Genomic DNA, 57,671 nt, shown 5'->3' with positions numbered 1-57,671 from the left:
AAGCTGATGAATACATGATTAAATTCGTTGAAGCAATTAATCAATGTGCGATTGAGATTGCAAATTCTGTTGAACTACTGTCTAAAAAGAAGTTAGTCGACATTCGTACGAACGCGATTAAGATTAAGGATTACGAATCACAATGTGATGATATTCGCCGTCATGCAATTAAGCACTTATTCTCTCGTGAGAAAGATCCGATTAAGATTATTCAATACAAAGAGATTTACGAAGAGCTTGAAGAAGTAGCGGATAGCTGCCAAAGCGTTGCAAACGTATTAGAAACAATTATTATGAAGAACGCGTAAGGAGTTTGATCATGGATACACTCTTGATACTGACCGTTTTAGTAGTCATTTGCGCTTTAGCTTTTGACTTTATCAATGGATTTCACGATACAGCAAACGCTATTGCAACGGCTGTTTCAACGAAAGCTCTAAAGCCTAGACATGCAATTATTATGGCAGCTATTATGAACTTTTTAGGTGCGATGACATTTACAGGTGTAGCAAAAACGATTACAAAAGATATCGTTGATCCATTTGCCTTGCAAAATGGTTCTCTTGTAATTTTAGCTGCTTTGCTTGCGGCAATAGCTTGGAATTTAATTACTTGGTACTACGGTATTCCAAGTAGTTCTTCGCATGCAATTATCGGCTCAATCGCAGGTGCAGCTATCGCTGCTGCCGGTATTAGCTCATTAAATCTTAAAGGGTTCATAAAAATTCTTGAAGCTTTAATCATTTCACCGATTATCGCTTTTGTTATTGGTTATATCGTATACAGTATTTTTAAAGTGGTCTTTAAAAACTTTAATTTAACGAAAACGAACAAAAACTTCCGTTTATTCCAGATTTTCACTGCAGCATTACAAGCTTATACACATGGTACGAATGATGCACAAAAAGCAATGGGAATCATTACGATGGCTCTTATGGCCAATAACTATCATACTTCCGACGACATCCCGTTCTGGGTACAATTATGTTGTGCAATCGCAATGGGTCTTGGTACTTCTGTTGGCGGATGGAAAATTATTAAAACTGTCGGTGGACAAATTATGAAAATTCGTCCTGTAAATGGTGTAGCTGCTGATTTATCATCATCACTTGTTATTTTCGGCGCAACATTCATTCACTTACCGGTTAGTACAACGCACGTTATCTCTTCTTCTATTTTAGGGGTTGGTGCTTCACATCGTGTGAAAGGTGTAAAATGGGGAACTGCAAAACGTATGTTAATTACATGGGTTATTACACTTCCTATTTCAGCTTCGTTAGCTGCATTATTTTACGCTTTATTACACTTAATCTTTTAATTAAAAGTCGTCTTCCTTATTTTTCTAGGAAGACGACTTTTTTGTGAACAAACCTTTTTCTTATTAAAAAGCGTGTATAATAATTGTTGGATAAGTTATATAGAGGAGTTGGAAATTTTGGAATACATCATGTTACTTTTCATCGGGTTAATCGCCGGGACAGTCGGGAGTCTAGTCGGGCTTGGTGGCGGAATTATTATTGTTCCGTTATTAATCGGATTACACAGTCTATCACCACAACTTGCAGTAGGAACTTCAATGGTAACAGTCGTTTTTACAGGACTATCTTCCACCCTTACTTATATGAAGCATAAACGAGTAGATTACAAAAGTGGACTTATTTTATTTATCGGGAGTGGCCCTGGTGGTATCATCGGCTCGTGGGCAAACAAATTTTTAAACCAAGATACATTTTCTTTATATTTTGGGATTTTCCTTATTTTTGTCTCCATCCTTCTTATGTTACGAGACAAATTAAACCCCCTTTCTTTATCAAATATGACGGTAATTAAGCGTTCTTTTACAGATAACGAAGGAAACACTGTACACTATCAATTTCCACCGCTTCTCGCTATCTTTATCGCCTTTATAGTTGGTTTTATATCTGGATTATTTGGAATTGGCGGCGGTGCCTTACTTGTTCCAGCAATGATGCTACTTTTTGCATTCCCAGCACATATTGCTGTAGCAACTTCGATGTTTATCGTTTTTTTATCAGCAATTGTAAGTTCTGCAACTCACATCTCCCTTGGAAATGTCAGCTGGGTTTACGCATTAATTCTTATTCCTGGTGCATGGATTGGTGGGAAAATCGGGGCTTATATTAATACAAAATTAAGTGGTAATGCCGTAATTAATTTATTACGTATCACATTAATCATTCTTGGAACTAGATTAATCATTACTTCTTTTTTATAACGCGTTCTTTTTAGAATGCGTTTTTCTTATACACATGAATATAAAAATCCTCCTAAGAGAACAAATAAAATTAAACAAACACATAATAACATATAATTGGAAATATGTACTTTCTTCAAGTTGACCACTCCTATAACTGCGACTGTTATCTTTATGATAGCGAAAAAATAATTCACTTGCAGTTACAAAGTGCTAACAATGCAAAATCATTTATTACAAATTTTATCCTTATATTTCATTTCTTTGTATATTCTATCGTTTTAATAAAAAAAGATGTCATATTGACATCTTTTTTAGTGAAGAAGTGACCATCCCATAAAATCCTCATGTACTTGGCACGCCCTCTTATCGTTTCGATCATATAATTCAGCATAACTATCTGTTTCTTCATCATAAGCCATCGTATAAATAATTTGGCCGTCTACTTCAACGGATAACACGACTCCACCTTTCATCTCTTCTACATGAATGATAGCATTCGCCGGAATTCTCATATCCGTCATTTTTATCGCATCTAACAATATACTAAACCCCCTACAGCGTATTCATTGCTAGTACTATTACACACTAAATAGTATACTACTGTAATAGCATATATTTCGTCAATGAAATTGCTATTTAAAAGCATATTGTCTTTATACATATACGCTAAAATAGAAGAAATAGAAATGTTTAAATGGGGGGCTAACATTGATTCTACACAAAGGAGATGTACTATTCCGTCAAGGCGAGGACGGTCCTTTATATTTTATAAAAACAGGTTTATTAAAAGTAGTACGGATAGAAGAAGATGGAACACCATTTCTATTCAATATTATCGTTCCAGGTGAAACGATACCTCACCATTCTTTAATTTCACCGAAGGAATATCACGGTACAGCAATCGCTTTAATGAAAACAGAAGTTGAACCTATAATTAGTAATGAATGGTACGAGCAACTTCAGGCAAATCCTGCATCATATGCAAATATTGCTATGCAACTACAATCAAAATTAAGAATGATGCAACAGCGTATCGATCAATTGACAACCGTCTCTCCGAAAGAACGTCTACATCGTTTACAAGAATGGTTCACACTATATTTAGGTGACATTCCTATATATGAAATATTAACACAAACTGAAATCGGTCAACTCATAGGTATACGCCGTGAAACGGTAAATCGGCTGTTACGAGAACAAGTAAAAAACGAGGTAAAATAATACCTCGTTTTTTACTTGTTTCAAACTTCATCTATTGTAAGCTTGCTGCTGGACCGAAAAATTCATAATGAATATGCTCTTGTTCCACACCTAAATTAGTTAGTGCAGCATTTATATGCTTCATAAATGGTACGGGACCACAGAAATAAAATTCTGCTTCAGTTGTCGGAATAATAGTTTGTAACCATTCAGCTTCAATGAAACCTTCTTTATCAAAGTTCTTCATTTCCATATCTTTTTCAATTGGTGCAGAATAGCAAGTGTATGCTTTAACTTGTTCGTATTCATTATCTACTGTCTCAACGTGTTCTTTCATTGCATGTGTATTACTATTTATCGCGGCATGAACAAAACATACATTACGTTTTGAGTTTTGTTCAATTAACGTATTTAGCATACTCATCATTGGTGTAATACCTACTCCACCACTAATTAGCACAACTGGTAATGTTGAATCCATATTTAATACGAAATCTCCTGCTGGTGCACTTACTGGTAACATATCCCCTTCTTCTACATGATCGTGTAAGTAGTTAGATACTTTACCGTCCGGTGTATCTACACCTTTTTCTTTCTTTACACTAATACGATAATATTCTTTTCCAGGAGCATCTGATAAACTATATTGACGATTATGTGTATACGTTTCACCTTCTATATTTATTTGAATCGTTACATATTGTCCTGGGATGAATGAAGAAACTTGCCCACCATCTTCAGGTTTTAAATAAAATGATGTAATAACGTCGCTTTCCTTCACTTTTTTAACAACCACAAAGTTACGGAAATCTTTCCATCCACCTTCTTTATGTGCCGCTTCTTCATACATCTCTGCTTCAATGCTAATGAATGCATCAGCAATGACACCATAAGCTTCTCCCCATGCATTTAAAACTTCATCAGGTGCACCTGCGACCTCTTTAATTGCACGTAGTAAACATGTACCTACAATCGGGTAATGCTCTGCTTTAATACCTAAACTTCTATGCTTATGACCAATTTGTTTTACAACTGGAATAATAGCTTCTAAATTATCAATATACGTTGCAGCTGCATAAACAGCATTCGCTAGCGCTTGTTGTTGTCTTCCCTTTTTCTGATTTGTATGGTTGAAAATATTCAATAACTCCGGATGTTCCGAAAATAAAATTTGATAAAATCTCGTTGTAATTTCAACGCCTTTTTCTTGTAATAATGGTACTGTTGACTTTACGATTTCAATTGTTTTTGCACTTAACATTGTATCCCACTCCTCTATTTCCTTAACTGTTTTTAGTTTAACTGAATTGTATAGTACATATTGTGATTTTAATCACTATTAACACGGTGTTTTTGTGAATAATATATGAACATTGCACTTACAAAAGAAAATAAGCCAACTAGAATTCTAGCTAGCTTATTATTTGGACTGTATAGCTTGTTCAATTACCCTTATATCTTTTCCATCTCCAAACTCTGTATACCCCCAGATGTTCGTTTCACCTCTATATTTATTTACAATAATATCTAAGTCATGGTATACACGATGTGCATAAACTACATACTCAATATTTTGAAGTTCCACACCTTTTTTTACAATTTCATAGCTTCTATTTACATCACGTTTTATTTTTTCATTCTTTATTTCTGTATGTATATTTTTTAAAGACGATTCTTGTTGTTGAAACCATTGTTTAAATTGGTTCCAGTCCCCTTCTGTATAATTCTCTGCTTTACCGTAATTTAAGAAATTATTATAACTTTCATGCGTCATACGAATAAAATCTAGCACTTTTGTCTCCTCTTGCACATCTTCTATTTGAGCTATTGTACTTACCTCAGCAGGCTTATTCGCATAATGTAATAGCAATTTCATAAGACTATAGCTCGCAATGATCATTACGATAATAATCCCGAATACAATTAACAATTTCTTCATATACAGAACTCCTTCTCTACTAAAGATATTACAAAGTATGACTATACTTGTAACATTCTCTCGTAGAAATATAATTCCTGTATAAATTCTTCCTATCATTTCGACAATATTTTTCTATACATTTCTCGTTGGTAAATGTTCTTGTAAAACAATGTACCCTTCATAAGCTGTGTAACCGAGTATAGCCATTAATCCGATATAACAAGCAAAGACTGTCCATTTTGTTTTCATATCAACTTTATAATAGTTTTCCTGTTGTCTCTTTTCCGTCTCCCATTCCTGTAATTTTCTTTCTGACATTTCAAATGCTTCTCTTATATGAATTGTATGCGTTTCTTTTTCATCTTCATATGGAATGTAATCAAGCGGCTCAAACTTTGGTAAAAGATGCTCTAACACTTCAATCTTTTGAAGTTCTCCTACTTTTAATTCTTTCTCTCTTTCTTTTTGCCTTAATATATTTATTTCATGTTGCATCATATATATATTTCGATGCACCGCACCTGTTTCTTTTAACTCCTCTTCAAGTCTTGCAACATATTCTTTCATTCCATCAATTCTATATCCTAATTCCTTAATTGGCTCATCTCTCTTTATTACTCTATATAATTCCATACAGCCGATAATAAAAATAAATCCTCCCAAAATACTTTTAAAGTAAATGGCATAACCGAGCAATACAATAAGACCCGCTCCCCAAATCTTTGTACTTACAACTGAGATAATTCGTCCACCATCTAATGGAGAAACCGGAATCAAGTTAAAGAAGTTAATCATACTTCCAAGTAAAATAATTAATGCCCAAAATGGCTCTTTCGTTATTATATAAAGTGGAATCGCAGGTAAAAATGACAACAATCCGAAAAGAGGTCCCATGAAGGCGATGTAAGCTTCATCTTTTGCATTTTTCGGCATCTCTTTCATCCCAATAAGAGCGCCCATAAATGGAATAAATATTGCTGGCGATGTTGGTATACCTTTTCTTTTCGCAGCCCATAAATGGCCCATTTCATGAATAAACAACAAATAAATGAGCGCTACCCCAAATTTCCAACCATATATAACCGCGTATGCACCAAGTGATAGAAACATACTAAATACCGTTGAAAACTTTGCTAGTTTAAAAATTGCAAATACCCACTTTAACTTAGAAAGTAAAAATAGCCCTATTGCAACAATAATTCCCCATAATCCTTTTTTATTATTTTTCATATTCCTCTCCTTTATCTCTCATTAATGAATCATATTTATTCATCAAAACTATTCTTTTCTCTATTATGACATATTTTTTTCTATCGTTAGAAATAATGTTTATTTAATCCATTTTTAGCCAAAAATATAAGTATAAATATAAGGAGGTGTTTGCAAATGAATTTACAATCTCTCATAATAGGCGCTCTATCGTTTTTAGCTGCAACTCTTATTTTTTATACCGTTAGTTACGTATTATTATTAGATTTGTTGCCCAATCACGTATTTATTGCCCTTGTCATCCTTTCCGCTCTTATGATTTCTTTTCTTATTACACGAAAATCAATGAATGAGCCATCTGCAAAAGCAAAATAATAGAGAGGGGGTGTTTTCCCCTCTCTATTATCATTTCCTAGGAAAGGCCATATAAACTTTACTAATTACCTTCATCCCGATCTGTCAGGGCTAATTAAAGTTTCATTTTATCTTTGTAAATCCATTTTTTCACCATACTCTTTAACAATTTGAATGATATTTTGAAAAACACCTATTTTTTCTTTTTTGCTATTTAATATTTTCAAATCATAATTTTCATAATATGTTTCTAATGACTTTAATTGTGATTCTGAAGCATCTTTTACCGGAACAGTAGCATGCAATTCATATTGTTTATACCCTTCCTTTACCTTTTCACCTGAAATTTTTTCACTCTCTTTTGCTCCAATTAATTTTTGAACTTTTTCTGGGAAAACGACTTGTAAATAATACTCTTGTTCCTTCTCTAACTTGTTGTATAGTGATTGTGAAATCGTATACCGCACCGTATAATTCACTTTTTGATCGCCTGCTTTAATATGAAACGCAGTAATCTGCAAATCTTTTTTTGTTACATCCGTTAAAGGACCTACCTGCATCTCGTCTTCTTTTTGTTCTGAAACATTTGGAAATATAGCCAAAAGCTTTTCCGTATCTTTTTTATTCAGCATATACATAGCTTTCTTATATTGTACCCATCCTCGTCTGTCTTCTCCTCTTAGCCACGCATAATATGTTTCTTTTTTTCCATCCCTATTAATTTGTATTTCATATTCCGGTTCACCAAAACTACCTGTTACTTCTTGTTTTTCCGCTTTATCTATAATGTCTATTACTAACTTAGCTTCTGATTCCTGTAACTTTTTCTCTTTATGTTTTTTTTGTATAACGGTTACCCCTATCGTTTCTTTCACTTCATTCACCGTCTCTTCCACTTTTTTTGTTTCTTTTTTTTGCTCTACTTGACCACAAGATGCTAGTAACGTAGCAAATAACAACAATACATATTTCCTTTTCAACTTAATCCTCCTTTTACAATAAGAAATTCTTATACTCTTCATATAAAAAACAAAAACGTGAAACACTATAAAATACGCTATACTAAGTATTGAAAGGAGGTCTTTTTCATGTCCATTAATTTTCACGATGCAAATAATAAATACACATACGCACAGCGAAACGCCCATATTTCTTGGGGAGAAATGATAAAAAGTATTACAAATATACAAAACAAGCAAATAATTGATATCGGCTGTGGTGGCGGGATTTATACGAAAGAACTTGCTCTTATGGGGGCCAAAAATGTCATTGGACTTGATTTTTCAAAAGAAATATTACAAGCTGCAAAAGAAAATTGTGGCGGCTTTCCAAATATTTCATTCATTCACGGTGATGCACATAACGTCCCATATCCTAATGATACATTCGACATTGTTATTTCGCGCGCAGTGATTCATCATTTACAAGACATTCCTACATTTTTACGTGAAGCTTCTCGTATATTAAAGAAAAACGGTGTACTTATTGTACAAGACCGAACCATTGAAGATTGTACAATTCCTGGAAGCCCCGAACACATTCGTGGATATTTTTTCTCTACCTTTCCAAAACTCATTGAAATAGAATCAAAAAGGCGGCCAAAAACCACCACGATACAGCAAGAATTACAAAAATATTTTCTTCACGTATTCCCCTCTCAAACACAATGGGAAGTACGAAAAATACATGATTCTGTAGAAGCATTGCTACAAGATTTATCACCTCGAACAGGTCGATCCATTCTATATGAATTAACAGATCATGAACTTTCTCAACTTCTACAACAGGTCCAGACCGCATTACAAAGCATCTCTCCTATTATCGAAAGAGATCGGTGGACAATTTGGAGCGCCATGAAATTGTAAGGAAGGAAGCCTCACAACATAATGTGAGGCTTCCTTCTTTCATAATCTAATTTTGCAACACTCTTGATATCCTCCACTTCTGGCCTGTGCACTTCCACACTTCGGACATACTAAATATCTAGACTGATTTGTCAACAAACTACCTTTTTGAAAGAGTAAAACTTCTGCTTGTTTAAACGAACGCGAATAATATAACCACATAAAACCAATTATAGCAATAATGCCAAATAATACTCCCATCGCAAGCATTCCAGTCACCTCTTTTGGTTTGTTCTTTCCAGCAAGTGGATTGTTGTATTATTCTCTGTAAATTCAAACAATACCTTCTTTACTCCTATAAATATCAACTTTCTCTATAAGTTTTACAATTCTCTATAAATTTTTACTCCCATTTTACAATTCACCATTCCCTTTACAACAACGAATATCACATTCAATATTTCCATATATAAATATATCTTTCAAAAAAATGTTGACTTTCAAAAAAAAACATGTGACAATACTGTCAGAATACTTGAATAAAAATTCATTGACGAGAACGAGTACGTTATAGGACTGTCCCCCAGAGAGTTGGCGATTTGCTGAAAGCCAACGTTCAGTGCGTAACCGAAAATCATCTCCGAGAAGTAGAACCGAATGTTACAGTAAGTTCTTACCGGCTGTCCCCCGTTACAAGGAACACGTATCATGTTGTACGTTGTAAAGCCGTATACATATAGACTCATTTCTACATGTATAAATTAGGGTGGTATCGCGGGTAAATATAACTCGTCCCTTTCTTTAGGGACGAGTTTTTTGTGTTCTTACAAATGAATTTAAAAAAGGAGGAAAAACAATGAACACTGTATCAAAAAAACATATTTTTTTCACGGGTCTTATGCTATTTTCTTTATTTTTTGGGGCAGGTAATTTAATTTTCCCTCCCATGCTTGGGCAAAATGCAGGTGAAAACTTTTGGCCGGCAATGATTGGATTTTTACTAACAGGAGTCGGTTTACCATTATTAACTGTTATTGCAATTTCTTTATCAGGAAACGGCATGCAACAACTCGCAAGTCATGTTCACCCATTATTCGGAATTTTCTTTACTGTAGTTGTATATATCGCAATCGGTCCTTCTATGGGAATTCCACGCGTTGCAAATGTCGCTTATGAAATGGGTGTTAGTTCTTTCTTACCAGAAACAATTCGTTCTAGTAACCTAGCACTATTTTTATACACAGTCGTCTTCTTCGCTATCGTATTTTGGCTTAGTTTAAATCCATCTAAACTTGTCGATCGCATCGGAAATATTTTAACACCTATTTTATTACTCTCTATTTTCTTACTATTTGTTAAAAGTGTATTTACACCACTCGGGCAATCAGGACCAGCAATGCAAGAGTATCAAACTTCTCCAATCTTCAAAGGTTTTATGGAAGGATACTTAACGATGGATACCATTTCTGCGCTTGCATTTGGAATTATCGTTGTAAATGCCATTCGCTCTAAAGGTGTGAAGGATCGTAAATCCATTGCCATCGCAACAGCGAAAGCAGGACTTATTGCCGCTACTGGTCTCGTACTTGTATATGGTGCACTTGGCTGGCTCGGTGCAACTAGCGTCTCGCTCGGATATGCACAAAATGGCGGACAATTACTTACTGTTATCGTACAGCAATTATTCGGTCCATACGGTTTACTTCTATTATCTCTAATCGTTACACTCGCTTGTCTAACAACTTGTGTTGGACTTGTATCTGCGTGTAGTCAATATTTCTCAACATTATTGACTAAATTTTCATACAAAATGTTCGCGAGTATCATTTGTGCATTAGGATTATTAGTTGCCAACTTAGGTTTAACGAAAATTATTGCCATCTCTGTTCCAATTCTACTTGTTGTATATCCAGTTGCAATTGTACTCGTTCTACTATCGTTACTTCATAAATATTTCGGTGGATATCGCTCTGTTTATGTAGGTGCTTTAATTGGAGCAGCAATCGTAAGCGTATTTGACGGATTAAAACAAGGTGGCATTTCAGTTTCATTTATCACCCCATATTTTGAATTTATCCCTTTATATAATGAAGGAATTGGCTGGCTAATACCAGCATTAGCCGGGGCTATTATCGGCCTTACAATCGCTAAGTTAAGCGGTGCGAAAAAAGTTCCCTTAATAACCGATTCCCGCGAAGTAAAAGCATCCTAAAAAAACTCCCGAAAGGGAGTTTTTTTACTTTTGATAAGCAGTATGATTAAAACTGCTTATTTTATACGCTTTCGTATAATATTCGATATTTGTATCCACTGTTTCTACTTTGATAACATCGTAGCAATCTTCTTGCTTTACTAAAAATAAATAGTACTCTTCTGTCGCCTCAACAATTGCAATTTTATCTGTTTCAACATTATATTGTTCACAAAGCGCTTGTAATGCGTTCACATAATCCCCTAATTTTTTAGACTTATCCATGCCAAATATCGTTTGAACTAACATACACTCTCTCCCCTTTGTATGTACTGTTAACAACTTAATGATAACGCTTACATTTATTAACGTCAATAAAAAGATTTGGCGTAAACTAATAATCAGCGGAGATACCCCCACTGATTAAAGTTTCACTTTATCATTTCGTCAATTGATGTCTAAACGCATAAATAACTGCCTGTGTCCGGTCACTTACATTTAGCTTATTTAAAATATTACTCACATGTGTCTTTACTGTTTTGAGGGCAATAAACAATTCATCTGCAATCTCTTGATTACTTTTCCCCTCTGCAATTAATAACAAAATTTCAGACTCTCTTTCTGTTAACTCCTCATGCAAAGGTTGTTCTTTCTTCTGACGCATACGAGACATCATTTTACCAGTAACTTTTGGCTCTAATACCGTTTCTCCATCATAAGTAGCTCGTACAGCGTCTGCTATATCACTTGCTCTTGATGTTTTTAATAAATAACTTGTCGCTCCCGCCTCAATAACAGGGTACAATTTCTCATCATCTAAAAAGCTCGTTACAACTACAATTTTCGCTTCTGGCCATTCCTGAATAATAGCACGTGTTGCTTCAACCCCATCCATCTCGTCCATGACAAGGTCCATCAAAATAATATCTGGTCTTAATTGCAGTGCTAACTCTGAACCTTTTCTTCCATTTTCAGCTTCTCCAACTACTTCGATATCTGGCTGCGTTGATAAATATGCTGATACACCCATTCGAACCATTTCATGATCATCGACAAGTAACACTTTTATCATGATTCTCCCCCTCTCTCAATCATAATCGGTACTTTTACTTCTATTTGTGTCCCTTTAGCGGGGAAACTAAGTACTTTTAATGTCCCACCAATTTCATGAACACGCTCTTGCATTGATCTTAAACCATATGAACCAGCCTTATTCACTCCGACTTCAAATCCAACGCCATCATCAATAATTTTTAGAATTGCATATTGATCTATTTTTCGAAGACGTACTTCCGTTTTCTTCGCTTTCGCATGTCGTAAAGTATTGGATAAAGCTTCTTGCACAATACGAAATAAATGATCTTCTACACCTTTTTTCAATTCTATTGGCTCGATTAGCCATTCAATTTTCATATGTTGTTTTCGCGATAATTCCGTCAATAATTCCTCTATACCTTGTGTCAGTTTCTTACCTTCTAATTGTACAGGCCGTAAATGAAGAAGCAACGCTCTCATTTCTGATTGTGCATTTACAACCATATTTTCAACGAGCTGCAACTGCTTTTTTGTCGTTTCTGGAATTTCAGCTACTTGTTCATTAATAGCCGACATCATCATCGACATTGCAAAAAGCTGCTGACTTACAGAATCATGCAGCTCCCTCGCCAATCGATGCCTTTCTTGAGATATCGCTTCTTGTCTCATCTCTTCATTCCAATGAGCTCGTTCATTCGTTACTTTTTGAAAGAGTCCAGCTTGCTCCTCTAATCGACGAGCAAGACCGATTACTTTTCGTTCTACTTCATGAAATTCATCATCTGCAGTAAACGAAACATCACTCGGAAAATTCCCTCGCTCCACTTCAAATAGAAAAGTATTTAATCCTTGTATACGCTGCTCTATATAGTAACCGATTGCATATCCTACAATTCCCCCGATAAGTAAACTTGTAGTCATAATAAACAAGCCAATTGGAACAGAAGCGATGGATTCCTTCCATAATAAATCATACACTTGTTGCTCGCTTTTCCATACATATACAATTGTACAAATGAGTGCAATACTAACAGAAGACAACATAGAATAACGAATATACATCCACGAAATATTTTTTTGTTTCTTCATTATACTTTCCTCACTTCCGTATCGCCTACGACAAGCGAAGAAATAATTTTAATACGACGAGGCGCTTCTTTATACTGCTCTGTTCTAAATGTAACATTGCGATTAAATCCTGTCTCTTCATGTCCTGGCAGGAGCACACGTCCGACAATAACAGAATGATTTAAAGACAATTCAATATCATATGGCACATATAAACGAATATTACCAACGACACCTCGGATAACAATTACCGTTTCTCCTTCTGGAATCATAGCAGTTGTTAAATCTATTTCCACATCACAAGCACCATATTGAACATTAATATCCTCAAGTTCATAAATATGATCCATCATTCGTATATTCCCTACAAACATATTTTTTAAATATGGTTCTGTACGATATATTTGCTTCTCTTCGTCTATAATCCCTTTTTCTTTAATTTCAACCTTCATTGCTTTTTGCTGATGTCCTTGTTGAATCAGTTGATAACCAATTAAAGCTAAACAAGCAAATACGACAAGAACAAATGCTGCTGATGAAAATAAGAAGAATAAAAATACGATACCACCAACAAATAAAAAGACATTTCCCCTTACATAACGATTCTTCTTACGATAATGCCTTCCAAACATAAGCATAATAAATGCAAAAATGAGACCACCTGGTTCAAAATGTCCAAGTATCATATCAAGAAAAAGACCGAATCCAAATATGATGAGGAGCATCCCCATTAATTGTGTTTTTGAAAATTGTTTCTTCATTTCAGCTCCCCCCTTCTTGTTACATATACATAGAAGAAAAGGCATTGCTTTCCAACACCTTTTCTCCTATCACTATATCATAAGCCTGTTTTATAATATACTACTATTATTTTGTTAACTCTTTCGTTAACGATACATCATTCTTCTCTTTCATTTCACGCTCAAGCTTTGCAATCTTCATATCAAATGTGTCACGTTCATGCTCCTCATTTATACGAGATTCTAAGTCGCGAATATGATCTTCAATTTCCTCAAAGCGTAAGAACGGATTATTTTCATCCATTTTATGCATAGCTGTATTCATACGACGATTTGCATGTGCCATATTTTCACGTGCCATTAATTCCATACGTTTTGCGTGCATTTCTTTTAATTTATTTTTCATCTCAGTAAGACGACGCTCTAACTCATCAATTTGATCTACAACACCTGCATACATTTCTTCTAATCGAGTTACTTGCCCTTCATAATACGCTACTTCTTCTAACGCACGCTCATGTAGCTGTAATTCGCCTGCTTCTTGAGCGACGATCGCTTGCTTTGATCTTTTATTAACGAAATAACGTGCTTGCTCAAGCTCACGAGCGAAATTAGATTTTAATGTTTTGTGGCGCTCAATTAACTTCTCAATTTTTGTTATTTCACGCTCACTATCGCGTAAATATTGGTTTAACATCGCGATTGGATTTTTTCTTTCTTTCTCATCTAACACATTATGAAAATCTGCTAAAATTGCATCGCGTACACGTCCGAATAAAGATTGTTTCATTATAATCTTCCTCTCTTCTACTTTATCAATTTGATTTGGTTTTTATTAATTTTTTATTAGTTTTTCATTAACTTGTTCCACTCATCTTCAAAGTTGCTATATGGTTTAGAACTTTCTGGTGCAGAATCAACAACTACATTTTTTTCTTTTTTCCACTCACGGTATCCGTAGTATAAAACTACTAATGCTGCGATACCGATTAATGCTGGGGAATGAGAAAGGGCGATGGACAAGCCGATCAAACCAACAATACCCCAAGCTAACTTTCCAAAAAATGATTGTGCTCGCACAAATGATTTATAGCTCCAGTACACAACTCCTGCTCCAATTGCGAATCCTATAATACCAGCAAGACTGCCAAGAGCAATTAAAGCTAAAATACCAGCCGCGATAAACGCTAGAAATTGTTTCATCTTGTGCTTGCCTCCCTTCGATTTGATACTCTTATCTTAACTATTTTTTCACTTTTCCATAACGAGCTTAAGAACCGTTTTCGACTCAGACTTAAGACTGAGTTGCATTCAGCCTTTTGTAAAAATATGCGGTAGGATAGGATGATTCACTCTTTTATCGCACATAAAAAGCCGTACAGAGAACATTCTCTGTACGGCTTTCATTACTATTCATAAACTTCATTTTAAATTATGCTGTTTTGTGATACTCTTTCTTTCCCGCTACTTTAGAAAACCTCGGGAAACCAATTAATATAGAAATAATTCCACATACTCCAACTAAGATCGGATAAAACGCATATGGTAACAATTCAATCGGAGATAACGCCGCAAATCCTGCTGCCGTTAACATTTGCGCACCATACGGAATTAACCCTTGCACACAACATGAGAAAAGATCTAATACACTCGCTGATTTACGAGGATCAATTTCATATTGATCTGCAATGTTTTTCGCAAGTGGACCTGTAAAAATAATAGAAATCGTATTATTCGCTGTACACATATTCGTCATACTCACTAAGCCAGCGATACCGAACTCTGCTCCTTTTTTCGAACGAATGTTGCGAGTTAAAATATTCATTAAATATTGAATACCACCATTATATTGAATCAGTTCGACCATACCACCAATTAAAATAGCAAGTAATACTAACTCCATCATACCGCCCATTCCAGTCGTTACACTTTTAAAGAAACTCTCTAACGTGTAACTCCCATCTAAAAGACCTATAACGCCGGATAGTACAGTTCCACCAGTTAACACAATAAGTACATTCCAACCAAGCAATGCTGTAATAAGTACTCCTGCATACGGTAAAATCTTTATCCAGTCAAAGCTATGCGCTTTAATCTGCGTGTCACTTCCTAAAGTAACGATTACTAATAGTACAATTGTAATAATAGCTGCTGGTAATACAATTAAAAAGTTCGTTTTAAACTTATCTTTCATTTCTGTTCCTTGTGAACGTACAGCTGCGATTGTTGTATCTGAAATAAATGATAAATTATCCCCAAACATCGCCCCACCAACAACAGTAGCCATCGTAAGTGCAATAGAGATATCAGTTTGCCCACTAATACCTACAGCAATTGGTGCTAATGCAGCAATTGTTCCCATTGAAGTTCCCATCGCTAATGAAATAAATGCCCCTATAACAAAAATCCCAGCTACGATAAATCCTTGCGGTAAAATGGATAACGCTAAATTAACTGTAGAATCAACGCCGCCCATCCCTTTTGCTGTTTCAGAAAATGCTCCTGCAAGTACAAAAATCAGAACCATAATCATAATATCCGGGTTCCCTGCACCTTTAGCAAATCGTTCTACTTTTACATTAAAACTTTCTTTACGATTCATCGCTAAAGCGACTCCTACAGCAATTGAAATTGCTACAAGTATCGGCAATTTATAGAAATCACCTGTAATAATTCCAGAACCAATAAATAGCGCCAAAAATATCCCAAGTGGTAATAAAGCCAAACCATTTCCTCTCGTTTCTTTCAAAGTACCATCTCTCCCTAGTTTCAACCTTTTTCTAATGAATAACAAAAGACCTCTTCCAATGAGAAGAGGTCTTATACATCTATAAGGAACGCTCTTCTCATCTTTCAAGCACATGCTTGCTGGATTTGGCACAGCACTCTGAAATCGAGTCCGCTGCCGAGGCATCGTAGGGCCAGTCCCTCCGCCTCTCTTTATAAGAAGGTTTCATATTTATTTTTTAATAATAATTTCTTCCCTAACTTTACTCGCTTACAAAACAAAAGTCAATTATTTTTTGTATAGATTTTTTTGGTAATTATACAAAAATTTGAATACAACAATCATTTTAACTTTTTGATTTCTTCTTCCAATATTGAAATCCAATAAAATTCACTATTTTTTATTGCATCTATTATCCATTTCGTAGTGTACCAAGCTAACTCATACTCTTCTTTTGTAACATCGCCACTTTTATAAGCATCCTCTAGCTCATCTTCATCCAATATATACATTTTACCGTTCGGTAATAACACTACATCTAAATATAAATCATCAAAATACGGTAAACCACGGTCGTCAATTTTATATTCTTTCGCCACATCGATATAATATTGCACTAATTTTTTCTGATCATCTAACATAGCTGTAATCGCAAAGTTTTTCCCGTCTATGAAATATTGAACCCACGTATATTGATTCCCTGCGATACAAAGTTCTTTACTATCATATTCTTTACAACTAGGTTCTCTTACCTTTTTTATTTCTAATATTCCTAGCATTCCTTCTTCCACTTGCTTAACCGTATAATCCTTCTCTATTAGTCGCTTCCACGAAGAACCGTCACCATATTTACGTTTCATTACGTCCGCTCCCCTTCTATATAGAAAAGCCCCCACATATTATGTGAGAGCTTGTTCAAATTATAATTAAGCTGCTTGACCTTTTTCAGAAATCTCTTTCAAATAAGCTTGTCCTTTTTCAGCGTCATATTGACCTTCCCACTTAGACATAACTACAGCTGCTAAAGAGTTTCCTACAACGTTAACTGCTGTACGAGCCATATCTAAAATACGGTCAATACCAGCGATGAAGGCTAAACCTTCAGCTGGAATACCAACTGTACCAAGTGTCGCTAATAATACAACGAATGATACGCCCGGTACACCCGCAATACCTTTTGATGTAAGCATTAATACTAGTAATAATGTAATTTGTTGTGTAATGGATAAATCAATACCGTACATTTGCGCTAAGAAAATAGCTGCAATTGCTTGATATAAAGTTGATCCATCTAAGTTAAATGAATAACCTGTCGGAATAACGAAAGATGTAATTGCTTTCGGACAACCGAACTTCTCCATTTTCTCCATGATTTTCGGTAAAACTGTTTCTGAACTTGCTGTAGAGTATGCTAAGATCAGTTCGTCTTTTAAAATCTTAAAGAATTGGAAAATGTTAATTCCAAATATTTTCGCTGTAAGTCCTAATACGACTACAACGAAGAAAATCATTGCCCCGTATACTACAATTAATAATTTCCCCAATGGAATTAATGAAGAAAGACCAAATGTAGAAACTGTAACTCCAATTAGTGCAAACACACCAAATGGTGCAAATTTCATAACTTGGTTTGTTACGTAAAACATTGCATCAGCTACACCTTGGAAAAATTGAAGAACCGGTCTTCCTCTTTCACCAATTGCTGCTACACCTAAACCAAATAATACAGAGAAGAAGATAATAGCAAGCATATCTCCGTCAGCTAATGACTTCATAATGTTCGTTGGAACAATATTTACAAATGTATCTGCAAATGAGTGACTTTGTACTTGCTCTGTCGTATGTGTATATTTCGAAATATCTGTCTTTGTTAACTGCTCCATATTTACGCCTTTTCCTGGTTGGAAAATATTCGCAATTAATAGACCGACAATAATTGCAATTGTTGTAATTATTTCAAAGTAAATAATTGTTTTTCCGCCTAGTCGACCTAATTTTTTAACATCGCCAACACCAGCAACCCCAACAACAATACTTGCTACAACAATCGGTACAACGATCATTTTAATTAATCGGATGAAAATATCACCAATTGGTTGTAAGTAACTCACCACTGCCGGATTGCCAAAGAAAATCGCCCCAACTGCAATACCAAGCGCAAGTCCTATTAATATTTGCCATGCAAGTCCTATTCTTTTCATATTTGTTGTAACCCCCTCTTCGATGTGTCACTCTACCTCTCATTCTATATTTATAAAACTTGAAATTAAGAGTATTACATATTATTCGACAATTCACTACATTTTGTCCCTGTTAAAAATCATAAATCAAAAAATTAAATCTGACAACAAAATAACTTTTCCTGAACACAAATAATTTTCTTGACAAAAATAAAACCCATGTCAGAAAACCTAACATGAGAACGATTCCTCACTAGTATTTTAGTGGGTTTTCAACTTGAATTTCACTATATAAAATCACGATTTTTCCCTTTATTTTACAGATAAAATCTAGAATACACCTTTGTTGCACAAACTAAAAAAATAAAATCACCATTACAAATACTGTTGAAAAATGATAAATTCCGACAAAACTTAGCAACTTTATAAAATTTTCTTTACATTATGGTTACAACGATAGACACTCTTCTTCTTATGATATATAACATTCATAGGGAAAGGAGCCAGACAACCATGAAAAAGAAATTTGCAGCGTTTAGTGTTTTAGCAGCAGGAACACTTTTTGTTTCTCCGTTACTTTCACCCGTATACGCTGAAACGAATCAAGATAAATTATCTAATATTCAATCTGAATTAGAAGGAAAACAAAATGACTTACAAAATAAATCAGTTGAGAAAGAACAAATAGAAAAAGAAATTCAAGAATTACAAAAGAAAATCGACGATTTAACTACTTCTATTAATAAAAACGAAGCTGAATTAAACGATACAAAAAAAGAAATTAGTAAAACACAACAAATAATTACTGAAAAAAAGAAACATATAGAGCAATTACAAACAAACATAGATACGCGTCAGGAAGTTATTAAACAACGTTTACAATCTATGCAAGAAAAACCTCGTACAAACATCATTACAGAGGTATTAACAAATTCTACAAACATTGCTGATCTTGTTGATAATATGTACTCTGTAAGTTTAATTTTAAACAATGATACAGATATTGTTAAAAAGCAAACAACTGACCAAAATGCTGTGACGAAAGAAAAAGAGGCTGTTGAGAAAAAAGAGCAACAACTGAAAGAATCCGAGCAAAAATTAGAACAAAAACAGCAAGAATTACAAAATAACCAACAACAGCAGCAAACCTTTATTAGCGATCTACATGCAAAAGTAGCAAAAGTAGATTCAGAGATTGAAGGATTAGAAGAATCTAAAGGCATTTTAGAAAATCAGCGTCAAGCTGTTCAAAAAGCAATTGAAGAAGAAAAACGTGCCGAAGAGGCTCGTAAAGCTGAAGAAGCTCGCAAGGCAGAAGAAGCTCGTAAACAAGCCACTACATCTGCTCAAACAGCTCAAGCAGCTCCAACACCACACGATACAAATATTGGCGGGTTTATTAAGCCAGCAGCTGGATCAAAAACTTCTGGGTTTGGCGTGCGCTCTATAGATAACCATAAAGGAATCGATATCGCAGCCTCAGGAACCGTTCCAATTATTGCCGCTGCTGATGGTGTTGTTATTCGCTCAGAATTATCATCTAGTTACGGAAACGTTGTGTACTTATCTCACCGTATAAACGGAAAAACATATACGACAGTATATGCTCATATGAGTAGCCGTTCTGTATCAAATGGACAAACTGTAAAACAAGGCACTCAACTTGGATTCATGGGAAATACTGGCCAATCATACGGGCAGCATTTACACTTCGAACTTCACCTTGGAGAATGGAATGTCGGTAAGACAAACGCAGTGGATCCATCTCCTTATATCGGATTATAGAAAAAACTCGGTTCATACCGAGTTTTTTTATTTCCACTTCACACACTATAGGCATTCCACATAGACTACAACTAAATGCCCATATTTTACGAGGTGAATCATATGAATACACAATTACAACAGAAAATAGAAGAAGCTAGAGAAACTTACATTGGCCGGTTATTTACATTTGGCGGCTCAGCATTATTTTTAATCGGATCATTCATTGCAGTCGTCACAGCCTATAAAGCGTATAATCGTTTATTGAATACACCTACAACATAATAAAAAGACGGAGAAATCTCCGTCTTTTTATTATGCAAACATTTTAAATACGCCTATCGCATTTAAAAATACAATAATTACCGTTACTGGAATAACATAACGAAGCAAGAAGAACCAAATATTAAATAATGTTTTCCCTTTCGTTTCCGTAACTTCTAATTCTTTCATTAACATTTCTTTACTCATTTTATTTGGTACGAATAGTGAAATGGCTAGTACTCCGAGCGGCAGTAATATATTACTTACCGAAAAATCGACGAAATCAAAGAATGTCTTACCAAATATTTTCACATCACTCATAATTCCAAACGATAATGCTGACGGGATTCCAACTGCAAAAATAAGAATACCAATTAATAATGATGCTGACGGACGCTTTTTCTCATTATCTTTCGCAACAGATGCTACTACAATTTCAAGCATGGAAATCGCAGATGTTAAAGTTGCAAAGAAAAATAAAACTAAAAACATAATGAAGAAAAATTGTCCAAATGGTATTTTCGCAAATACTGCTGGAAGGACGATAAACAGTAGTCCTGGTCCTTCAGTCGGCTTAACGCCTAATGCGAAAATCGCCGGGAAAATTGCTAATCCTGCAAGTACTGTAATAAAAACAGTTAAACTTACAATAGACGTTGCTGATTTAGCTAAATGTTCTTCTTTCTTCAAGTACGAACTATACGTGACCATTACTGAGGCACCTACTGTTAGCGAGAAGAACGATTGTCCCATCGCGTATAAAATCGTATCTGCTGTCAGCTTTGAAAAATCTGGTTTCAAAAAGAACTCTACCCCAGCAAAAGCACCATCGAGTGTTAACGCACGAATAATGATTGCAATAAACAAAATAAATAATAGTGGCATCATATACTTACTTGCCTTTTCTATTCCCTTCTCTACACCTTTACTTACTACAAAAATAGTACAAAGCATAAAGATAAATTGCGCTCCAATCGCACTTACTGGATTTGAAATCGTTTCACCAAATAATTTTCCATAATCAACAACACCATTCCAAAAGCTTCCTGTAATACTATAGTATAAGTACAGTAAAATCCATCCACCTACGACACTATAGAAAGAGAGTACACTAAAACAAGTTACAACTCCCATACGACCAATCCAAGGATATAATTTACTATTTGGTACTAGTACTTTATAAGCTGTAACTGCCTCTTTTTGGGTGCTACGTCCAATGACAAATTCCGCTATTAGAAGAGGCATACCTATAAATAAAGTTAATAGTAAAAATACAAGGAAGAATGCGCCTCCCCCACCATTACCTGCAACATATGGAAATTTCCATATGGCACCAAGACCTACTGCGGCTCCGGCTGCTGCGAGTACAAAGCCTATTTTCGATGTCCATTGCTGTGTTTCTTTCATCATAAATTCTCCTTTTCTGAATATTTAAACTTTTGTTAATTATACACTTTCATTTCATACTCGCACACCTCCTTTAGAAAATAAAAAAGTCCCCTACACGCAAATATGCATGTAGAGGACGATATATGTAATGTAAATACCGTGGTACCACCTCAATTGGATTGATAAATCCCACTTGTTCAAGTACAGGAAAATTCCGATACTCTATCCTTTTAACGGCGGAACCCGGGTTGCCTACTACAATGTTCAACATACCTCTCGCAAGCCCATTCTGTATATTTTATCGTACCGGGCTCACACCTTCCCCCAGCTCTCTGAACGTATCAAATATACATACTCTTCTTGCTCATCGATTTCATCTATTGAAGTTACTTGTGATTATAAATTATATTTTTATAGTTGTAAAGTACAATTTATTCATTATCCTATATGAACTCTTCTCTCTAATTCTTGTAAAAACAATTCTCTTTTTTGTTCATTTTGAACATATACCGACTTTAATACTTCTTGCAACAATATATTTCTCTCTCTTTTCTCTATTTGTAGTTCTTTCACTTTTATTCTAACTTCGGATAAAAAATCAAGATACGGTTCATACGCCTCATCATATTTATTTGCGATATCATCACGAATTTTTTTTGCAAGTTTCGGACTCGCTCCTCCGGTAGAAACAGCCACATTCAATAATCCACGATGAATTGCCGCTGGAAAATGAACATTACCACTTTCCGGGTTCGTAATAACATTTACTAACTGATTTTCTGCGCTATCTTCAGCAACTTGTTCATTTAATACGGCATCACTACTCGCTGCAACGACTAAAAAAGCACCTTTAATGTCACTTTTTTCATACTCCCTTTGATACCAACGAATTTTCTTTTCTTCCACAAGTTTCACTAAATTCGCATCCAATTCAGGACTTACCACAACTATATCCGCACCTTGTTTTAGTAAAGGAATAATTTTGAATCCCGCGACTTTTCCTCCACCAATGACAACAACACGTTTCTTCTCAACTCGCACTGTAAGTGGATACATATTGATCTCCCTTCAATAATTTCTTCGTTTTCTGAATTAACATATATTGAAATGCTTCATTCTTTCCTAAATACGGACTTATTTTTATCTCATCCAACTCATATTGGCGCACTTCTTTTTCAATATGTTTCATAAGTAAACCTGTAAATAATAAGTAAGGCAGTACAACGATATTCTTTTCTTTTCGTTCAACAACTTCCTTTAACTTCTCCTCAAATTTCGGCTCGGCAGCCGCTAAATAACAAACCTCTACTTTTTTAATTTTCTCTTCATGTTGAAATAAAGAAGCAATCCAGTTTATATCTCTTAATACTTCAGGATCACTACTCCCTCTTGCTACGAGAAGTAGCGTCACTTCATTCTTATCTTCCTGTTCAATGCCACTTCCACTATACACCGATTTCACAAGTGTTTCTGATACACCAAACGGGTTACCGTAGGTCACTTTAACATTCGAAAATTGATTATTTAACTTTTCCAATTCAAACGGTATATCTTTTTTCACATGACCTGCCGCTAATAAAAAAACTGGAATAACAATAATCTCTGTAGCACCACGCTTCACACATGTACGGAACCCTTCATTAATCGTTGGGCTCGCTAACTCTAAAAAACAAACTTCTTGAATACTTGCCTCTACACGGTTCATGCATGACGTAATAAATGCAACCGCTTCTTCTTTAGCTGCTTTCAAACGACTTCCATGGCATATATATAAGATGGCTTTCATTTTATAACACTCCACTTACTTGATAGGTACTTTCTGTCTGTTTCTCAAACCAATGGATTTTTTCTCGAAAACGGACCACTTCTCCAATTACAATCATGCTCGGATTTTGAATTTGTTCTTTTTTTGCAACATCCACAATTGTTCCTAACGTCCCAACAACTGTGCGCTGCATTGATGTCGTTCCCCGTTCAATAATAGCAGCAGGTGTACTTTTGTCTTTTCCATGCTTCATCAGTTGTTCACATATGTAGGGTAAATTGCTAACCCCCATATATACAGCTAAAGTCTCTACACCTTTCACTAAATTTTCCCACTTCACTTCTTCTTCAGCACCTTCTTTCCTATGCCCTGTCACAATAGCAAAACTTGCACTTGCATCACGATGTGTCACTGGAATGCCAGCATAAGCAGGAGCAGCTATTCCAGCTGAAATACCAGGAACGATTTCAAATGGTACCCCTTGCTTTGCTAACGCTTCAGCTTCTTCTCCTCCTCTACCAAATACAAATGGATCCCCGCCCTTTAGCCTCGTTACAACTTTTCCCTTTTTCGCATATTTAATAAGAAACGTGTTAATCGTCTCTTGCTTCATCGTGTGATAATTTGGTAGTTTTCCGCAATAAATTAAATCCGCTTCAGGCTTTGCATGGGAAAGCAACTCTTTATTCACGAGACGGTCGTATAAAATAACATCTGCCTTCTTAATACATTTCAACCCTTTCACAGTAATTAAATCTGGATCACCAGGACCTGCACCAACGATATAAACCTTCCCCATCATCTCTCCTCATTTCTACTATTAAAGTGAAACTTCCATCCTTATATACGAATGGAAGTTTTCATTATTTCGTATTACCTTTTTCCTACTCATGAATAACAAATGCTGCACCTTTTCGAATCTTCTTTTTTTCAAATAGAGAAATCTCCTTTACTTCTGGTAACGGTAAAAAATGCTTTTCAAGCTCTATCTCCGCGAGCTTAAATGCCTGTTCTTCACTTTGAGCAACAACAACAATCGGAACAATACTATTTACTAACACAGCTTCAAATCGATATAAATCCATATTGTCCCTCCTAAGACGCTATTACTTCTTCTAACACAGTATTTAACGCTATTTGTAATGTCTCTATACCAACACGGCTGACAAAATCATAAAATGTTTCAGCTGGTAATTTATTCTCTTTGAAATAGCTTATAAATGATGCAAGTACATCAGGTAGATCCTCGCCATCTATTTTCCCTTTTAACTTTTGGTTATAAGCACCGCCATCTAACAGCGTTCCACCTACGTATATTTCAAATGCTTCAACAATTCCTTTTTCCTTCGTTTTCATTTTCACCCCTTGCAATCCAATATCAGCAATTTGACGTTGCCCACATGAATTCGGGCATCCTACCATATGAATACGAACTGGAACATCGAGTGCAATTTGTGTATCTAAGTACTCTGCGATTTTGCGTAATCTTTCTTTCGTTTCTACTAAAGCAAGATTGCAATACTCAATACCGGTACAGGAAACCGCATGACCAATAAATGATTTAGGACTTGCTGATATGGCTTTAAACAACGGCTCATTTAGTAAACCTGTTACATTTTTTGGCGGAACATTCGGAATAATGAAGTTTTGCGAATTACATGTACGAATCTGTCCATTTCCATACTGCTTAGCAATTCTTGCAATCTCAAACATTTCTTCTGCATGTAGACGTCCTACCGGCACATTAAAACCTACATATTTTAGTCCATCTTGTTTTTGATCTTGAACACCATAAAAGTATCCCGCATTCCATCCTTTGAGAGCACTTTCTCCTTTACTTTGCAATGGTCCTATATACTCTATTAGTTTCTCTTTAAATTTCTCTGCTCCCCAGTCTGCAACTAGAAATTTCAAACGAGCTAAATGACGTTTTTCACGGTATCCAAAATCACGGAATATCGTAGCAATCGCAATTGCTACCGCCTTCACTTCTTCTGGTAAAACGAATACATCTAATTCATCAGCTAGATATGGACGGGCTGATAATCCACCGCCTACTTTTATATGAAAACCAACTTTTTTCTCACCATCTATCTCTTTCGTTGCAGGTGTAAATGCAACACAGTTAATCTCTGCGTTTGCTGAATTATAAATGTTAGAACTAATAGACATTTTAAATTTACGCGGTAAGTTAGAAAACTCTTCATTATGTTGGAAATAATCATATACCTCTTTCACAATACCCGTTGTATCAAACAGTTCATTTGCATCAATACCAGCAAGTGGATTCCCTGTAATATTACGCGTTATATCACCACACGCCCCCGCTGAAGATAACCCAACTCTTGCTAATCTTTTAAAAATATCTGGAATTTGATGAATTTCTAACCAATGAAACTGAATCGCCTGTCTTGTCGTAATATCTATTACGTCACGCCCATAATCCTCAGCGATAGAAGCAAGCACTTCTGCCTGTGCATTCGTAATAATCCCTGAAGGAATATTTACACGCATCATAAAATATCCAGCTTCTTTCGGTCTTTGTAAATATAACCCTGCCCATTTGAATGCGTCCCACTCTTCTTTCGGAATAGATTCGAAGCCATTTTCTGCATAGTAAGGAATATCATTAAAGATTTCCAATCCATCTTTTTTCAATTTATTTTTCTCAGTCTGATTTAATTTTTCATTGTTAGCCCATACTTTTTCATAACTCATTTTTTATCCCCCTATATAAAACTACGCTCTTGTAAGTACTTCACGATTTGTTCTGCACATTCTTCAATAGAATACTTGTGCGTTTCTACAATTAACTCTGCTTTCTCTGGCTCCTCATACGGTGAATCAACACCAGTAAACTCTTTAATATCACCCTGTCTTGCCTTTTTGTATAACCCTTTTGGATCACGTTTTTCACACTCTTCAATTGGACATTTTACAAACACTTCTATAAACTCATCTGCTGCTAATAGATCTCTAACTTGTTTTCGGTCTACTCGAAACGGTGAAATAAACGCTGTAAGAACAACAGTACCTTGATCTACAAATAGCTTCGCCACTTCACCAATCCGTCTTATGTTTTCCATACGATCACTTTCAGAAAAACCTAAGTCTTTATTTAAACCGTGGCGTACATTATCTCCATCTAGTACATAGTTTCCAATATTCTTTTCAAATAGTTTACGAGCAACCGCGTTCGCCACCGTAGATTTACCTGAAGCTGATAGACCAGTAAACCAAACTACAAAACTATGATGCCCATTTCTTACTCTTCTCTCATCTTTTGAAACAGATGCTGTATGCCAAGTAATATTCGTATCCATGTCATTCTCTCCCTATTCTGTTACTACTTCTTTTTTCAAACCTTTAATTAGCACTTCCACTACTTCTTTACGACTAAATGTACTCGGCGGAACCTCACCGTTTCTTAATAGTTCTCTTACTTTCGTACCTGATAAAATGACATGATCCTCTTTTCCGTGTGGGCATGTTTTCGTCGAAGCCATCGCTTCACACTTCGTGCAGTAAAAACTATGTTCAAAAAATAATGGTGTAATCCCTAACTCTTCCACTGTAAAGTTTGTAAAAATTTCTTGTGCTTCATAAGTCCCGTAATAATCTCCTACTCCTGCATGATCACGCCCTACGATAAAGTGGGTGCATCCAAAATTCTTTCTGACTATTGCATGGAATATCGCTTCCCTCGGTCCTGCGTAACGCATTGCTGCAGGAAATACGCCTAAAAAGACACGATCTTTCGGATAATAGTTTTGAAGTAATACTTCATAGCTTTCCATCCTTACATCAGCAGGAATATCGTCCGACTTCGTTTCCCCAACGAGTGGATTTAAAAAGAGACCATCTACAATTTCAAGGGCAGATTTTTGAATGTATTCATGGGCACGATGTACCGGATTTCTCGTTTGAAATCCAACCACTGTTTTCCAACCACGTTTTTTAAATTCTTCTCTCGTTTCAATTGGATCTAAATGATAAGAAGGAAACGGATTATTTTCAAAGCGCTTTGTAAGAATAATAGCTCCCCCGACATAAACGTTCGGTCGTTCATATAATTTTTTCACTCCTGGATGAGCCTCATCCGTCGTTTTATACACAAGTAACGCTTCTTTTTCCTTGTCAGGCACAAAAATATCTTCTATTTGAATGACACCATATACATTTTCAGCATTAACAAGTTTTACTTCCTCTCCAGCTTTTAGACTCTCTGCTACTTCTTCTGTTACTGGTAATGTAATCGGTATACTCCATATGCTCCCGTTTGCTAAGCGAAGCGTTTCTACGACCGAATCATAATCTTTCTTTCCTAAAAAACCAGTAAGTGGGCTATATCCCCCTGTCGCTAATAGCTCTAAATCACTTAACGCAATGTTGTCTAGTTCAATTTCTTTTTCGATTTGTGATACGTCGTAAGTCTCGTCTATACGATTTATTAATTCGTTTCTTGTACTCATTTTCTATTTCCTCTCTTAGCTTTATTTTCAAATTCATCTTATTGGTAATGAAGACCACATTCTGTTTTCACTTTCCCAGACCACCTACCATCTCTCGAATCGCCACCCTCACCTACAGGTAACGTACACTTCTCACACCCAATACTTGGATATCCAACATCATGCAGTGGGTTATACGGTAAGCTATGTTTGTATACATATCGCCACACTTCTTTCCACGTCCAATGAATGAGTGGACAAACTTTAATAGATTGAAAGCGATGATCTTGATTTATAAACTTTGTATGCTTACGTGTTTCAGATTGTTCCCTCCTTAAGCCCGATATCCACGCTTTTTCCGCTGCTAATGATTTTTCTAACGGTAAAATTTTTCTAATTTTACAACAAAGATTCGGATTACTTTCCCATAATTTCTCACCATGCAACTTCGCTTGTTCATCAAGCGTAAGTTCCGGCTGTTTTTCTATAATATTTAATGAAGGAAATCGTTTCCGCACTTTTTGAATTAATTCATACGTTTCTTGAAAATGAACATTCGTATCTAAAAATACAACTTTAGCAGATGGATTTACTTGGTTTATAAGATGCAGCAATACCATCCCTTCCACTCCGAAGCTACATGCGTATACAATTTCACTTTTATATTCTTTATAAGCCCAACTTAATACAGATAGCGCGCCTTTCGTTTCATCTTCTTCTGAAAATGAAACATTATTTTCTTCCCACGTTTCATACGTCAACATGTTCTTTCCCCCTGTAAAAGCAAAAAGACGGTTTTAACCTAATATAATAGGTTAAAACCGCCTCTAGTTTTTCTAGTCAGCGCTTTTTACTTTAAACGTACCTTTTCACTTTTCTCTAATTGAATGACTTTCCCATCTTGCACAACAATTGTAATTGAACCATATTTCATATCAGCAAGCATCGCTTGAATTTTCTCAGATACTTCCTCAAAATGTTCCCGTACGCTCACGCGAACAGCCCCCCTTTTTATTCATAAAAAAAATCTTTCCCATTTCGAAAAGACTGTTCGGTAATATATTTTACCTTATCTTTCAAAATGGATTCCATTTTGCTGGATTTAGCACCTTGCTTTCTATAAGCAGGTTGCCGAGCTTCTTCGGGCCAGTTCCCTCCGCTTCTCTTGATAAGCTTTGTATTTGTATTTTATCACAATTCTGATTTTTTTCAATCCTAGTTTTCCGATATATTTTAATTATTTTATTTTATAAAAAAGGAATTGCCCATCCGAACAACTCCTTTTTCCCATTCACACAAGTTCTTTAATACGTATGCGATCGTTCCCAATAATATTTTCATATGTTTCACGCTCTACAACAATTTGTGATGTGCCGCCTTTCGCGAAGACGACAGCTGGTCTACGAATCCGATTATAATTATTCGCCATCGAGTATCCATATGCCCCTGTACAAGAAATTGCTAATAAATCGGCTGAAGCAACTTTCGGTAGAGTGATATCCCAAATTAACATATCTCCACTCTCACAGCACTTCCCAGCAATCGAGACAAGTTCCTCATTCTCATCATTCCCTCGATTCGCTAACATCGCTTCATAACGAGCGTTATATAAAGCAGGTCTTAAATTATCAGTCATCCCACCATCCACTGATACATATTTCCGAATACCAGGAATGTCTTTCACAGATCCGACTGTATAAATTGTCGTTCCAGCATCCCCTACAATACTACGGCCTGGTTCAACCCATATTTCTGGCAGGGGATAATTACATACTGTAAATTGTTCCCTCACAGCACTTGTTACAGCTCGCACATATGTCTCAAGAGTTAATGGTGTATCTGACTCTGTGTAGCGTATTCCGAATCCTCCGCCTACATTTAGCACTTTTACTACATAGTTTGTTCGCTCTCTCACTTGTTCTAAAAATTGACGAAGAACTTCAATCGCTCGCACAAAGCCGGCCGTTTCAAATATTTGTGATCCGATATGTGAATGAATTCCTAACACATTATAATTTGATTTTTGTAAAGCAATCTCAATCACTTGCATCGCTTGACCATTTGACACGCCAAATCCAAATTTCGAATCATCTTGGCCTGTTGTAATATATTCATGTGTGTGCGCCTCTACTCCGGGCGTTACACGAATTAATATGTTCACAAATTTCCCATGTTGCACTGCTAAATCATGCAAAATTTCTAATTCCAAGAAATTATCTACGACAAAACAACCAATATTCGCCTGAAGAGCCATCACAATTTCTTCTTCTGTTTTATTATTGCCGTGAAAATGAATGCGTGATGCCGGAAATCCTGCTTGCAGCGCAGTATATAATTCTCCTCCAGAAACAACATCTAATGACATATTCTCTTCACGAGCCACTCGGCACATCTCCATGCACAAGAACGCCTTGCTTGCATATGCTACTTGATAAGAGAAACCACTTTCTTTAAACGCACGATGAAACGCGCGGCACTTTCCTCGAATTGACTCTTCATCGTATACATAAAGTGGTGTTCCGTATTGTTTTGCTAGCTGCGTCGTATCGCACCCTCCAATTTCTAAGTGTCCTTGCCCATTGATTCGGCTCGTGCCGTGTAAATACATTTGAATTCCTCCCTTATTTCCTCTAAAACTCATAACCCCAATCTTCTATTCATTGCAGCACGCTTTTAGATAGACAAAAAACGCGCGGAACAATGTTCACACGCGTTTCTTATTAGGAAAAATATATATTGAAAAAATAAACGAGTTGTTATCTCCTCAAAATAAGAAACCGCATCAACATCTCCAAATAGCTCTCCATAAAATAAATATTATGACAGTACTACATTTATTCAATGCAGTCCCAATATATGAATAAGATGGTTATTCTTATATTTCGGCAATAGTCCCTTTCAACCTATGATCACAGATTCCATTAAATCTCCCATAGCTTACTCTTTCCTATCGCGGCCTCTACCTTTGAGAGTAGATGAGGTAAGTCTATTTAATTTTCAAACATCTAATTGTTGCTATTAACAATACCAAAGGACCATTTTATTTGTCAAACAATTTTTTATATTGTTTTTTTACAGTTTAATTTCGTATCATTTGGTAAGCGCTTTACTGAAATCTTTGACACTTCCCATTCGCCTTCTTCATTATTAAATGTAATCGTTACCTTCTCAAATGGTGGAGCAATTTTCCCAGCAACTCGTTCATACTTCGTTACTTCAATACTTGCTTGAAATAAATATGTACCGCTATACACTTTTTTTAAACTAATAATTTTAGGACATTGATAAGGCTTCAAGCTCCCATATTGTTTTTCAATTGCTTTATTTATTTTCGGAAATAAAACAGAATAAAGGGCATCTTCCATAAGAGGTGCATCATATTGGGCTACCGACACACTCGGTGAAGCAAAAAGTATAACACTACTGCATACTATAAAATATAATAATTTTCGCATTATAACCTCCGTATTATTACACGATTCTTTCTGCGCACGATAATTATCATACATAGAAACTCCGTTTTATTGTCTCCCACTGCCCTTTTTCTACTCAATTATTATAAAAAAGTCCACAACTCTCTTTTATTTTCGTATAATGATACTCATAGTATAATAAACATAATAACAAAGGACTGTTCGTATATATAAAATGAGGCGCTAATCAAACCGGCTCACAAGAACTGTCATGCTTTTTAGGAGAGGAGTATATTATGCTACAACGTCTGTTTCCAAAACTGCGATTTGCACTCGTTGCAGTCGTTTTATTATGGATAAAAACATATATTGTGTACAAGCTAGCATTTGATATTAAAATTGATAACTTCTTTGAAGAATTTATGCTTTTTATTAATCCACTAGCTGCGTTACTTTTATTTTTCGGTTTTGCTTTACTTGCATCTAAACACCGAAACCGTATTATAGTTGGAATCAGTTTTATACTGTCCTTTATTTTATTTGGAAATGCAATGTTTTATGGGTTTTATAACGATTTCGTTACGTTCCCAGTTTTATTTCAAACAAATAATATGGCTGATTTAGGGACAAGTATAAAAGAACTCTTTACGTACAAAACATTACTTTTATTTGCAGATGCAATTATTTTAATGTTTCTTTCACGTAAATTCCCAGCATTTTGCGACAAGACGCCACTTTCTCGCTCTGAGAAGCGAACTTTCTTTAGCGGTGTAACAGCTCTATTAGCATTACAAATTGTCGTTTCAGTTATTTATAAGCCACAAATGTTCTCACGCTCATTTGATCGTCAAACTGTCGTGAAAAATTTAGGTTTATACACATATCATCTATTTGATATTACACTTCAATCTAAATCTTCGGCTGAACGTGTATTTGCAAGTGGTGACGGGTTCTCTGAAATTAAAAACTATACAGACTCAAAAGATAAGCAAGTTGATAAAAACTTATTTGGAGCTGCAAAAGGTAAAAATGTAATTTTGATTTCAATGGAATCTACACAAAGTTTTGTTATTAATAAAAAAATAAATGGAAAAGAAATCACTCCATTTTTAAATGAATTTATTAAAGATAGTTTTTATTTCGATAACTTCTATCATCAAACGGGACAAGGTAAAACTTCTGATGCTGAATTTATCGTTGAAAATTCACTTTATCCGTTAGACCGCGGTTCTGTATTCTTTACTCACGCAACAAATGAATATACAGCTACACCAGAACAATTAAAAAAATACGGATATTCTTCTGCTGTCTTCCATTCAAACGATAAAACGTTTTGGAATCGTGATGTAATGTATCCTGCACTTGGATATGATCGTTACTTTAATTTAAATGATTACGTAGGCACAGAACAAATGTCTGTCGGTTGGGGATTAAAAGATAAAGGGTTCTTTGAACAATCGATTCCAAAGCTAAAATCTTTACCACAACCGTTCTATACAAAATTTATTACTTTAACAAATCATTTTCCATTTCTTCTAAATCCAGAAGATCAATATGTTGATGAGTTTAATTCGGAAAGTGGTGTTGTAAACCGCTACTTCCCAACCGTTCGTTACACGGATGAAGCTCTTAAACTATTTATTAAACAATTAAAAGAGGAAGGACTGTATGATAATTCCGTTATTGTCATTTATGGAGATCATTACGGTATTTCTGAAAACCATAATGCAGCTATGGCTCAGTTCCTTGGTAAAGACGCTATTACACCGTTTGATTCTATGCAATTACAACGCGTCCCTCTCATTATTCATGTACCTGGTCAAGAAGGAAAAGTCATTTCTAAAGTATCTGGTCAAATTGATATTAAGCCAACGCTACTTCATTTACTTGGTATTAAAACAAATCAATCAGTTGAATTTGGAACTGACCTATTTATTAAAGAAGAAGATCCACTTATGGTAATGCGTGATGGTAGCTTCGTTTCGGAAAACTATATTTATACAAAAAACATGTGCTATAAACGAAATACAGGTGAAGAAGCGGACATTTCATTATGTCAACCAAATATTGAAAAAGCAAAAACTGAATTGAAACTCTCCGACAAACTCATTTATGGAGACTTATTACGTTTCGATCCTAACAATCGTTATAAAACCGGAACAATGACAACGAAATTTGAATAGCGCCAGAAGCAACTTTTATAAAAGTTGCTTCTTTTTTCACTTATTTTTCAAATCATTCCGCTATGAAATCTTTCACAAATTGGGAATTTTTTTCGTATGAGGAAGAAATTTATGGTATGATAAAATAAGTAAAATTTCATAAACTAATTAAGAATTTATTACAGAAAGCAAGGGATCAGATTTTGTATAGAGCAGCTATTCCAAACTTATTTACGCTCGGAAATTTATATAGTGGATTCTTGTCAATCGGCTATGCATCTTTAGGATATTATAAATCAGCTGCTATTTTAGTACTTATCGGGATGATGTTAGATAGTCTTGATGGGCGTGTTGCTCGTTTATTACGTGTTGATTCACAAATGGGAAAAGAGCTTGACTCACTGGCGGATGTCGTAACATTTGGTGCAGCACCTGCTGTTCTCATGTATTACACATCTTTCTCCAATTACGGAATCATCGGACTATACATAGCGGGACTATTCCCTCTTTTCGGAGCATACCGTTTAGCACGATTTAATGTAACACCATCTTCTACTTCAATGAAATATTTCACTGGCGTACCGATTACAGCAGCGGGAGGGCTTGTTGCTTTCTTAACATTATTTTCACATACCATTCCAAAAATCGTTCTTATTACAGTATTTGTAACGTTCGCATTTTTAATGGTGAGCCGCATTCGTATCCCAAGTTTAAAAGATGTACCAATTCCACGATATAGCATCATTATTACACTATTTTTAGTTGGAATCATTATCACAATGTACCAAACAGGGTTCGGTAATTTTTCTGTTTTCTTATTCATTGCTATTCCACTATACATTTTGTATATGCTATCTCAATTTCTTAGACAAATACCATCTAAAAGAGCAAATAAAGACAAATAAGAAACCTTCCGGAACCGGAAGGTTTCTTTTTATTTTGTAACGAATACTTTTTGATTTACAGGTGTTACAGGCTCTTCACCGTTTAATACTGCTAAAATATTTCTTACTGCCATTTCAGCCATCGCATCACGCGTTTCGAATGTTGCATTTCCTACGTGAGGAGCAAGTACTACATTCTTTAACCCTTTTAGCTCTTCAGTAATTTTCGGTTCAAATTCAAACACATCAAGAGCCGCCCCTTCAATTTCATTCGTTTTTAATGCATGAGCGAGTGCTGCTTCATGCATGATTGGTCCACGTGAAGCATTTATAATATACGCTGTTTTCTTCATCATTTTGAACTGTTCTTCATCAATCATATGGTGCAATTTCGGATTATACGCACAGTTAATTGTAATAAAGTCTGCTGTTTGTAATAATTCTTCTAATGTTACATATGTTGCTTCCAGCTCACTTTCAGCTTCAGGCTTTCGGTTTGGTCCTGTATATAAAACATTCATTCCAAACGCTTTCGCACGCTTTGCAACTGCCTTTCCGATTTCTCCAAGGCCAATAATTCCAATTGTTTTACCGTGTACTTCGCGGCCTAAGAAAAATAATGGTGCCCATCCATTAAATCCAGTTGTACGACATAGCGTATCACCTTCCGGAATTCTACGTGCCGCTGCTAAAAGAAGTGCAAATGTTAGTTCTGCAGTAGCTTCAGTTGATACTTTCGGTGTATTCGATACTACAATTCCTTTTTCACCCGCATACGTGTAATCAATATTGTCGTAACCAGCACCATAGTTTGCAACAATCTTCAAATTAGGTGCCGCATCAATCACTTCTTTTGTCACCTTTGTAGAAAGTAGGCTTAACAATGCATCTTTGTCTTTTACACGCTCTGTTAATTCATCTAAAGAAATTAACGCCTCTTTATCGTACATTTCTACATCATGATCCTTTAATAGTTCTAATCCGATTGCTGGAATTTTCCCTGCTACTAATATTTTTGCCACTACTAACACCTCTTCTATAGAAAATAAGATATCTCTTATCTTTTATTGTAAGAAATCCACATATAAAAACCAAGGAATTTGATTATAGTTTTGAAAATCGACACTTTTCAACAAAAAAAGAGGAGATGCAAGTCTCCCCCTCTTCTTATGCTTTTTCTTGCGATTGTTTTCCAAGCTTCACATCGATCGTTCCCTCTGCAACTGTATCACTAATTTGTTCCTCAATAACGGATTGAGATGTAGCATTCGTTTCAGAAGTATAAGCTTGTTGTTGTGCACCTTGTACATTTTGTTTATTTTGTTGTTTCGCCATTTCTTACCCTCCTTTTTATTCTTTCTTATTTTGAACAAAAAGGGTGGTTTTCATCAAAAAATCGTGATCATTTTGAAATTGTTACTTCTTCTTCCAGTAATCTCATCGTTCTTACTCGTTTCGTAAATGTAGCTATGTGAGAAATATCATGATTACGTAACGTCTTTATATTCTCTTCCACATATTTCCCTAAATCATTCGGATAATGAGCATCTGAGGAGAGAGTAACTGGAACGCCATGCTTAGCTAGTACTTGTAAATATAGCGGACTCGGACACATTTCGCGTACAGGATAGCGATAGTACAATCCTGCATTTATTTCCGTTGCCGTATTTGTTTCTACTAACGCACGCGCAATTTCCTTATAATAAGAAAGTTGTTCATTTTCATCTAACCGATAATTAAATACTTTTATGTTATCAAGATGAGCTATAATATCAAATAAATTAGAGCGAACTGCACACTCAACCGTTTTGAAAAACGTATCATATAAAGCATATAAGTCATGTTCCTTAAAATATTCTTTCGTATCTGGATTATCAAATCCCCATCCATTTAAAAAATGAACAGAACCAATTACATAATCAAAATCTCCTAATGCGAGTAAAGATTGTAATTCTTGTTCACCACCAATAAAATAATCCGCTTCAATTCCAAGTTTAAGCGTAACACCTCTTTTACTCCACCGTTCTTTCGCCTCTTCAATTGCCTTTGTAAAATCATGCAGTGATGTTACCCTTACTTGGTCTAACCATTCCTTCTGTAAACGACCAAGCCTCGAATCACTAATATCGACATATCTTTCATAGTATTCTCTCGCTTCATAAAAACGGTATAAATGATCGACAATACCAACTTCTTTTATACCTTTTTGCAAAGCTTCTTCTAAATATAAATCAATCCATTTCATTGTAAATGGCCCTTCTTTCACACGTCTTTGCAGGCGTTCTTGTGTTTTCACAAGCCATTCCATAGAATGTTTCTCTTCTTTAAGTGGTTCATAATGTTGTAACACTTCATTTATTTTAGCTAGCCATCCTATTGAATATGGCCCTTCTTCTAAATGAATGTGATAATCCACCTTCATCTACATTTCCCCCTTATAATGTATCTATTTCACTTCTGTCCCCTACTCGCGAAAGCTTCCCATTTCTTTCTGTCACTTCCTCCATAACATCTTCTAATGATATATTTTTTTCAGCTAATAAAACAAAGCAGTGATACAATACATCAACCATTTCTTTCACTAATTCTTCTTTGTCATTATTTTTAGATGCGATAATTACTTCCGTGCATTCTTCACCAATTTTCTTTAAAATTTTATCTTCGCCTTTTGAAAATAAATAATTTGTATACGATTCAGGAAGTGGATTTCCCTTTCGTTCTTCAATTGTTTCAAATAGTAATTTAAAGGCATTTTCCATATGTATCCCCCTATATAATTTGGTAGTGAAAACATGTTTTCTCTCCTGTATGACAAGCAGGTCCCACTTGCTTTACGACAACAACAATTGAATCTTGATCACAATCTAAGTAAAGAGATTGCACATATTGGACATTTCCTGATGTTTCTCCTTTATTCCATAACGATTGTCTTGAACGAGAATAAAAACATGTTCTTTTCGTTTTTAGCGTTTTTTCATATGCTTCTTCATTCATATAAGCTAGCATTAAAACTTCTTTTGTCCCTTCTTCAATTACAACTGCTGGTAATAATCCTTTTGAAAAGTTAGGTTTCATAACCGCACCTCAACATTTGCATTTCTTAATTTTCTCTTTACGTCCTGCACTGTCGCCTCACCATAATGAAAGATGGATGCCGCAAGTGCTGCATCAACTGTTGTCTTTTGAAAAACTTCTATAATGTGATCAACGTGACCACATCCGCCTGACGCGATGACTGGTACGGAAACGCTTTTTGAAATTTCTTCTGTTAAACGAAGATCATACCCGTTTTTCGTTCCATCTGCATCCATACTCGTTAACAAAATTTCGCCTGCCCCTAGCTCGGCAACGCGTTTTGCCCACCCGATTGCATCCATACCCGTATCAACTCTTCCGCCGTTCACATAAACATTCCACTTTTCTTCTGCTACTTTTCTAGCATCAATTGCTACGACAATACATTGTGAGCCAAAGTGTTCTGCCCCTTCTTCGATTAGCTTTGGATTTCGCACTGCCGCTGAGTTGATTGAAACTTTATCCGCTCCAGCTCTTAGTAAATTGTACATATCTTTAACACTTGAAATTCCCCCGCCAACTGTAAGAGGAATAAATACTTTCGAAGCTGTTTTTTCTACAACATCTAGAATTGTTTTTCGTCCTTCATGCGTTGCCGTAATATCTAAAAATACAATTTCATCTGCTCCCGCCTCATTATATAAAGCGGCTATTTCAACAGGATCACCGACGTCTTGTAACCCTATAAAATTTACACCCTTTACGACTCGGCCCTCTTTCACATCTAGACATGGAATAATGCGTTTCGCTAACATAACTTTGTTACCTCTAACACTTCTTCTAAATCAATCGTTTTCTCATAAAGAGCCTTACCAATTATGACGCCGTATATATTCATATCATTTAATTTTTTCACATCTTGAATAGATGCCACTCCTCCAGAAGCAATAAGACGAATGCTCACGCTTTTTTGTAGTAACTCCAATTGCTCTAAATTCGGTCCTGCAAGTGTCCCGTCTTTCGAAATGTCTGTAAACACAATCGTTTGAACACCTACATTCTCCATTTGCTTTGCTAAATAAATATAAGAAATTTCAGACACATCAAGCCAGCCTCTCGTTGCTACGAAACCATTTTTCGCATCAATTCCAACAATGATTTTCTCTTTATATAGAAGAACTGCTTCTTCTAAAAATTCCTTATCATAAAGAGCAGCTGTTCCTAAAATCACTTTATCTACACCTACTGACAATAACTTCTCTACCGCTACAAGTGATCGAATTCCTCCTCCAACTTGCACAGGAATACGTACTGCCTTGCATATTCTTTCAATAACGAGCAAATTTACTGACTCGCCAGCAATTGCGCCATCTAAATCAACAATGTGCAACTTTTTCGCTCCCAATTTTTCGAATATAATCGCTTGCGCAACCGGATCTTCATTCATTACTGTTTCTTTACTAAACTCTCCTTGATAAAGTCTAACGCATCGCCCCTCTTTTAAATCGATAGCTGGGAAGATTTCCATGCCTCTACCACCCCTTTGAAATTTTTCAACATTTGCATTCCAATGTCACCGCTTTTTTCAGGATGAAACTGTGCGCCGTATATATTTCCTTTTGCTACAAAACCAGGTACTTTCACTCCATATTCACTTATCCCATACACAATTTCATTTGGACAATCTGCATAATAAGAGTGAACATAATATACGAAAGAACCGTCCTCTACTCCATTCCAAAGTGCTATTTCTCCCTCTTTCTTTAACTCATTCCATCCCATATGTGGAATTTTATAAGGAACCTTTAACTTTCGAATAACACCTGGCAATAAACTTAATCCGTTACAGTCTTGTAGTTCCTCACTTTTTTCAAATAAAAGCTGCATCCCTAGGCAAATGCCCAGAAGCGGTTTTCCTGAACGCCCGACTTCTTTTAACACACGCACTAAATTTTTTTCTTCCAATACATCCATCGCTTTCGGAAATGCACCTACTCCTGGTAAAATTACTCCATCACTTCTAAAAATCTTTTCTTTATCACCCGTTACGATGTACTCTGCTCCAATATATTGTAATGCTTGTTCCACACTGCGAATATTTCCCATTCCATAATCTATAATAGCAATCAATTACAACATCCCTTTCGTGGAATTTACACCAGTAATGCTGGCATTTCTTTCGACTGCTTCTCTAAGCGCTCTACCAAACGCTTTAAATAACGCTTCAACTTTGTGATGTGTATTGCTTCCGTATAAAATGCGAGCGTGTAATGTAATATTGGCAGCATGAGCAACTGCTCTAAAAAATTCTTCTGTTAGTTCTGTATCAAAATCCCCTAGCTTCGGATTCGTTAATTCTCCTTGAAATACAATATATGAGCGCCCGCTAATATCAATTGCGACAAAACCTAAAGATTCATCCATCGGTACATATGCGGAGCCATAACGGTTAATCCCCTCTTTATTTTGCAATGCTTCTTTCAAACAATTTCCGAGTACAATTCCAACATCTTCAACTGTATGATGCGCATCAACGAATACATCGCCTTCCGCCTCCACTTGTAAACCGAATCTTCCATGCCTTGCAAATAAAGTTAGCATATGATCAAAAAATCCAACTCCCGTTTGTACAGAAACGTTCTTGCCTTCATCAAGCTGCAAACTTAATTTGATTTTTGTTTCTGTCGTCTCACGTATTTGACTGCACTCACGCATTATTCTTCCTCCTCAAATCTTATTTGAATTGCTCTCGCATGCGCATGTAATCCTTCTTTATTGGCAAGTTCTACAATATGATGTTGTACATCTCTTAACGCTTCCTCCGTATAAGACAGAAAGCTTGATTTTTTCACGAAATCATCGACTGATAACGGTGAGAAAAACCTTGCCGTTCCACTTGTGGGTAACACGTGATTCGGTCCTGCTAAATAATCACCGAGCGGTTCCGGTGCATATGGACCAAGAAAGATAGACCCTGCATGTTTCACATAAGCTAGAGCATTCATCGGTTCTTTTATATGTAATTCTAAATGTTCTGGAGCGATTTCATTCGATAATTGTAGCGCCTCATCTAAAGAAGGCACGATAAAGATAGCTCCATTTCTATTTATCGATTCACGTGCAATTTCGCTTCTTGGTAATGTTTCTAACTGTCTTTCTATCTCTCTTTCTACTTCTTTTGCTAACTCTATATTCGTTGTAATACAAATTGCTGTTGCTCTCTCGTCATGTTCTGCTTGTGATAATAAATCAGCAGCGATATATTTTGCATTACCGGTTTCATCAGCAATAACTACAATTTCTGACGGTCCAGCAATCATATCGATATTTACTATTCCGTATACTTCTCGTTTCGCCAGAGCAACGTACAAATTTCCTGGTCCAACTATTTTATCCACTTTTGGAATCGATTCCGTCCCATATGCTAAAGCAGCAATTGCTTGCGCACCACCTATTGTATAAATTTCATCTACTCCTGCAAGGCTTGCAGCAACTAAAATATGTGGATCAATCCCCCCTTGCCTTGGTGGTGTTACCATTACAATCTTTTTCACACCAGCGAGTTTTGCTGGCAATACATTCATTAATACTGACGAAGGATACGAAGCAGTTCCGCCCGGCACATATACCCCTACATTTTCTAACGGCCGAATGATTTGCCCTCTAATAATGCCTTCACTCGTGCAATCGAACATGGATTGCCTTTTTTGCTTTTCGTGATAAGAAATAATGTTTTTCTTCGCCTCTTGTAACGCTTCTAAAAATGAATTCTCTACAAACATACCCGCTCGTTTTATTTCTTCCTCACTTACACGAAACTCTTTAATCTCCACACCATCAAACTTTTTTGTATAAAAAGATAGAGCCTCATCCGTACTCTTCCTTACCTTTCGAACGATTTCGCTTACACTTCTTTGAACAGTTTCTTCTATTATATTAGCGTTTTCTCGTAGCAATTTTATTTTCGATAACGCCTTTTGAAAATCTTCAAAAACTATCTCCATTACAAGTCCCCCTATTTTCCTGACAAAATTTCTTGCTCCATCATATTTATAATACTGAATATTTCGTCTTTTTTAGTTTTTAATGCAGCCTTATTTACAATCATTCGAGCAGATATAGAACACATTTCCTCAAATACAATGAGCCCATTTTCTTGTAATGTTTTTCCTGTTTCCACAATATCAACAATCGCATCTGCCAATCCAAGAATAGGAGCGATTTCTACAGAACCTTCTATTTTTATAATTTCTACATCCTCCCCTTTATCATGAAAATAGTTAGAAGTAATATGTGGATATTTCGTCGCAATGCGTTTCTTCCGGTAGCTCTTCGGATTATAAGTAGGAATAGAAGCAACACAAAACTTACACACACCTACTCCTAAATCTAACATTTCATAAATATCTTTCTCGTTTTCCATTAAAATATCTTTTCCAACGACCCCAATATCAGCTACTCCATGTTCTACATAAGTAGCAACATCTACTGCTTTCACTAAAATAAATGAGATATCTGTATTTTTACTTTGAAAGACAAGCTTTCGTCCTTTATTTTTGAGCTCCGAACAATCAATTCCAATTTGCTCAAAGAGCGGAATCACATGTTTTTCTAATCTTCCCTTCGTTAACGCAATTTGAATGTTACGCATGAAGTTTCTCCTTCTTTCTGGACTACCCATTTCTCTTTCCATACATATTCCACTAATGATTCGTTCTTCGCCTCAACGACCGTTACTATTTGATTTTTTCTTGCAAATTGAAAGGTGTCATTTACATTAGAGAATAAGGATAGCTCTACTTTTTTCCCGTCCTTTTGAAGTAAATTTCGTAATCTTTCCGCTTCTGCTAATCTATTTAACTCATAATGAATAATAATATCTATTCCCTTTCGTTCATATGGTTCTTGTTGCTCTTGCAGCGCCTTCACAATTTGATTGACTTGCACCGCGAGTCCAACAGCCGGCAGCATTTCTCCAAAATTTCCAATTAACTCATCATACCTTCCGCCACTAACAATTTCTTCTCCAATTTCGTATATATACCCTTTGAAAATAACTCCCGTATAGTAATCTAAATGTTGAATCATACCTAAATCAATTGATATGTAAGATCCATAGCCTAGTTTTTCAATTTCTTCATATATTTCTTTCACTCTTGCAATCGCCATTTTCATTTCATTACTTGAGGCGAGTTTTTCTGCTTCCTCAATCACTTCTAAGTTCCCAAATAGCCTTGGTAACTTCTCAAGTAATCTTACTGTTTCATCACATCGATCTAATTTCTTTTCTCTAATAAAATTTGATAGAGCCGCATAATTTTTACTTTCAATGTATGTCCTAAGTACTCTCTCTTCTTCCTCATGAATGGAGAGTTTTTTTACAATACATTTATATAATTGCACTTGCCCAATCTCTATTGTAAAAGATTGTACCTTCACCTTTTGAAGTGATTGAATGACGCTTATGACGCATTCAATTTCAGCTCTTACATTATCAATACCTATAATTTCAATACCACTTTGTACAATTTCATTATATTTTCCAGTAAGGGACTCATTCGCCCGAAATACATTCCCGCCATACGTCAGTTTAAGCGGCGTATCCCACCTCTGCGTTCCCATCACTCTCGCTAAAGGAATTGTCATATCTGGACGTAACACGATAATCCGTCCCTTTTCATCAAAAAATTTATACATCTTTTCTTCATCTATCGGCCTATTTTGAAAGGCAAAAACATCATAAAATTCAATTGTAGGTGTCCTTATTTCCTCATAACCTCGCCCTAAAAAAGTACGTCTTAATTTTTGCTCCACCTCTTCAATTAACGTACATTCTTCGAATAAATAGTCTCTCGTTCCATTTGGGTTTGCCCGTTTCCATTTTGTCATCTAAATTCTCACACCTTTCCCTTTCTAATGTATGCCCATTTCATTCACCTAAACCGAAAATAAAAAGAGCCTTGTAGACAAAATACCTACAAGGCTCTTTAGTAGAGTGTAGGTACAACGGGAATAACCCTTGTGCCTACACGTTTTCACGCTAGGTTCAAGGGCTTTATGTATGATGATGTAGTTGTGTAAGCATTTTAATAGATTGCATGATATTCATAATACTTACTCCCTTTCTCCTCTGATTTTTACATAGTATATAATACTTAATTCTGAATGTAAATACTTTTTGAACATTCCGTTATTTCTTAATGTAAAGCTACTCTCCTTTCATACTCTACAATTTCTTGTTCATATTGCATCGTAATACTAATTTCGTCTAGACCATTTAATAATTTCTCTTTCCACATTTTCTCGATTGTAAAATGAAACCTGTGCGTACTTGTTTTAATTACCTCATTCTCTAAATCCACTTCTATTTGTTCTCTCGCATCCGTTTTGGCAAGTTGTTCTCGCATTTCTTTATCCATTACAATTGGTAACATACCATTTTTCATACAATTCATATAAAAAATATCTGCAAACCCCCCGGCGATAATAACGCGAAAACCATAATCAGCAAGCGCCCACGGAGCATGTTCTCTTGAAGAACCACAACCAAAATTATCACCTGTAATTAATATACTTGCTCCTTTTCTATTTTGTGCATTAAGCGGAAAATTAGGGTTTTCATGGCGGTTATTATCATAACGCCATTCATCGAATAAATATTTTCCAAATCCCGTCCTTTCAATTCTCTTTAAGTATTGCTTCGGAATAATTTGATCTGTATCAACATTATCATTCATCAGTACTGCAGCAGTACCTTTATGAATACGAAATGGCTCCATCATAACTCTCCTTTCTAGTATCAACAAAATGACCGTATAACGCAGCAGCTGCCGCCATTGCTGGGCTAACTAAATGTGTTCGTGCCCCTTTTCCTTGTCTTCCTTCAAAATTACGATTTGAAGTCGAGGCACAATGTTCTCCTTCAGGTACTTGATCTGGATTCATTCCAAGACACATTGAACATCCAGGCTCTCTCCATTCAAATCCAGCTTCTTCAAATATGTGATGTAGCCCTTTTTGCATCGCAGCTTCTCTTACTCTTTTCGATCCAGGCACAACGAGCGCTCGCACACCTTCTTTTACCTTTCTCCCTTTCACAACAGATGCAGCAATTTCTAAATCAGAAAGCCTGGAATTTGTACAAGATCCAATGAAAACATGCTGAACAGGAATGTCATACGTGCTTTGTCCAGGGCTTAATCCCATATAAGAAAATGCTCTTTCGTCATTTGCATCCTGCTTTTCTGGCAATTTTTCATCAATACGAACACCCATACTCGGGTTTGTTCCCCATGTAACGTACGGTGCTAAATCCGTCACATCTATCGAAATATGCAAATCATAAATTGCATCTGAATCTGTATAAAGTTCAGACCATTTCTTCTCGAATGTTTCAAAGTCTTTCGGTGCATATTTACGTCCTTTTACATAAGCAAATGTTTTTTCATCTGGTGCTATAATACCAGCCTTTGCTCCTCCTTCAATTGCCATATTACAAAGCGTCATTCTCTCTTCCATCTCCATAACCTCAATCGTATCTCCGTAAAATTCCATTACATATCCAGTTCCAACTGCTACACCGTACTTTGAAAGGAAATGCAAAATAATATCTTTTGCGTAAACACCTTTCTGTAATTTTCCTTTTAACTCAATACCCATCGCTTTCGGCTTTCGTTGCCATAACGTTTGCGTTGCCAATACATGCTCCACTTCACTCGTACCAATGCCAAATGCTAGTGCGCCAAACGCACCATGCGTTGCTGTATGACTATCACCACAAACAATTGTTTTTCCTGGTTGTGTAAGTCCAAGTTCTGGTCCGATAACATGAACAATCCCTTGCTCTTCATCCCCGATATCCGCTAACGGCACCTGAAATTGTTTACAATTTTCCCGGAGTGTATCTAGTTGCTGCTTCGCAATGCGATCGGTAATATCCCAAACATCTTTCGTTGGAATATTATGATCCATCGTTGCGAATGTTAAATCCGATCTGCGAACCGTTCGATTTGTAAGCCGCAAGCCTTCAAAGGCTTGCGGTGACGTTACTTCATGAACAAGATGAAGATCGATATATAATAAATCCAATCCATTTTCGTTTGTCGTAACTACGTGTCTTTCCCAAAGTTTATCTAGCAGCCTTTTTCCCATTATCTCCCTCTCCCTACTAACGCTTGCTCTTCCATCTCTTGTATAACTGCCTTCGTAAATGAAGTTGTCGTCTCATCTCCTCCGATATCTGCTGTACATTTTCCTAATTTAAGAACTGCAGATATCGCAGATTCAATTGCATTCCCTTCTCTCGTTAACTCAAATGATTGCCCAAGCATCATTGCAACAGAGCGCATCATTGCAATTGGATTCACCTTATTTTTCCCGGCAATATCCGGTGCTGATCCGTGAATAGGCTCGTATAATGAAGGCCCCTTTTCCGCGTGACTTGCTGATGGAAGCATTCCTAATGATCCCGCTAATACTGAAGCCTCGTCACTCAAAATATCCCCAAATAAATTTTCCGTTACAATTACATCAAACCGTCCTGGATTCCGAATTAACTCCATCGCAGCTGCATCTACTAAAATATGTTCTAGTTCAACGTCTGGATAACGAAGTGCTACTTCTTCCGTAACAGTTCTCCATAGTTTACTAGATTCTAAAACATTCGCCTTATCAATAGATGTTACTTTTTTCTTCCGCTTACTCGCTAATTGAAAGGCATAAGAAACGATCCGTTCAATTTCATGACGATGATACGTAAGTGTATCTGTTGCTACTTCGTCCGTTCGTTCTTTCGGATAAGAAAAATAAATTCCGCCTGTTAATTCACGAACAACAACGAAATCAATTTCATCAGCGTTTTTTAATGGCGATAAATGTGCCGTTGCGCTTTCTACCGTTACAGGGCGAACGTTCGCAAATACTCCAAGTCCTTTTCTTAGAGCTAATAATCCTTTCTCCGGTCTTTCTTTCGCGCTATCCCACCTTGGTCCACCAACCGCTCCAAGTAAAACCGCATCACTTGCTAAACAAGCGGCAAGCGTTCGTTGTGGTAATGGTTGCCCATTTAAATCGATAGCACTCCCGCCAAAGTACTCATCTTGTAAGTGAAAATGATGTCCATATAACCTTTCTACCATATGCAATACTTCTTTCGCACTTTCCATAATTTCTGGGCCAACACCATCACCAGCTAAACAAACGATACGTTTTTCCAATTTCAACACTCCTTTTAACTGAATTTTCAGAACTTTAATTTGATAGGTAAGGAAACTTCTCCCTCACCCATCAAACACTTATTTCACAAGCGCTATAAGAGATTTTAATTTCCCTGCTGCATGGACATATGCTCTTGCCGACGCTTCCAATACATCTTGCGCAACACCAAAACCTGATACTTGATGCGTTCCTTCTTTTAATTCAACATGAACATGAGCCAGTGCGTCTTGACCTTGTGTAATAGATTGTATGCGATAATCCACCAATTCACATTCTAATCCTAAAATTCTTTGGATTGCATTATAGATCGCCTCAATACTACCAGAACCAGTGGCTGCATCTTCGTATGCATTTCCTTCTTCGTCTTTTAGTACAACTGTCGCGCATTGTGTACTATTTGATACGAAATGAACTTGTAGTTGCGTAATGTTATATTGCTGAGCTGCAAATGCTGCTTCACCAAGCATAAGCGCACGTAAATCTTCCTCAGTAATTTCCTTCTTACGATCAGCTAATTTTTTGAACGCTTCAAACACCGCATCTCGTTCTTCCTTTGTAAATTCATAGCCAAGCTCTTTCATTTTTTCTGTAAACGCGTGACGTCCAGAATGTTTTCCAAGTACGAATAGATTTTGAGATTCGCCTATTAGCGCTGGTTCAATAATTTCATATGTTGTCACTTCTTTTAAAACACCATCTTGATGAATTCCGGATTCATGAGCAAAAGCATTCGCTCCAACGATCGCTTTATTTTTCGGTACAACCATACCTGTTAATCTGCTTACTAATGTACTCGTCGTTTTAATTTCTTTTAGCGTCATAGAAGACTCCGCCTTATAGAAATCTTTTCTAATATGAAGAGCAACTGCGACCTCTTCTAGCGCCGCATTACCTGCTCTTTCTCCAATTCCATTAATTGTTCCTTCTACTTGCAACGCTCCGCCTTCAACCGCAGCTAATGAATTTGCTACTGCCATCCCAAGATCATCATGACAATGACAAGAGAAAATTGCTTTTTCATATGAAGGAACGGATTCTTGTAAGTATTTAAAAAGAGAATAATATTCTTCTGGATTCGTATATCCAACTGTATCTGGAATATTAATTACATTCGCTCCTGCACGAATCGCAACTTCAACTGCTTCAGCTAAAAAATCTCTTGCTGTTCTTGTCGCATCTTCTGCAGAAAATTGTACTGTCGGAAATAATGATTTCCCGAGTGTAACCGAGCGGTGAATACTATCTAATACATCTTCTTTTGACATACAAAGTTTATATTTCATATGAATATCACTTGTAGCTAAAAATACGTGTAAACGAGGAGATACAGCACCTTTCACCGCTTCATATGCTCTTCGAATATCACTTTCTTTCGCTCTAGCTAAACTCATAACTGTAGCATTTTGAATGGTATTTGCGATGCGTTTTACCGATTGAAAATCCCCTTCGGAAGCTGCTGCAAAACCAGCTTCCATGACATTAATACCTAGTCTCTCTAATTGCCTTGCAATTTGCAATTTCTCTTGTTCATTTAAATTTACTCCTGGTGATTGTTCGCCATCACGTAGCGTCGTATCCATGAACAAAATCTGTTTCATATTATTTGACCCCTGCCTTTACTCGCGGCTGTACAAACGGCATCATTTCACGTAATTTACGTCCAACTACTTCAATTTCATGTTCATTCTCTTTCTCATTTGTCGCATGGAAATTTGGTTTTCCTGCTTTATGCTCTGCAATCCAGCCTCTTGCAAATGTACCATCTTGAATTTCTGCCAGCACTGCACCCATCGCTTTCTTCGTATCTTCCGTTACAACGCGTGGTCCTGATACGAAGTCGCCCCACTGCGCTGTATCTGAAACTGAATATCTCATATTTTCAAGTCCGCCTTCATACATAAGGTCAACGATTAGTTTTAGTTCATGTAAACATTCAAAATATGCAAGTTCCGGTTGATAACCAGCATCAACTAACGTTTCAAATCCAGCTTTTACTAGCGCAGTTACTCCGCCGCAAAGCACAGCTTGCTCTCCAAATAAATCTGTTTCTGTTTCTTCTTTAAATGTCGTTTCTAATACACCAGCTCTCGTCGCTCCAATCCCATCAGCATAAGAAAGTGCCTTTTCAGTCGCAACTCCTGTTGCATCTTGGTATACTGCAAATAATGCAGGAACAGCTCCGCCTTCAGCAAATGTACGGCGCACAAGATGACCTGGCCCTTTTGGCGCTACTAGAAATACATCTACATTAGCTGGTGGTTTCACTTGATCAAAGTGAACATTAAATCCGTGTGCAAAAACGAGAGAATTTCCTGCCTTTAAATTTGGCGCAATTTCCGCTTCATATACTTCTGGCTGGAGTTCATCTGGTAGTAGAATCATTACTACATCAGCTTTTTCCGCTGCTTCTGCTACTGTATATACAGAAAACCCATCTTCTTTCGCTTTATCCCAAGACTTCCCTTTTCTTAAACCTACTACTACATCAAATCCGTTATCACGTAAGTTTTGCGCATGCGCATGACCTTGCGAACCATATCCAATGATTGCTACTTTCTTTTCTTTTAATACATTTACCGTTACATCTTTCTCATAATAAACTTTTGTCATTTTCATTTCCCCCTATATTTAAATGATTATTGAATTAACATAACTTGCTTATCTTGTTTTTTCATACTACGCGTAAATGCTGTTACACCTGTTCTAGCAATTTCTTTCAAACCATACGGACGAAGTAATTCAATTAATGCTTCTACTTTCTCCTGCGTACCAGTTACTTGCACAACTATGGAATCCTTCCCAACATCTATTACAGCGGCTCGAAACGGTTCAATTAAACTATATAATTCTGCTCTTGCTACTGATGTTGCTACTTTAATAAGTGCAAGTTCTCTTGCGATCATCGCTTCTTCTGTAATATCTGATACTTTCAGAACATCAATTTGCTTATGAAGTTGTTTAATTAACTGCTCCACTTGCTGTTCATTTTCAACGTGTACAACAATCGTCATCCGCGATATGTCCGATGATTCCGTATGACCTACTGAAATACTTTCAATATTAAAATGTCTTCGTGTCATAACACCCGTAATTCGGTTTAACACACCACTTTGATTTCGAACTGTCGCTGTAACAATTCTCTTCACCTTTTTTCCACTCCCTCCATTTGGTGAACACCTTTCCCTGGCGCAACCATCGGCATTACCTTTTCTGATTGAAGTACACGGCAATCAATTACGACCGGTTCTTTTAATTCAATCGCCTGCTGTATTTGCTTCTTTGCAAGAAGTGGATCATCTATACGAACACCTTTTATGCCATACGCATTCGCAAGAGCGACGAAATCTGGTTGACACGACAATAAAGAGTGCGAGTATCTTTGATTATAAAATTCATCTTGCCATTGTCTTACCATTCCTAAAGCTTCATTATTTAAAATAAATACTTTAACAGGCAATGAGTGTTCTTTTAACACACTTAATTCTTGCAAGGTCATTTGAAATCCAGCGTCACCTACAATTGCAATAACTAGTTCCTCAGGCTTTGCAATTTGCGCACCAATTGCTGCTGGAAACCCAAATCCCATCGTTCCTAATCCTCCTGAAGTTACCCATTTATCTGGATTTTTGAGCGGATAATATTGTGCCGCCCACATTTGATGTTGCCCAACATCTGTTGTTACAATCGCTTCTCCTTTCGTAATTTTATATAACATATCAATTGCGTATTGAGGCTTAATACTTTCCGAATTTCGTTTATAAGAGAATGGATACTTTTCTTTTCTACTCTTTAGTAAAGAGATCCATTCATGATGATTTTCTTTCTTTCCTTCTGGTTGAAATAATACTTCCAAAGCTCGCTTAGCACTTGCAACAATAGGAATTTCAGTCGGCACATTTTTTCCGATTTCGGCTGGATCAATATCGATATGCGCAACAGTCGCCTTTTTAGCAAAATAAGCTAAATTCCCAGTAAGACGATCGTCGAATCTTGCACCTATATTAATAAGTAAGTCGCATTCATATAACGCCATATTGGCTGTGTAAGAACCGTGCATTCCTCCCATCCCTAGAAAAAGTTCATCATCTGGCGGAAACCCACCAAGACCAAGTAATGTATGCACAACAGGAATTTCATATTTACGAGCAAAACTTGTTAACTCTTTCGAAGCCTTCGCATGCAATACACCTGCTCCAGCTAAAATTAACGGCTTGTTTGCAGCCCTAATTGCTTGTAATAATTTGTTTATTTGGAGTAAATTTGGTTCATAATTAGGGTTGTATCCTGGTAAATCCATTTGTACGTCATTACAGCGTTCTCCTTGCTCTACTACCATATCTTTCGGAAGGTCAATAACGACTGGGCCTGGTCTTCCTGTTCTAGCAATATGAAATGCTTCTTTAATAATTCGAGGTAAATCTGAAGCCTTTCGCACTTGATAGTTATGTTTTGTCACCGGCATCGTAAGCCCCATAATATCCGCTTCTTGGAAAGCATCACTTCCAATTAACGTCGTTGCTACTTGCCCTGTAAATACAACAAGTGGTAATGAATCAATCATCGCATCTGCTAGACCGGTAATAACATTTGTAGCACCTGGCCCACTCGTTGCAATGACAACCCCTGGATTGCCAGTAATTCTGGCATACCCTTCCGCGGCGTGAATAGCTCCTTGCTCATGCCTTGTTAAAATATGCGGAATTTCACAGTCATAGAGTGCATCATAAAGAGGTAAAACAGCACCACCAGGATAACCGAAAATCACTTCTACTCCTTCCTTTTCTAACGCTTCTAACAATAGCTGTGCACCAGTTGCCAGTTTCTCTTCCGTTTTTGAAGACATTGTTCTTATAAGCCCCCTTTTTGAAAATTTTTATCAATAAAAAAAATCCTACGTCCACACTCCAGCTATGTGCTGAAGGGACGAAAGATTTCGCGGTACCACCCTTCTTCGCAAGAATACTCTTGCCTCAGTGACCCATAAATGAGTCTAGCTAATAACGGAGCTACCGTCTAAGCCTAGACAAATGCTTCAGCTTAGCACTCAAGGGCGATGTTCGTCGACGTGAACCATCGGTTTTCAGCAACCACCGACTCTCTGTGAGGCTTCACAATCAACTACTCCTCCCTCTCAACGCTTTCTTATTGTTATAAAGAGTTGTTATCCAACTTTATTTTCTTCGTAAATCTTCTCTCCATCTTCTACAACTAACTTTCGGAATTCTTCTAATAAACGATTCGTATGTAGACCTGTTTGCCCTAAACCAATCGTTCTACCATCTACTGTCGTAACAGCAATTACTTCAGCAGCCGTTCCTGTTAAAAATACTTCATCAGCTACATATACATCATGCCTTGTAAATAACTCTTCTCTAACGTCATATCCAAGTTTTTCACCGATTTCTAATATAGCGTTTCGTGTAACGCCTTCTAACGCTCCAGCAGAACTTGGTGGTGTAATTAATTTATTTCCTTTTACAATAAACACGTTATCTCCTGAGCCTTCAGCTACGTATCCTTGATCATTTAACATAAGTGCTTCTTGTACTCCAGCTAATTTCGCTTCAATACGAACTAAAATATTGTTTAAGTAATTTAAAGATTTTACTTGAGGCGACAAAACATCTGGACGGTTTCGGCGCGTTGCAACTGTTACAACTGGAATCCCCTTTTCATAATATTCTTGCGGGAATAAAGATAGTTGTTCTGCAATTACTACTACATTCGGTTTCTTACAAGAATCAGGATCTAATCCAAGATTTCCTGCTCCTCTCGATACAACAAGGCGAATGTATCCATTAGATAATTTATTTTGTCGAATCGTCTCAACAACAATATTCGTTACTTCATCTAAAGAATATGGAATTTCTAACATGATGGATTTTGCTGATTCATATAACCGGACAAGATGCTCTCTCAAACGGAAAACATTACCGCTATATACTCTAATTCCTTCAAATACTCCATCGCCATATAAATAACCATGATCATATACTGAAACTTTTGCCTCGTCTTTTGGAACAAATTCTCCATTTAAGAAAATCCATTGCTCGTTCACTGGAAAGCGCCTCCTATGTTCTATGAATTTTTTATTGTTTCCTAGTTTACTCTCCTTTCTAAATAAATCAAGTGAATTTTTAGAAAATTTATAATTTTTAATCGTACGTACATCTTTGATTATATTGATTTAACAGCATTGTTAACGTTTACAAAAAGTCAAAAAATTTTTTTTCGTCAATTTCCACTAAAAAAAATATTTGTTTAAAAGAAGGATTTTCATCAATTGATACGAATCTATTGTATTCAATAAACGGACGTCCGTTTTTATAAATTCGGTAATATATAACGACTTTTGCTGAAAAAGGGGGGAAATATTAAAAATAACGCTGTCTAAAAATAACATTCATATTTTTCGTTTCGTAATCATAATCCTATTTTTAAAAAACAATTTGTCAAAATGAAGGAGGAAATCAATATGGCGTGTGTACAAATTAAAGGAACGAGACAAGAGGTAGTAGAAATGCTTCAACTATTTGATCTAATGGATACGAAAGGTTTTTGTAAATTCGATAATTATGTAGAGGTAGAACCAAATAATAAAGAACATAATAATTTTATTGCTTCAATTGACATTCATTCAAATACTTCTTCTACCCAAGATACTTTAAACGATCAATTCGTAAGTCAAATGCTTACTGGTGTATATAACGACTAAACAAAGATTTACTTCCTACCGTCTTTTCATAAATATATGCAGTGGACTTGAGCATACTAGCAACTAGATGGTAGGAGGTGAGAATTATGGCTAGAATTGGCGTTGAAAACTCATTAACAGATGTTCAACAAGCTCTTCAGCAACAGGGACATGAAGTTGTTACCCTGGGCTCCGAACAGGATGCACAAGGGTGCGATTGTTGTGTTGTAACTGGGCAAGATTCTAATATGATGGGTATTGCAGATGCATCAATTAAGGGATCGGTAATTGCAGCTCATGGTTTAACAACAGATGAAATTTGTCAGCAAGTAGAGAGCCGCACTTAAATGTATTATACAAAAAGAAAGAGGACTCCTTTTGAAAAGGAGTCCTCTTTTTTATATTCACCTAACGGGAAAGTAACATATACTGGATGAAAGCCCTACCTCTCTCTCATCATTACGGTTCCACTGACCGCTCCTTGATTCACTAGTATACATATAAAGCCTACAATAATAATTTATAGGGTTTGTTCACAAAAGTTGTTGGTAAGACTACCCGATCTTTCGCAAACTTTTCGTATTATATTTATAAGATTTATTTACTTTACACTAGCTGTAACCGAGACACGAATTAAAATCTTAACACTAATACAATAACTTGTCAACATTTTTTGTAAATTAAAAACAGACAGTAACGGTTTGTCTGTTTTAGAATGGAGCTTTTTCTTTTATTACATATACAACAAAACCGCTTACTAACATACATAAGCCAACTACTAAGTTTTTGATATTAATCATAAATTCCTCTCCCTTATTCCACACATCATATATATTTACAGTTCAATTATTCCGATCATCTTAAAGCGCACTTTTTCTAATATATCATAATTCCTAAAAAATGCAAGTTCACTTTTGGCGACCATTTACAAATTTATCTACAGTGCTTGGTACCGTATTTAAAGCCTTTTCAATTAAATGTGTACTACTATTGAGGTGTAATACTTGCACACCGTTAGAACCGACTACTAAAAAAGCAACTGGGCTAATAGAAACCCCAGCCCCGCTTCCGCCTCCAAATGGATGGCTTTGCTTCTTCTCTTTATGCTGCCCTTGTCCGTTATTATGCTTTTCGGAAATGAAATCACCTTTAAAGTCACTTCCGCCGGCACCAAAACCAAAAGCCACTTGAGATACTGTTAATACTACATTTCCATCAGCTGTTGAAACTGGACTTCCGACAATCGTATTTACATCTACCATCTCTTTTAAATTTGTCATTGCTGTTTTCATTAAATCTTCAATTGGATGTTCCATTATGTATTGCACCCTTTCCTCATTATTCTTTTTTATACTTTCCAAAATAGAGGAAGTCATACTAACTTTTCCTATTTCAAAAAAACATTTTTACTCTTCTAAGTGGAATTACGCCTTGTACTCGTTCGGATAAAGTGAAACTTTAATCAGCAGGGCTTTGTTCATCCCCCACTGATTATTAGCCATTAGCAATCAGATATTTACGGGCTACAATAGCGGGATAAAAAAGAAAAAGAGATGCATACTACTATTGAACCTTGTTATGAAAGGAGCCATGACTTTGACTGAGAAATTTGATGAGTATAAAAAAAGAGATAGAATAGATAGTGATTATAGTGACTATAAAGAAGAATATGCAGCTGAGGTTGCACCACAGCGCATTGATTATGATTACGATGAGAAAGATAATAAAGATGATGTAAGATCGTCCGCCGCTGGATCAACTGCTGGCTTTATCGCTCTTGCCTTATCTATCTTATCACTCTTTACCTTCCCAACATTATTTGGTCTTGTTTCTGTATTACTAGGAATTTACGCTTATAATCGCGGAGCTACTGTAACTGGTGGTATCGCTGCGATTGTCGGCGGAATTGCAGCACTCATTGCAATTTTATTCCGAGTAGCACTTGTCGGATTATTGTTCTCCCTTTTTTAAAAAGAAAAAGGTATCTCGCTTATGCGGGATACCTTATCCTGTAAATACATCTTCCGATGGATATTTAATTTTTTGTTTTGCTGGTCGCGCTAAAGAAAAAACAAGTGTTAACGGTCCAATTAATCCACAAAACATAACAAACATAATAATACATTTTCCAAATGCTGATAACTTTGCAGTAATCCCCATCGTTAACCCTACTGTTCCAAACGCTGAAATTGTTTCAAATAGTAACTGAATAAAACTAAAGTTTTCTGTAAGCATTAATACAAATACTGCTGCAAAAATGAGTATTTGACTGGCAACAGCAATGGCTAACGCTCTCGTTACTGTTGACATTTTTATCGTGCGCTGAAATAAAACGATTTCCTCTTTTTTTCTAAAGAAAGAAAGGACGGATGTAACTAAAATAACAAACGTTGTTAATTTAATCCCTCCACCTGTCGATACACTTCCTGCACCAATAAACATTAAAACCATCGTAAATAATATAGATGATTCTTCCATCCCCCCGTAGTCAACTGTATTAAATCCAGCAGTACGAGGAGTAATACCTTGGAAAAAAGAAGCCCATAACTTTTCATTTAAAGGTAAATTCCCCAACGTCTTCACATTATTATATTCCAATACAAAAATCACAATCATCGCTATCACATTTAGCGCTACTGTTCCAACAATCATGATTTTGGAATGAAGCGATAATTTTCGAAAACTACGGCTATACCATATATCAATTAATACAGTAAAACCGAGACCACCTATTACGATTAAAGAGCAGATCCCGATATTAATAATAGGATCTCCTACATACCTCGTTAAATTATCTGGCCATAGAGCAAATCCGGCATTGTTATATGATGCGATCACGTGAAAAATACTATAGTATACACCTTTTCCAAAGCCAAACTCTGGAATAAAGCGAAATGATAAAAAGATAACTCCAATCAATTCAATACAAATTGAAAATATAAAGACACGTTTTACTAACTTTACAAGACCACCTATATTTGTCTGATTAAATGCCTCTCCGATTAATAATCGATGGCGTAACCCGATTTTTTTACCTAATACCCAAACAATTAAAATGGCAATTGTCATAAGACCTAAACCACCTGTTTGAATTAAAAACATAATAACAATCTCGCCAAACATCGTAAACGTACTTGCAGTATCTACTACTCCTAATCCCGTTACAGTTGCTGCTGACGTTGCCGTAAAGAAAGCATCTACCCAACTAATATGTACTTTCGTTGCAAATGGTAACTTTAATAACAAACCGCCAACCACAATTAAGCAGAAAAAACCTAGTGCTAATATTTGTGGTGGATTTAATCGTATAAAACGATTATACAGCCCTTGTCTTTTTGTTACTTCCATATTCACTAACTCCCTTTTCCCCTCATAACTAAAGGCTTATAAGAAACCTTACATAGCGGGATAAACCTTATATTCTTATAATATAGTTGAGCATAATCCTTTTTTTTAAAGATTTCAACTTTTATTTATACTCGAACTCCACTTCATTTTATGACAAGAAACTTTCTATTATATTTATTCGTACTCTACAACTCTCGCAACAATCATTTTATATGTATCATTTCTCAAATTCTCATACCTTTCACTCTATGTTCACACCAAGGTCACATCCAACTTTTATAGTATATGTATCGGAGCTGTTCCTCCCTAATTTATAAGACATTCCCCAGTGTCTTGAACAGCTTTCCATCCCTAATTAAATTGACATAAATTGTCCCCTTCCTTGACCATCTCTTATGTGATGGTCTTATTTTTTTATTTACTCTATCTTCTATTTAAAACTCCCTCTCTCTTTCACTCTATGTTCACACCAAGGTCACATCCACCTTTTATAGTATATGTATCGAAGTTGTTCCTCCCTAATTCATAAGACATTCCCCAGTGTCTTGAACAACTTCCATCCCTAATTAAATTGACATAAATTGTCCCCTTCCTTAGACCATCATTTGCGATGGTCTT

General features: G+C 36.1%; 64 protein-coding genes, 1 pseudogene, 3 riboswitches and 3 other annotated features (1 of these 71 running past the window's edge). Of the genes and pseudogenes, 14 read left to right on the top strand and 51 right to left on the bottom strand.

The genetic code is table 11. The features are described from left to right. The 3 genes from DM800_RS17015 to DM800_RS17005 all read left to right on the top strand — a co-directional run. On the top strand, nt 1-308 hold the 3' end of the coding sequence (locus tag DM800_RS17015) for a DUF47 domain-containing protein (RefSeq protein WP_000231446.1). It extends 313 nt beyond the left edge of the window; only the last 308 of its 621 coding nucleotides appear in the window; its start codon lies beyond the left edge, outside the window; its stop codon occupies nt 306-308. An 11-nt stretch (nt 309-319) separates the two neighbouring features. Next, nucleotides 320-1,318, top strand: a complete 999-nt coding sequence (locus DM800_RS17010) for an inorganic phosphate transporter (protein WP_048544857.1) — start codon at nt 320-322, stop codon at nt 1,316-1,318. 117 nt (nt 1,319-1,435) lie between these two features. Then, complete coding sequence (locus DM800_RS17005; RefSeq protein ID WP_000455764.1) at nt 1,436-2,236, top strand: sulfite exporter TauE/SafE family protein; 801 nt, start codon at nt 1,436-1,438, stop codon at nt 2,234-2,236. Nucleotides 2,237-2,529: 293 nt separating this feature from the next. Here DM800_RS17005 and DM800_RS17000 read toward each other — a convergent pair whose 3' ends face one another. Then, the gene (locus DM800_RS17000; RefSeq protein WP_000882907.1) at nt 2,530-2,757 is read right to left on the bottom strand and encodes a hypothetical protein; all 228 of its coding nucleotides are present in this window, start codon (nt 2,755-2,757) and stop codon (nt 2,530-2,532) included. A 169-nt stretch (nt 2,758-2,926) separates the two neighbouring features. On the opposite strand from DM800_RS17000, the gene DM800_RS16995 reads away from it, so the two are divergent. Next, nucleotides 2,927-3,439 carry a Crp/Fnr family transcriptional regulator gene (locus DM800_RS16995; protein WP_147787242.1) on the top strand — a complete coding sequence of 171 codons (513 nt, stop codon included), beginning with the start codon at nt 2,927-2,929 and terminating at the stop codon, nt 3,437-3,439. A 31-nt stretch (nt 3,440-3,470) separates the two neighbouring features. Here DM800_RS16995 and hmpA read toward each other — a convergent pair whose 3' ends face one another. The 3 genes from hmpA to DM800_RS16980 all read right to left on the bottom strand — a co-directional run bounded on the left by hmpA (nt 3,471) and on the right by DM800_RS16980 (nt 6,569). After that, on the bottom strand, nt 3,471-4,679 hold the full coding sequence (gene hmpA, locus DM800_RS16990; RefSeq protein WP_147787241.1) for an NO-inducible flavohemoprotein: 1,209 nt from the start codon (nt 4,677-4,679) through the stop codon (nt 3,471-3,473). A 159-nt stretch (nt 4,680-4,838) separates the two neighbouring features. Further along, nucleotides 4,839-5,357 carry a hypothetical protein gene (locus tag DM800_RS16985; protein WP_000734814.1) on the bottom strand — a complete coding sequence of 173 codons (519 nt, stop codon included), beginning with the start codon at nt 5,355-5,357 and terminating at the stop codon, nt 4,839-4,841. 114 nt (nt 5,358-5,471) lie between these two features. Next, entirely contained in the window at nt 5,472-6,569 is a 1,098-nt protein-coding gene (locus tag DM800_RS16980) for a site-2 protease family protein (RefSeq protein WP_147787240.1), read from the bottom strand. Between the two features lie 156 nt (nt 6,570-6,725). Here DM800_RS16980 and DM800_RS16975 point away from each other — a divergent pair, with 156 nt between their 5' ends. Continuing rightward, nucleotides 6,726-6,923: a hypothetical protein gene (locus tag DM800_RS16975; RefSeq protein ID WP_147787239.1), complete on the top strand. Its 198-nt coding sequence runs from the start codon at nt 6,726-6,728 to the stop codon at nt 6,921-6,923. Nucleotides 6,924-7,030: 107 nt separating this feature from the next. Here DM800_RS16975 and DM800_RS16970 read toward each other — a convergent pair whose 3' ends face one another. After that, nucleotides 7,031-7,882 carry a YhfM domain-containing protein gene (locus DM800_RS16970; RefSeq protein WP_147787238.1) on the bottom strand — a complete coding sequence of 284 codons (852 nt, stop codon included), beginning with the start codon at nt 7,880-7,882 and terminating at the stop codon, nt 7,031-7,033. A gap of 108 nt (nt 7,883-7,990) precedes the next feature. On the opposite strand from DM800_RS16970, the gene DM800_RS16965 reads away from it, so the two are divergent. Further along, nucleotides 7,991-8,767, top strand: coding sequence for a class I SAM-dependent methyltransferase (locus DM800_RS16965; protein ID WP_147787237.1), 777 nt, complete (start codon nt 7,991-7,993; stop codon nt 8,765-8,767). A gap of 39 nt (nt 8,768-8,806) precedes the next feature. On the opposite strand, the gene DM800_RS16960 is transcribed toward DM800_RS16965, so the two are convergent. Beyond that, a complete protein-coding gene (locus DM800_RS16960) occupies nt 8,807-9,016 on the bottom strand; it encodes a hypothetical protein (protein WP_000880630.1) in 210 nt (69 codons plus the stop codon). Between the two features lie 271 nt (nt 9,017-9,287). Next, nucleotides 9,288-9,546: a binding site (T-box leader), on the top strand. Between the two features lie 56 nt (nt 9,547-9,602). Here DM800_RS16960 and brnQ3 point away from each other — a divergent pair. Beyond that, entirely contained in the window at nt 9,603-10,958 is a 1,356-nt protein-coding gene (brnQ3, locus tag DM800_RS16955) for a branched-chain amino acid transport system II carrier protein BrnQ3 (protein ID WP_098089011.1), read from the top strand. 24 nt (nt 10,959-10,982) lie between these two features. On the opposite strand, the gene DM800_RS16950 is transcribed toward brnQ3, so the two are convergent. The 9 genes from DM800_RS16950 to gltP form a co-directional block, all read right to left on the bottom strand. Next, nucleotides 10,983-11,279, bottom strand: a complete 297-nt coding sequence (locus DM800_RS16950) for a DUF3922 domain-containing protein (RefSeq protein ID WP_131932946.1) — start codon at nt 11,277-11,279, stop codon at nt 10,983-10,985. A 97-nt stretch (nt 11,280-11,376) separates the two neighbouring features. Then, a complete protein-coding gene (locus tag DM800_RS16945) occupies nt 11,377-12,009 on the bottom strand; it encodes a response regulator (RefSeq protein WP_000598709.1) in 633 nt (210 codons plus the stop codon). Next, complete coding sequence (locus DM800_RS16940) at nt 12,006-13,061, bottom strand: sensor histidine kinase (protein WP_064476649.1); 1,056 nt, start codon at nt 13,059-13,061, stop codon at nt 12,006-12,008. Before DM800_RS16940 ends, DM800_RS16945 begins: the two co-directional genes overlap by 4 nt. Next, nucleotides 13,061-13,801 (bottom strand): cell wall-active antibiotics response protein LiaF, encoded by a 741-nt coding sequence (gene liaF, locus DM800_RS16935; RefSeq protein WP_075308724.1) that lies wholly within the window; start codon nt 13,799-13,801, stop codon nt 13,061-13,063. Before liaF ends, DM800_RS16940 begins: the two co-directional genes overlap by 1 nt. Before the next feature lie 106 nt (nt 13,802-13,907). After that, entirely contained in the window at nt 13,908-14,570 is a 663-nt protein-coding gene (locus DM800_RS16930; RefSeq protein WP_147787236.1) for a PspA/IM30 family protein, read from the bottom strand. A 56-nt stretch (nt 14,571-14,626) separates the two neighbouring features. Beyond that, complete coding sequence (locus tag DM800_RS16925) at nt 14,627-14,983, bottom strand: lmo0954 family membrane protein (RefSeq protein WP_000808634.1); 357 nt, start codon at nt 14,981-14,983, stop codon at nt 14,627-14,629. A gap of 229 nt (nt 14,984-15,212) precedes the next feature. Further along, on the bottom strand, nt 15,213-16,529 hold the full coding sequence (locus DM800_RS16920; RefSeq protein WP_033659650.1) for a Na+/H+ antiporter NhaC family protein: 1,317 nt from the start codon (nt 16,527-16,529) through the stop codon (nt 15,213-15,215). A 94-nt stretch (nt 16,530-16,623) separates the two neighbouring features. After that, a riboswitch (SAM riboswitch) is annotated at nt 16,624-16,729 on the bottom strand. Between the two features lie 120 nt (nt 16,730-16,849). Then, complete coding sequence (locus tag DM800_RS16915; protein WP_147787235.1) at nt 16,850-17,368, bottom strand: ribonuclease FAU-1 family protein; 519 nt, start codon at nt 17,366-17,368, stop codon at nt 16,850-16,852. A 66-nt stretch (nt 17,369-17,434) separates the two neighbouring features. Beyond that, nucleotides 17,435-18,709 (bottom strand): glutamate/aspartate:proton symporter GltP, encoded by a 1,275-nt coding sequence (gene gltP / locus DM800_RS16910; RefSeq protein ID WP_137012671.1) that lies wholly within the window; start codon nt 18,707-18,709, stop codon nt 17,435-17,437. A gap of 492 nt (nt 18,710-19,201) precedes the next feature. Here gltP and DM800_RS16905 point away from each other — a divergent pair, with 492 nt between their 5' ends. Further along, on the top strand, nt 19,202-20,473 hold the full coding sequence (locus DM800_RS16905) for a murein hydrolase activator EnvC family protein (protein WP_087985513.1): 1,272 nt from the start codon (nt 19,202-19,204) through the stop codon (nt 20,471-20,473). Nucleotides 20,474-20,575: 102 nt separating this feature from the next. Then, entirely contained in the window at nt 20,576-20,737 is a 162-nt protein-coding gene (locus DM800_RS29245; RefSeq protein ID WP_001096003.1) for a hypothetical protein, read from the top strand. A 30-nt stretch (nt 20,738-20,767) separates the two neighbouring features. On the opposite strand, the gene DM800_RS16900 is transcribed toward DM800_RS29245, so the two are convergent. The 12 genes from DM800_RS16900 to DM800_RS16845 form a co-directional block, all read right to left on the bottom strand. Continuing rightward, nucleotides 20,768-22,123, bottom strand: a complete 1,356-nt coding sequence (locus DM800_RS16900; RefSeq protein ID WP_137012669.1) for a sodium-dependent transporter — start codon at nt 22,121-22,123, stop codon at nt 20,768-20,770. A gap of 111 nt (nt 22,124-22,234) precedes the next feature. Beyond that, nucleotides 22,235-22,482, bottom strand: a binding site (T-box leader). Between the two features lie 61 nt (nt 22,483-22,543). Next, nucleotides 22,544-23,161, bottom strand: a complete 618-nt coding sequence (locus DM800_RS16895; protein ID WP_098147979.1) for an NAD(P)-binding protein — start codon at nt 23,159-23,161, stop codon at nt 22,544-22,546. Then, on the bottom strand, nt 23,136-23,891 hold the full coding sequence (locus tag DM800_RS16890; RefSeq protein ID WP_098199249.1) for a sirohydrochlorin chelatase: 756 nt from the start codon (nt 23,889-23,891) through the stop codon (nt 23,136-23,138). The genes DM800_RS16895 and DM800_RS16890 overlap by 26 nt, the downstream gene beginning before the upstream one ends. A gap of 1 nt (nt 23,892) precedes the next feature. After that, entirely contained in the window at nt 23,893-24,669 is a 777-nt protein-coding gene (gene cobA / locus DM800_RS16885) for a uroporphyrinogen-III C-methyltransferase (protein ID WP_137012667.1), read from the bottom strand. Nucleotides 24,670-24,754: 85 nt separating this feature from the next. After that, nucleotides 24,755-24,955, bottom strand: coding sequence for a DUF3906 family protein (locus DM800_RS16880; RefSeq protein ID WP_000366913.1), 201 nt, complete (start codon nt 24,953-24,955; stop codon nt 24,755-24,757). A 10-nt stretch (nt 24,956-24,965) separates the two neighbouring features. Continuing rightward, nucleotides 24,966-26,588 (bottom strand): nitrite/sulfite reductase, encoded by a 1,623-nt coding sequence (locus DM800_RS16875; protein WP_097889753.1) that lies wholly within the window; start codon nt 26,586-26,588, stop codon nt 24,966-24,968. Between the two features lie 11 nt (nt 26,589-26,599). Then, entirely contained in the window at nt 26,600-27,193 is a 594-nt protein-coding gene (gene cysC, locus DM800_RS16870) for an adenylyl-sulfate kinase (RefSeq protein ID WP_048561381.1), read from the bottom strand. Nucleotides 27,194-27,205: 12 nt separating this feature from the next. Further along, nucleotides 27,206-28,342, bottom strand: a complete 1,137-nt coding sequence (gene sat / locus DM800_RS16865) for a sulfate adenylyltransferase (RefSeq protein WP_088062662.1) — start codon at nt 28,340-28,342, stop codon at nt 27,206-27,208. Between the two features lie 38 nt (nt 28,343-28,380). After that, entirely contained in the window at nt 28,381-29,085 is a 705-nt protein-coding gene (locus DM800_RS16860) for a phosphoadenylyl-sulfate reductase (RefSeq protein WP_075308704.1), read from the bottom strand. 86 nt (nt 29,086-29,171) lie between these two features. Next, a complete protein-coding gene (locus DM800_RS16855) occupies nt 29,172-29,315 on the bottom strand; it encodes a YezD family protein (RefSeq protein ID WP_000116163.1) in 144 nt (47 codons plus the stop codon). 72 nt (nt 29,316-29,387) lie between these two features. Beyond that, nucleotides 29,388-29,496: riboswitch (SAM riboswitch) on the bottom strand. A gap of 116 nt (nt 29,497-29,612) precedes the next feature. Then, nucleotides 29,613-30,929, bottom strand: coding sequence for a diaminopimelate decarboxylase (gene lysA, locus DM800_RS16850; RefSeq protein ID WP_000280662.1), 1,317 nt, complete (start codon nt 30,927-30,929; stop codon nt 29,613-29,615). A 180-nt stretch (nt 30,930-31,109) separates the two neighbouring features. Continuing rightward, nucleotides 31,110-31,291: riboswitch (Lysine riboswitch) on the bottom strand. An 89-nt stretch (nt 31,292-31,380) separates the two neighbouring features. Then, nucleotides 31,381-31,776 (bottom strand): DUF3888 domain-containing protein, encoded by a 396-nt coding sequence (locus DM800_RS16845; protein ID WP_001228833.1) that lies wholly within the window; start codon nt 31,774-31,776, stop codon nt 31,381-31,383. A gap of 254 nt (nt 31,777-32,030) precedes the next feature. Between DM800_RS16845 and DM800_RS16840 the strand changes: the two genes are divergently transcribed. Both DM800_RS16840 and pssA read left to right on the top strand, forming a co-directional pair. Continuing rightward, nucleotides 32,031-33,917, top strand: a complete 1,887-nt coding sequence (locus DM800_RS16840; RefSeq protein ID WP_147787234.1) for an LTA synthase family protein — start codon at nt 32,031-32,033, stop codon at nt 33,915-33,917. A 182-nt stretch (nt 33,918-34,099) separates the two neighbouring features. Continuing rightward, a complete protein-coding gene (gene pssA / locus DM800_RS16835; RefSeq protein WP_060489528.1) occupies nt 34,100-34,801 on the top strand; it encodes a CDP-diacylglycerol--serine O-phosphatidyltransferase in 702 nt (233 codons plus the stop codon). A 29-nt stretch (nt 34,802-34,830) separates the two neighbouring features. On the opposite strand, the gene DM800_RS16830 is transcribed toward pssA, so the two are convergent. From DM800_RS16830 to DM800_RS29935, 21 genes and pseudogenes are all read right to left on the bottom strand, one after another. Next, complete coding sequence (locus DM800_RS16830) at nt 34,831-35,802, bottom strand: 2-hydroxyacid dehydrogenase family protein (RefSeq protein WP_087985506.1); 972 nt, start codon at nt 35,800-35,802, stop codon at nt 34,831-34,833. Between the two features lie 145 nt (nt 35,803-35,947). After that, a complete protein-coding gene (locus DM800_RS16825) occupies nt 35,948-36,115 on the bottom strand; it encodes a YozQ family protein (protein WP_087985505.1) in 168 nt (55 codons plus the stop codon). Nucleotides 36,116-36,182: 67 nt separating this feature from the next. Next, entirely contained in the window at nt 36,183-37,202 is a 1,020-nt protein-coding gene (locus DM800_RS16820) for a histidinol phosphate phosphatase domain-containing protein (protein ID WP_087985504.1), read from the bottom strand. Between the two features lie 13 nt (nt 37,203-37,215). After that, on the bottom strand, nt 37,216-37,539 hold the full coding sequence (gene hisI, locus DM800_RS16815) for a phosphoribosyl-ATP pyrophosphatase (RefSeq protein ID WP_000426349.1): 324 nt from the start codon (nt 37,537-37,539) through the stop codon (nt 37,216-37,218). A gap of 10 nt (nt 37,540-37,549) precedes the next feature. Beyond that, the gene (hisI, locus tag DM800_RS16810; RefSeq protein WP_147787233.1) at nt 37,550-37,855 is read right to left on the bottom strand and encodes a phosphoribosyl-AMP cyclohydrolase; all 306 of its coding nucleotides are present in this window, start codon (nt 37,853-37,855) and stop codon (nt 37,550-37,552) included. After that, nucleotides 37,852-38,610, bottom strand: coding sequence for an imidazoleglycerol phosphate synthase cyclase subunit (gene hisF, locus DM800_RS16805; protein WP_088121710.1), 759 nt, complete (start codon nt 38,608-38,610; stop codon nt 37,852-37,854). Before hisF ends, hisI (DM800_RS16810) begins: the two co-directional genes overlap by 4 nt. Then, nucleotides 38,604-39,323, bottom strand: coding sequence for a 1-(5-phosphoribosyl)-5-[(5-phosphoribosylamino)methylideneamino]imidazole-4-carboxamide isomerase (hisA, locus tag DM800_RS16800; RefSeq protein WP_000402305.1), 720 nt, complete (start codon nt 39,321-39,323; stop codon nt 38,604-38,606). Before hisA ends, hisF begins: the two co-directional genes overlap by 7 nt. Then, nucleotides 39,296-39,925: an imidazole glycerol phosphate synthase subunit HisH gene (hisH, locus tag DM800_RS16795; protein ID WP_000560363.1), complete on the bottom strand. Its 630-nt coding sequence runs from the start codon at nt 39,923-39,925 to the stop codon at nt 39,296-39,298. The genes hisA and hisH overlap by 28 nt, the downstream gene beginning before the upstream one ends. Further along, nucleotides 39,926-40,510, bottom strand: coding sequence for an imidazoleglycerol-phosphate dehydratase HisB (hisB, locus tag DM800_RS16790; RefSeq protein WP_001206365.1), 585 nt, complete (start codon nt 40,508-40,510; stop codon nt 39,926-39,928). Then, nucleotides 40,510-41,799, bottom strand: a complete 1,290-nt coding sequence (gene hisD / locus DM800_RS16785; protein WP_147787232.1) for a histidinol dehydrogenase — start codon at nt 41,797-41,799, stop codon at nt 40,510-40,512. Before hisD ends, hisB begins: the two co-directional genes overlap by 1 nt. Nucleotides 41,800-41,810: 11 nt before the next feature. Further along, entirely contained in the window at nt 41,811-42,446 is a 636-nt protein-coding gene (hisG, locus tag DM800_RS16780) for an ATP phosphoribosyltransferase (protein WP_131932830.1), read from the bottom strand. Further along, entirely contained in the window at nt 42,422-43,684 is a 1,263-nt protein-coding gene (gene hisZ / locus DM800_RS16775) for an ATP phosphoribosyltransferase regulatory subunit (protein ID WP_147787231.1), read from the bottom strand. The genes hisG and hisZ overlap by 25 nt, the downstream gene beginning before the upstream one ends. Nucleotides 43,685-43,992: 308 nt before the next feature. Then, entirely contained in the window at nt 43,993-44,574 is a 582-nt protein-coding gene (gene leuD / locus DM800_RS16770) for a 3-isopropylmalate dehydratase small subunit (RefSeq protein WP_087985499.1), read from the bottom strand. After that, nucleotides 44,552-45,946 (bottom strand): 3-isopropylmalate dehydratase large subunit, encoded by a 1,395-nt coding sequence (gene leuC, locus DM800_RS16765; protein ID WP_087985498.1) that lies wholly within the window; start codon nt 45,944-45,946, stop codon nt 44,552-44,554. Before leuC ends, leuD begins: the two co-directional genes overlap by 23 nt. Next, nucleotides 45,946-47,010: a 3-isopropylmalate dehydrogenase gene (leuB, locus tag DM800_RS16760; RefSeq protein WP_087985497.1), complete on the bottom strand. Its 1,065-nt coding sequence runs from the start codon at nt 47,008-47,010 to the stop codon at nt 45,946-45,948. Before leuB ends, leuC begins: the two co-directional genes overlap by 1 nt. A 78-nt stretch (nt 47,011-47,088) precedes the next feature. Continuing rightward, on the bottom strand, nt 47,089-48,609 hold the full coding sequence (leuA, locus tag DM800_RS16755; RefSeq protein ID WP_087985496.1) for a 2-isopropylmalate synthase: 1,521 nt from the start codon (nt 48,607-48,609) through the stop codon (nt 47,089-47,091). 1 nt (nt 48,610) lies between these two features. Beyond that, nucleotides 48,611-49,627, bottom strand: a complete 1,017-nt coding sequence (gene ilvC, locus DM800_RS16750) for a ketol-acid reductoisomerase (RefSeq protein ID WP_095205719.1) — start codon at nt 49,625-49,627, stop codon at nt 48,611-48,613. Between the two features lie 20 nt (nt 49,628-49,647). Beyond that, nucleotides 49,648-50,157, bottom strand: a complete 510-nt coding sequence (gene ilvN, locus DM800_RS16745; protein ID WP_000822948.1) for an acetolactate synthase small subunit — start codon at nt 50,155-50,157, stop codon at nt 49,648-49,650. Next, nucleotides 50,154-51,854, bottom strand: coding sequence for an acetolactate synthase large subunit (gene ilvB / locus DM800_RS16740; RefSeq protein ID WP_098147968.1), 1,701 nt, complete (start codon nt 51,852-51,854; stop codon nt 50,154-50,156). Before ilvB ends, ilvN begins: the two co-directional genes overlap by 4 nt. 73 nt (nt 51,855-51,927) lie before the next feature. Beyond that, nucleotides 51,928-52,155 (bottom strand) — a binding site (T-box leader). Nucleotides 52,156-52,172: 17 nt separating this feature from the next. After that, on the bottom strand, nt 52,173-53,069 hold the full coding sequence (gene ilvE, locus DM800_RS16735; RefSeq protein ID WP_147787230.1) for a branched-chain-amino-acid transaminase: 897 nt from the start codon (nt 53,067-53,069) through the stop codon (nt 52,173-52,175). Between the two features lie 119 nt (nt 53,070-53,188). Further along, nucleotides 53,189-53,418 (bottom strand): annotated as a pseudogene (locus DM800_RS29935) (hypothetical protein). A gap of 68 nt (nt 53,419-53,486) precedes the next feature. On the opposite strand from DM800_RS29935, the gene DM800_RS16725 reads away from it, so the two are divergent. Both DM800_RS16725 and DM800_RS16720 read left to right on the top strand, forming a co-directional pair. Further along, nucleotides 53,487-53,726, top strand: coding sequence for a DUF3911 family protein (locus DM800_RS16725; protein ID WP_147787229.1), 240 nt, complete (start codon nt 53,487-53,489; stop codon nt 53,724-53,726). Nucleotides 53,727-53,812: 86 nt separating this feature from the next. Continuing rightward, on the top strand, nt 53,813-54,052 hold the full coding sequence (locus DM800_RS16720) for a YkuS family protein (RefSeq protein ID WP_060489510.1): 240 nt from the start codon (nt 53,813-53,815) through the stop codon (nt 54,050-54,052). A gap of 363 nt (nt 54,053-54,415) precedes the next feature. On the opposite strand, the gene DM800_RS16715 is transcribed toward DM800_RS16720, so the two are convergent. Together DM800_RS16715 and ytfJ are read right to left on the bottom strand one after the other, a co-directional pair. Then, complete coding sequence (locus DM800_RS16715) at nt 54,416-54,505, bottom strand: hypothetical protein (protein WP_000608225.1); 90 nt, start codon at nt 54,503-54,505, stop codon at nt 54,416-54,418. A 108-nt stretch (nt 54,506-54,613) separates the two neighbouring features. Beyond that, the gene (gene ytfJ, locus DM800_RS16710) at nt 54,614-55,081 is read right to left on the bottom strand and encodes a GerW family sporulation protein (protein ID WP_053078521.1); all 468 of its coding nucleotides are present in this window, start codon (nt 55,079-55,081) and stop codon (nt 54,614-54,616) included. Nucleotides 55,082-55,283: 202 nt separating this feature from the next. Between ytfJ and DM800_RS16705 the strand changes: the two genes are divergently transcribed. Continuing rightward, complete coding sequence (locus DM800_RS16705) at nt 55,284-55,676, top strand: imidazole glycerol phosphate synthase (protein WP_137012683.1); 393 nt, start codon at nt 55,284-55,286, stop codon at nt 55,674-55,676. A 33-nt stretch (nt 55,677-55,709) separates the two neighbouring features. On the opposite strand, the gene DM800_RS16700 is transcribed toward DM800_RS16705, so the two are convergent. Next, entirely contained in the window at nt 55,710-57,053 is a 1,344-nt protein-coding gene (locus DM800_RS16700; protein ID WP_000454120.1) for a TrkH family potassium uptake protein, read from the bottom strand. Nucleotides 57,054-57,671: the final 618 nt, after the last annotated feature.

The sequence above is a fragment of the Bacillus sp. AY18-3 genome, from assembly GCF_008042305.1.
Classification (GTDB): domain Bacteria; phylum Bacillota; class Bacilli; order Bacillales; family Bacillaceae_G; genus Bacillus_A; species Bacillus_A wiedmannii.
This window is presented reverse-complemented; position numbering and strand designations above follow the sequence as displayed.

Excerpts from the sequence above, each read along its gene's own strand:
- DM800_RS16895 (WP_098147979.1), bottom strand. The coding sequence starts at position 23,161 with ATGTATCCACTTACAGTGCGAGTTGAGAAGAAACGTGTTGTTGTCATT.
- DM800_RS16975 (WP_147787239.1), top strand. The coding sequence starts at position 6,726 with ATGAATTTACAATCTCTCATAATAGGCGCTCTATCGTTTTTAGCTGCA.
- DM800_RS16900 (WP_137012669.1), bottom strand. The coding sequence starts at position 22,123 with ATGAAAGAAACACAGCAATGGACATCGAAAATAGGCTTTGTACTCGCA.
- leuD (WP_087985499.1), bottom strand. The coding sequence starts at position 44,574 with ATGGAGCCATTTCGTATTCATAAAGGTACTGCTGCAGTACTGATGAAT.
- DM800_RS16725 (WP_147787229.1), top strand. The coding sequence starts at position 53,487 with ATGGCGTGTGTACAAATTAAAGGAACGAGACAAGAGGTAGTAGAAATG.
- DM800_RS16940 (WP_064476649.1), bottom strand. The coding sequence starts at position 13,061 with ATGAAGAAACAAAAAAATATTTCGTGGATGTATATTCGTTATTCTATG.
- DM800_RS16985 (WP_000734814.1), bottom strand. The coding sequence starts at position 5,357 with ATGAAGAAATTGTTAATTGTATTCGGGATTATTATCGTAATGATCATT.
- DM800_RS29245 (WP_001096003.1), top strand. The coding sequence starts at position 20,576 with ATGAATACACAATTACAACAGAAAATAGAAGAAGCTAGAGAAACTTAC.
- DM800_RS16930 (WP_147787236.1), bottom strand. The coding sequence starts at position 14,570 with ATGAAACAATCTTTATTCGGACGTGTACGCGATGCAATTTTAGCAGAT.
- DM800_RS16880 (WP_000366913.1), bottom strand. The coding sequence starts at position 24,955 with ATGGATTTATATCGATTTGAAGCTGTGTTAGTAAATAGTATTGTTCCG.
- hisD (WP_147787232.1), bottom strand. The coding sequence starts at position 41,799 with ATGGAGATAGTTTTTGAAGATTTTCAAAAGGCGTTATCGAAAATAAAA.
- DM800_RS16840 (WP_147787234.1), top strand. The coding sequence starts at position 32,031 with ATGCTACAACGTCTGTTTCCAAAACTGCGATTTGCACTCGTTGCAGTC.
- hisB (WP_001206365.1), bottom strand. The coding sequence starts at position 40,510 with ATGCGTGAGTGCAGTCAAATACGTGAGACGACAGAAACAAAAATCAAA.
- hisZ (WP_147787231.1), bottom strand. The coding sequence starts at position 43,684 with ATGACAAAATGGAAACGGGCAAACCCAAATGGAACGAGAGACTATTTA.
- ytfJ (WP_053078521.1), bottom strand. The coding sequence starts at position 55,081 with ATGACTTCCTCTATTTTGGAAAGTATAAAAAAGAATAATGAGGAAAGG.
- ilvB (WP_098147968.1), bottom strand. The coding sequence starts at position 51,854 with ATGTCTTCAAAAACGGAAGAGAAACTGGCAACTGGTGCACAGCTATTG.
- DM800_RS16965 (WP_147787237.1), top strand. The coding sequence starts at position 7,991 with ATGTCCATTAATTTTCACGATGCAAATAATAAATACACATACGCACAG.
- hisG (WP_131932830.1), bottom strand. The coding sequence starts at position 42,446 with ATGCGTAACATTCAAATTGCGTTAACGAAGGGAAGATTAGAAAAACAT.
- DM800_RS16925 (WP_000808634.1), bottom strand. The coding sequence starts at position 14,983 with ATGAAACAATTTCTAGCGTTTATCGCGGCTGGTATTTTAGCTTTAATT.
- brnQ3 (WP_098089011.1), top strand. The coding sequence starts at position 9,603 with ATGAACACTGTATCAAAAAAACATATTTTTTTCACGGGTCTTATGCTA.
- DM800_RS16860 (WP_075308704.1), bottom strand. The coding sequence starts at position 29,085 with ATGTTGACGTATGAAACGTGGGAAGAAAATAATGTTTCATTTTCAGAA.
- DM800_RS16980 (WP_147787240.1), bottom strand. The coding sequence starts at position 6,569 with ATGAAAAATAATAAAAAAGGATTATGGGGAATTATTGTTGCAATAGGG.
- hisI (WP_000426349.1), bottom strand. The coding sequence starts at position 37,539 with ATGGAAAATGCCTTTAAATTACTATTTGAAACAATTGAAGAACGAAAG.
- DM800_RS16705 (WP_137012683.1), top strand. The coding sequence starts at position 55,284 with ATGAAAGGAGCCATGACTTTGACTGAGAAATTTGATGAGTATAAAAAA.
- DM800_RS16960 (WP_000880630.1), bottom strand. The coding sequence starts at position 9,016 with ATGCTTGCGATGGGAGTATTATTTGGCATTATTGCTATAATTGGTTTT.
- leuA (WP_087985496.1), bottom strand. The coding sequence starts at position 48,609 with ATGAAACAGATTTTGTTCATGGATACGACGCTACGTGATGGCGAACAA.
- DM800_RS16845 (WP_001228833.1), bottom strand. The coding sequence starts at position 31,776 with ATGCGAAAATTATTATATTTTATAGTATGCAGTAGTGTTATACTTTTT.
- DM800_RS16715 (WP_000608225.1), bottom strand. The coding sequence starts at position 54,505 with ATGATTAATATCAAAAACTTAGTAGTTGGCTTATGTATGTTAGTAAGC.
- hisA (WP_000402305.1), bottom strand. The coding sequence starts at position 39,323 with ATGGAAATCTTCCCAGCTATCGATTTAAAAGAGGGGCGATGCGTTAGA.
- hisI (WP_147787233.1), bottom strand. The coding sequence starts at position 37,855 with ATGAAACCTAACTTTTCAAAAGGATTATTACCAGCAGTTGTAATTGAA.
- DM800_RS16875 (WP_097889753.1), bottom strand. The coding sequence starts at position 26,588 with ATGAGTTATGAAAAAGTATGGGCTAACAATGAAAAATTAAATCAGACT.
- leuC (WP_087985498.1), bottom strand. The coding sequence starts at position 45,946 with ATGGGAAAAAGGCTGCTAGATAAACTTTGGGAAAGACACGTAGTTACG.
- hisF (WP_088121710.1), bottom strand. The coding sequence starts at position 38,610 with ATGTTAGCGAAACGCATTATTCCATGTCTAGATGTGAAAGAGGGCCGA.
- hmpA (WP_147787241.1), bottom strand. The coding sequence starts at position 4,679 with ATGTTAAGTGCAAAAACAATTGAAATCGTAAAGTCAACAGTACCATTA.
- lysA (WP_000280662.1), bottom strand. The coding sequence starts at position 30,929 with ATGTATTTACACGGCACGAGCCGAATCAATGGGCAAGGACACTTAGAA.
- liaF (WP_075308724.1), bottom strand. The coding sequence starts at position 13,801 with ATGAAGAAACAATTTTCAAAAACACAATTAATGGGGATGCTCCTCATC.
- DM800_RS16890 (WP_098199249.1), bottom strand. The coding sequence starts at position 23,891 with ATGAAAGCCATCTTATATATATGCCATGGAAGTCGTTTGAAAGCAGCT.
- sat (WP_088062662.1), bottom strand. The coding sequence starts at position 28,342 with ATGAGTACAAGAAACGAATTAATAAATCGTATAGACGAGACTTACGAC.
- DM800_RS16905 (WP_087985513.1), top strand. The coding sequence starts at position 19,202 with ATGAAAAAGAAATTTGCAGCGTTTAGTGTTTTAGCAGCAGGAACACTT.
- cobA (WP_137012667.1), bottom strand. The coding sequence starts at position 24,669 with ATGGGGAAGGTTTATATCGTTGGTGCAGGTCCTGGTGATCCAGATTTA.
- DM800_RS16825 (WP_087985505.1), bottom strand. The coding sequence starts at position 36,115 with ATGGCGAAACAACAAAATAAACAAAATGTACAAGGTGCACAACAACAA.
- ilvC (WP_095205719.1), bottom strand. The coding sequence starts at position 49,627 with ATGAAAATGACAAAAGTTTATTATGAGAAAGATGTAACGGTAAATGTA.
- DM800_RS16700 (WP_000454120.1), bottom strand. The coding sequence starts at position 57,053 with ATGGAAGTAACAAAAAGACAAGGGCTGTATAATCGTTTTATACGATTA.
- gltP (WP_137012671.1), bottom strand. The coding sequence starts at position 18,709 with ATGAAAAGAATAGGACTTGCATGGCAAATATTAATAGGACTTGCGCTT.
- DM800_RS17010 (WP_048544857.1), top strand. The coding sequence starts at position 320 with ATGGATACACTCTTGATACTGACCGTTTTAGTAGTCATTTGCGCTTTA.
- DM800_RS16720 (WP_060489510.1), top strand. The coding sequence starts at position 53,813 with ATGGCTAGAATTGGCGTTGAAAACTCATTAACAGATGTTCAACAAGCT.
- cysC (WP_048561381.1), bottom strand. The coding sequence starts at position 27,193 with ATGGATACGAATATTACTTGGCATACAGCATCTGTTTCAAAAGATGAG.
- DM800_RS16915 (WP_147787235.1), bottom strand. The coding sequence starts at position 17,368 with ATGAAACGTAAATATGGTGACGGTTCTTCGTGGAAGCGACTAATAGAG.
- DM800_RS16945 (WP_000598709.1), bottom strand. The coding sequence starts at position 12,009 with ATGATAAAAGTGTTACTTGTCGATGATCATGAAATGGTTCGAATGGGT.
- DM800_RS16820 (WP_087985504.1), bottom strand. The coding sequence starts at position 37,202 with ATGAAGGTGGATTATCACATTCATTTAGAAGAAGGGCCATATTCAATA.